At 73.0% G+C, this 55070-nt stretch carries 56 protein-coding genes and 1 tRNA gene (1 of these 57 running past the window's edge); 25 read left to right on the forward strand and 32 right to left on the reverse strand.

The genetic code is table 11. The features are described from left to right. From ACGF0D_RS31070 to ACGF0D_RS31095, 6 genes are all read right to left on the reverse strand, one after another. A partial coding sequence (locus ACGF0D_RS31070; RefSeq protein WP_392921843.1) for an amino acid permease occupies positions 1 to 522 on the reverse strand: 522 nt, incomplete at its 3' end. A 689-nt stretch (positions 523 to 1211) separates the two neighbouring features. Then, positions 1212 to 1991: a helix-turn-helix domain-containing protein gene (locus ACGF0D_RS31075; protein WP_392867484.1), complete on the reverse strand. Its 780-nt coding sequence runs from the start codon at positions 1989 to 1991 to the stop codon at positions 1212 to 1214. Between the two features lie 6 nt (positions 1992 to 1997). After that, positions 1998 to 2261, reverse strand: a complete 264-nt coding sequence (locus ACGF0D_RS31080; protein ID WP_392867486.1) for a hypothetical protein — start codon at positions 2259 to 2261, stop codon at positions 1998 to 2000. Between the two features lie 777 nt (positions 2262 to 3038). Next, positions 3039 to 3725 (reverse strand): HAD family hydrolase, encoded by a 687-nt coding sequence (locus ACGF0D_RS31085; protein WP_392867488.1) that lies wholly within the window; start codon positions 3723 to 3725, stop codon positions 3039 to 3041. Beyond that, complete coding sequence (locus ACGF0D_RS31090; protein ID WP_392867491.1) at positions 3722 to 5176, reverse strand: GntR family transcriptional regulator; 1455 nt, start codon at positions 5174 to 5176, stop codon at positions 3722 to 3724. The genes ACGF0D_RS31085 and ACGF0D_RS31090 overlap by 4 nt, the downstream gene beginning before the upstream one ends. Positions 5177 to 5270: 94 nt before the next feature. Beyond that, complete coding sequence (locus ACGF0D_RS31095) at positions 5271 to 6035, reverse strand: GntR family transcriptional regulator (protein ID WP_392867493.1); 765 nt, start codon at positions 6033 to 6035, stop codon at positions 5271 to 5273. 527 nt (positions 6036 to 6562) lie between these two features. On the opposite strand from ACGF0D_RS31095, the gene ACGF0D_RS31100 reads away from it, so the two are divergent. The 14 genes from ACGF0D_RS31100 to ACGF0D_RS31165 all read left to right on the forward strand — a co-directional run bounded on the left by ACGF0D_RS31100 (position 6563) and on the right by ACGF0D_RS31165 (position 17582). Then, positions 6563 to 6841 carry a hypothetical protein gene (locus tag ACGF0D_RS31100; RefSeq protein WP_392867494.1) on the forward strand — a complete coding sequence of 93 codons (279 nt, stop codon included), beginning with the start codon at positions 6563 to 6565 and terminating at the stop codon, positions 6839 to 6841. Then, positions 6838 to 7476: a hypothetical protein gene (locus ACGF0D_RS31105; RefSeq protein ID WP_392867496.1), complete on the forward strand. Its 639-nt coding sequence runs from the start codon at positions 6838 to 6840 to the stop codon at positions 7474 to 7476. The genes ACGF0D_RS31100 and ACGF0D_RS31105 overlap by 4 nt, the downstream gene beginning before the upstream one ends. Further along, positions 7473 to 8123: a hypothetical protein gene (locus ACGF0D_RS31110; protein WP_392867498.1), complete on the forward strand. Its 651-nt coding sequence runs from the start codon at positions 7473 to 7475 to the stop codon at positions 8121 to 8123. The genes ACGF0D_RS31105 and ACGF0D_RS31110 overlap by 4 nt, the downstream gene beginning before the upstream one ends. Beyond that, positions 8120 to 9397 carry a hypothetical protein gene (locus tag ACGF0D_RS31115; protein ID WP_392867500.1) on the forward strand — a complete coding sequence of 426 codons (1278 nt, stop codon included), beginning with the start codon at positions 8120 to 8122 and terminating at the stop codon, positions 9395 to 9397. Before ACGF0D_RS31110 ends, ACGF0D_RS31115 begins: the two co-directional genes overlap by 4 nt. A 64-nt stretch (positions 9398 to 9461) precedes the next feature. Then, positions 9462 to 9635: a hypothetical protein gene (locus ACGF0D_RS31120; RefSeq protein ID WP_392867503.1), complete on the forward strand. Its 174-nt coding sequence runs from the start codon at positions 9462 to 9464 to the stop codon at positions 9633 to 9635. Between the two features lie 143 nt (positions 9636 to 9778). After that, positions 9779 to 10813: a hypothetical protein gene (locus ACGF0D_RS31125; protein WP_392867505.1), complete on the forward strand. Its 1035-nt coding sequence runs from the start codon at positions 9779 to 9781 to the stop codon at positions 10811 to 10813. A gap of 21 nt (positions 10814 to 10834) precedes the next feature. Next, positions 10835 to 11242 (forward strand): hypothetical protein, encoded by a 408-nt coding sequence (locus tag ACGF0D_RS31130; RefSeq protein WP_392867508.1) that lies wholly within the window; start codon positions 10835 to 10837, stop codon positions 11240 to 11242. A gap of 5 nt (positions 11243 to 11247) precedes the next feature. Continuing rightward, positions 11248 to 12240 (forward strand): hypothetical protein, encoded by a 993-nt coding sequence (locus ACGF0D_RS31135; protein ID WP_392867509.1) that lies wholly within the window; start codon positions 11248 to 11250, stop codon positions 12238 to 12240. Between the two features lie 26 nt (positions 12241 to 12266). Continuing rightward, complete coding sequence (locus tag ACGF0D_RS31140; protein ID WP_392867512.1) at positions 12267 to 12428, forward strand: hypothetical protein; 162 nt, start codon at positions 12267 to 12269, stop codon at positions 12426 to 12428. 307 nt (positions 12429 to 12735) lie between these two features. Continuing rightward, positions 12736 to 13326, forward strand: coding sequence for a hypothetical protein (locus ACGF0D_RS31145; protein ID WP_392867514.1), 591 nt, complete (start codon positions 12736 to 12738; stop codon positions 13324 to 13326). Next, complete coding sequence (locus ACGF0D_RS31150) at positions 13323 to 13676, forward strand: hypothetical protein (protein WP_392867516.1); 354 nt, start codon at positions 13323 to 13325, stop codon at positions 13674 to 13676. The genes ACGF0D_RS31145 and ACGF0D_RS31150 overlap by 4 nt, the downstream gene beginning before the upstream one ends. A 79-nt stretch (positions 13677 to 13755) precedes the next feature. Continuing rightward, a complete protein-coding gene (locus ACGF0D_RS31155; protein WP_392867519.1) occupies positions 13756 to 15738 on the forward strand; it encodes a DUF3987 domain-containing protein in 1983 nt (660 codons plus the stop codon). A gap of 258 nt (positions 15739 to 15996) precedes the next feature. Next, the gene (locus tag ACGF0D_RS31160; protein WP_355674136.1) at positions 15997 to 16182 is read left to right on the forward strand and encodes a helix-turn-helix domain-containing protein; all 186 of its coding nucleotides are present in this window, start codon (positions 15997 to 15999) and stop codon (positions 16180 to 16182) included. Beyond that, positions 16182 to 17582, forward strand: a complete 1401-nt coding sequence (locus ACGF0D_RS31165) for a tyrosine-type recombinase/integrase (RefSeq protein ID WP_392867522.1) — start codon at positions 16182 to 16184, stop codon at positions 17580 to 17582. The genes ACGF0D_RS31160 and ACGF0D_RS31165 overlap by 1 nt, the downstream gene beginning before the upstream one ends. Positions 17583 to 17746: 164 nt before the next feature. On the opposite strand, the gene ACGF0D_RS31170 is transcribed toward ACGF0D_RS31165, so the two are convergent. Further along, positions 17747 to 17827: transfer RNA gene (locus tag ACGF0D_RS31170), tRNA-Tyr, on the reverse strand. Between the two features lie 220 nt (positions 17828 to 18047). Between ACGF0D_RS31170 and ACGF0D_RS31175 the strand changes: the two genes are divergently transcribed. Beyond that, complete coding sequence (locus ACGF0D_RS31175; RefSeq protein ID WP_049652087.1) at positions 18048 to 18536, forward strand: YajQ family cyclic di-GMP-binding protein; 489 nt, start codon at positions 18048 to 18050, stop codon at positions 18534 to 18536. 135 nt (positions 18537 to 18671) lie between these two features. On the opposite strand, the gene ACGF0D_RS31180 is transcribed toward ACGF0D_RS31175, so the two are convergent. Further along, positions 18672 to 19166, reverse strand: coding sequence for a hypothetical protein (locus ACGF0D_RS31180; RefSeq protein WP_392867525.1), 495 nt, complete (start codon positions 19164 to 19166; stop codon positions 18672 to 18674). A gap of 533 nt (positions 19167 to 19699) precedes the next feature. On the opposite strand from ACGF0D_RS31180, the gene ACGF0D_RS31185 reads away from it, so the two are divergent. The 3 genes from ACGF0D_RS31185 (at position 19700) to mug (ending at position 22699) form a co-directional block, all read left to right on the forward strand. Continuing rightward, positions 19700 to 20863 (forward strand): aminopeptidase P family protein, encoded by a 1164-nt coding sequence (locus tag ACGF0D_RS31185; RefSeq protein ID WP_392867527.1) that lies wholly within the window; start codon positions 19700 to 19702, stop codon positions 20861 to 20863. A gap of 199 nt (positions 20864 to 21062) precedes the next feature. Continuing rightward, a complete protein-coding gene (locus ACGF0D_RS31190; protein WP_392921845.1) occupies positions 21063 to 22142 on the forward strand; it encodes a phosphatase PAP2 family protein in 1080 nt (359 codons plus the stop codon). Continuing rightward, the gene (gene mug / locus ACGF0D_RS31195) at positions 22139 to 22699 is read left to right on the forward strand and encodes a G/U mismatch-specific DNA glycosylase (protein ID WP_392921848.1); all 561 of its coding nucleotides are present in this window, start codon (positions 22139 to 22141) and stop codon (positions 22697 to 22699) included. The genes ACGF0D_RS31190 and mug overlap by 4 nt, the downstream gene beginning before the upstream one ends. Here the strand turns inward: mug and ACGF0D_RS31200 are convergent. Continuing rightward, positions 22639 to 23667: a LysR family transcriptional regulator gene (locus tag ACGF0D_RS31200; protein ID WP_392921850.1), complete on the reverse strand. Its 1029-nt coding sequence runs from the start codon at positions 23665 to 23667 to the stop codon at positions 22639 to 22641. The two genes, mug and ACGF0D_RS31200, sit on opposite strands and share 61 nt — an antisense overlap. 148 nt (positions 23668 to 23815) lie before the next feature. Between ACGF0D_RS31200 and ACGF0D_RS31205 the strand changes: the two genes are divergently transcribed. Further along, positions 23816 to 24820: an NADP-dependent oxidoreductase gene (locus ACGF0D_RS31205; protein ID WP_392921853.1), complete on the forward strand. Its 1005-nt coding sequence runs from the start codon at positions 23816 to 23818 to the stop codon at positions 24818 to 24820. Between the two features lie 40 nt (positions 24821 to 24860). On the opposite strand, the gene ACGF0D_RS31210 is transcribed toward ACGF0D_RS31205, so the two are convergent. Continuing rightward, positions 24861 to 25850: a sigma-70 family RNA polymerase sigma factor gene (locus tag ACGF0D_RS31210; RefSeq protein ID WP_392921856.1), complete on the reverse strand. Its 990-nt coding sequence runs from the start codon at positions 25848 to 25850 to the stop codon at positions 24861 to 24863. A gap of 74 nt (positions 25851 to 25924) precedes the next feature. Between ACGF0D_RS31210 and ACGF0D_RS31215 the strand changes: the two genes are divergently transcribed. After that, positions 25925 to 26638, forward strand: coding sequence for an NAD(P)H-dependent oxidoreductase (locus ACGF0D_RS31215; RefSeq protein WP_392921858.1), 714 nt, complete (start codon positions 25925 to 25927; stop codon positions 26636 to 26638). On the opposite strand, the gene ACGF0D_RS31220 is transcribed toward ACGF0D_RS31215, so the two are convergent. The 13 genes from ACGF0D_RS31220 to ACGF0D_RS31280 all read right to left on the reverse strand — a co-directional run bounded on the left by ACGF0D_RS31220 (position 26625) and on the right by ACGF0D_RS31280 (position 39447). Then, complete coding sequence (locus ACGF0D_RS31220) at positions 26625 to 27581, reverse strand: M48 family metalloprotease (protein WP_392867544.1); 957 nt, start codon at positions 27579 to 27581, stop codon at positions 26625 to 26627. The genes ACGF0D_RS31215 and ACGF0D_RS31220 overlap by 14 nt on opposite strands. 3 nt (positions 27582 to 27584) lie before the next feature. Then, positions 27585 to 28010 carry a BlaI/MecI/CopY family transcriptional regulator gene (locus ACGF0D_RS31225; RefSeq protein WP_392867547.1) on the reverse strand — a complete coding sequence of 142 codons (426 nt, stop codon included), beginning with the start codon at positions 28008 to 28010 and terminating at the stop codon, positions 27585 to 27587. Positions 28011 to 28139: 129 nt separating this feature from the next. After that, positions 28140 to 29003 (reverse strand): zinc metalloprotease HtpX, encoded by an 864-nt coding sequence (gene htpX, locus ACGF0D_RS31230; protein WP_392867550.1) that lies wholly within the window; start codon positions 29001 to 29003, stop codon positions 28140 to 28142. A 197-nt stretch (positions 29004 to 29200) separates the two neighbouring features. Then, positions 29201 to 30745 (reverse strand): NADH-quinone oxidoreductase subunit N, encoded by a 1545-nt coding sequence (locus ACGF0D_RS31235; RefSeq protein ID WP_392921861.1) that lies wholly within the window; start codon positions 30743 to 30745, stop codon positions 29201 to 29203. A gap of 56 nt (positions 30746 to 30801) precedes the next feature. After that, positions 30802 to 32406, reverse strand: a complete 1605-nt coding sequence (locus tag ACGF0D_RS31240) for a NuoM family protein (protein WP_392921864.1) — start codon at positions 32404 to 32406, stop codon at positions 30802 to 30804. A gap of 53 nt (positions 32407 to 32459) precedes the next feature. Beyond that, complete coding sequence (locus ACGF0D_RS31245; RefSeq protein ID WP_392921866.1) at positions 32460 to 34520, reverse strand: NADH-quinone oxidoreductase subunit L; 2061 nt, start codon at positions 34518 to 34520, stop codon at positions 32460 to 32462. After that, positions 34517 to 34909, reverse strand: a complete 393-nt coding sequence (gene nuoK / locus ACGF0D_RS31250; RefSeq protein WP_392867561.1) for an NADH-quinone oxidoreductase subunit NuoK — start codon at positions 34907 to 34909, stop codon at positions 34517 to 34519. Before nuoK ends, ACGF0D_RS31245 begins: the two co-directional genes overlap by 4 nt. Next, on the reverse strand, positions 34909 to 35652 hold the full coding sequence (locus ACGF0D_RS31255) for an NADH-quinone oxidoreductase subunit J (protein ID WP_392921869.1): 744 nt from the start codon (positions 35650 to 35652) through the stop codon (positions 34909 to 34911). Before ACGF0D_RS31255 ends, nuoK begins: the two co-directional genes overlap by 1 nt. Continuing rightward, a complete protein-coding gene (locus ACGF0D_RS31260) occupies positions 35649 to 36221 on the reverse strand; it encodes a NuoI/complex I 23 kDa subunit family protein (RefSeq protein ID WP_392867566.1) in 573 nt (190 codons plus the stop codon). The genes ACGF0D_RS31255 and ACGF0D_RS31260 overlap by 4 nt, the downstream gene beginning before the upstream one ends. A gap of 73 nt (positions 36222 to 36294) precedes the next feature. Then, entirely contained in the window at positions 36295 to 37254 is a 960-nt protein-coding gene (gene nuoH / locus ACGF0D_RS31265; RefSeq protein WP_392867568.1) for an NADH-quinone oxidoreductase subunit NuoH, read from the reverse strand. Continuing rightward, positions 37251 to 38360, reverse strand: coding sequence for an NADH-quinone oxidoreductase subunit C (locus tag ACGF0D_RS31270; RefSeq protein ID WP_392921872.1), 1110 nt, complete (start codon positions 38358 to 38360; stop codon positions 37251 to 37253). The genes nuoH and ACGF0D_RS31270 overlap by 4 nt, the downstream gene beginning before the upstream one ends. Then, on the reverse strand, positions 38357 to 39040 hold the full coding sequence (locus ACGF0D_RS31275; protein WP_392867573.1) for an NADH-quinone oxidoreductase subunit B: 684 nt from the start codon (positions 39038 to 39040) through the stop codon (positions 38357 to 38359). The genes ACGF0D_RS31270 and ACGF0D_RS31275 overlap by 4 nt, the downstream gene beginning before the upstream one ends. Then, positions 39031 to 39447: an NADH-quinone oxidoreductase subunit A gene (locus tag ACGF0D_RS31280; protein ID WP_392867575.1), complete on the reverse strand. Its 417-nt coding sequence runs from the start codon at positions 39445 to 39447 to the stop codon at positions 39031 to 39033. Before ACGF0D_RS31280 ends, ACGF0D_RS31275 begins: the two co-directional genes overlap by 10 nt. A gap of 339 nt (positions 39448 to 39786) precedes the next feature. Here ACGF0D_RS31280 and ACGF0D_RS31285 point away from each other — a divergent pair, with 339 nt between their 5' ends. Further along, entirely contained in the window at positions 39787 to 40956 is a 1170-nt protein-coding gene (locus tag ACGF0D_RS31285; RefSeq protein WP_392868753.1) for a sensor histidine kinase, read from the forward strand. Positions 40957 to 41091: 135 nt separating this feature from the next. Here ACGF0D_RS31285 and ACGF0D_RS31290 read toward each other — a convergent pair whose 3' ends face one another. After that, on the reverse strand, positions 41092 to 42243 hold the full coding sequence (locus ACGF0D_RS31290; RefSeq protein ID WP_392867578.1) for a S1C family serine protease: 1152 nt from the start codon (positions 42241 to 42243) through the stop codon (positions 41092 to 41094). Between the two features lie 176 nt (positions 42244 to 42419). Here ACGF0D_RS31290 and galE point away from each other — a divergent pair, with 176 nt between their 5' ends. After that, entirely contained in the window at positions 42420 to 43406 is a 987-nt protein-coding gene (galE, locus tag ACGF0D_RS31295; RefSeq protein WP_392867581.1) for a UDP-glucose 4-epimerase GalE, read from the forward strand. A gap of 41 nt (positions 43407 to 43447) precedes the next feature. Here galE and ACGF0D_RS31300 read toward each other — a convergent pair whose 3' ends face one another. Continuing rightward, complete coding sequence (locus ACGF0D_RS31300) at positions 43448 to 45820, reverse strand: PQQ-binding-like beta-propeller repeat protein (RefSeq protein ID WP_392867583.1); 2373 nt, start codon at positions 45818 to 45820, stop codon at positions 43448 to 43450. A gap of 449 nt (positions 45821 to 46269) precedes the next feature. On the opposite strand from ACGF0D_RS31300, the gene ACGF0D_RS31305 reads away from it, so the two are divergent. Continuing rightward, positions 46270 to 46917: a TetR family transcriptional regulator gene (locus ACGF0D_RS31305; protein ID WP_049651546.1), complete on the forward strand. Its 648-nt coding sequence runs from the start codon at positions 46270 to 46272 to the stop codon at positions 46915 to 46917. 228 nt (positions 46918 to 47145) lie between these two features. On the opposite strand, the gene ACGF0D_RS31310 is transcribed toward ACGF0D_RS31305, so the two are convergent. The 6 genes from ACGF0D_RS31310 to ACGF0D_RS31335 all read right to left on the reverse strand — a co-directional run bounded on the left by ACGF0D_RS31310 (position 47146) and on the right by ACGF0D_RS31335 (position 53064). After that, the gene (locus ACGF0D_RS31310) at positions 47146 to 48093 is read right to left on the reverse strand and encodes a beta-ketoacyl-ACP synthase III (protein ID WP_392867586.1); all 948 of its coding nucleotides are present in this window, start codon (positions 48091 to 48093) and stop codon (positions 47146 to 47148) included. 122 nt (positions 48094 to 48215) lie between these two features. Beyond that, entirely contained in the window at positions 48216 to 49502 is a 1287-nt protein-coding gene (locus ACGF0D_RS31315) for a L,D-transpeptidase family protein (protein ID WP_392921874.1), read from the reverse strand. Between the two features lie 127 nt (positions 49503 to 49629). Next, positions 49630 to 50793 (reverse strand): aminofutalosine synthase MqnE, encoded by a 1164-nt coding sequence (gene mqnE / locus ACGF0D_RS31320; RefSeq protein ID WP_392867592.1) that lies wholly within the window; start codon positions 50791 to 50793, stop codon positions 49630 to 49632. A gap of 52 nt (positions 50794 to 50845) precedes the next feature. Then, positions 50846 to 51808: a threonine/serine dehydratase gene (locus ACGF0D_RS31325; protein WP_392867594.1), complete on the reverse strand. Its 963-nt coding sequence runs from the start codon at positions 51806 to 51808 to the stop codon at positions 50846 to 50848. 3 nt (positions 51809 to 51811) lie between these two features. Continuing rightward, positions 51812 to 52270 (reverse strand): Lrp/AsnC family transcriptional regulator, encoded by a 459-nt coding sequence (locus ACGF0D_RS31330; RefSeq protein ID WP_030055719.1) that lies wholly within the window; start codon positions 52268 to 52270, stop codon positions 51812 to 51814. Positions 52271 to 52389: 119 nt separating this feature from the next. Continuing rightward, complete coding sequence (locus ACGF0D_RS31335) at positions 52390 to 53064, reverse strand: UbiX family flavin prenyltransferase (RefSeq protein ID WP_392867597.1); 675 nt, start codon at positions 53062 to 53064, stop codon at positions 52390 to 52392. Between the two features lie 114 nt (positions 53065 to 53178). On the opposite strand from ACGF0D_RS31335, the gene ACGF0D_RS31340 reads away from it, so the two are divergent. Together ACGF0D_RS31340 and ACGF0D_RS31345 are read left to right on the forward strand one after the other, a co-directional pair. Further along, complete coding sequence (locus ACGF0D_RS31340) at positions 53179 to 53922, forward strand: cyclase family protein (RefSeq protein WP_392867600.1); 744 nt, start codon at positions 53179 to 53181, stop codon at positions 53920 to 53922. Positions 53923 to 53989: 67 nt separating this feature from the next. Continuing rightward, a complete protein-coding gene (locus tag ACGF0D_RS31345) occupies positions 53990 to 54709 on the forward strand; it encodes an MOSC domain-containing protein (RefSeq protein ID WP_392921877.1) in 720 nt (239 codons plus the stop codon). Between the two features lie 39 nt (positions 54710 to 54748). On the opposite strand, the gene ACGF0D_RS31350 is transcribed toward ACGF0D_RS31345, so the two are convergent. Further along, positions 54749 to 55070, reverse strand: partial view of a VOC family protein gene (locus ACGF0D_RS31350; protein ID WP_392921888.1) — the 3' portion only. Its footprint extends 56 nt past the window's final position; only the last 322 of its 378 coding nucleotides appear in the window; its start codon lies off the right edge, out of view — the gene reads right to left on this strand; the stop codon is at positions 54749 to 54751.

A 55070-nucleotide genomic window follows, 5' to 3' on the forward strand; every position in this document is an offset into this window, starting at 1 on the left:
GAACCAGCGCGCCGACTCGGCGATCCCGCGCAGGTTCACCGCGGTGACCAGCGCCAGCACGCCCAGGCAGAGCCAGACGCGGTCGTCGTACAGGCTCGGGACGGCCGAGGTGAGTGCGGCGACGCCGGCGGTGACCGAGACGGCGACGTTCAGGACGTAGTCGACGACCAGCGAGGCGGCCGCGGTCAGCGCGGTCCGGCGGCCCAGGTGCGCCTTGGCCACCGCGTAGGAGCCGCCACCGTCCGGGAACGCCGCGATCACCTGCCGGTAGGAGGCGACCAGCACCGCCAGCAGCACGGCGATCGCCGCTGTGACCGGCAGCGTGAAGCCCAGCCCGTACGCCCCGGCGGCGGCCAGCACCAGCACGATCGACTCCGGCCCGTACGCGACCGAGGCCATGGCGTCCAGCGAGAGCGCGGCCAGTCCGCCGAGCGCGCTGAGCCGGTGCCGCTCGTCGCCCGCGCCGGTATCAGGCGGCGCGGGTTCGGCCGTGGCTGCCGGGGTGGTGGTGGCGCTGGACATCGGACGGGACCTCCGCAGTCGGTAGTTGGTCCGATCCTGCGGTCCGCGCGCCCACCGCCCCGGGGGCCCGTACGTGTTCCTGACGCCGCCACGAGCGGCCTTGACACGCTCTTGACGGGGCCGTCACGCCGCGTCGGCCCCGTCCGGTGGCTGTTGGCGGGGGTGGGGCGAGCCGTTGTCCCGGCGGTCGCCGGCTGGGAAGACGATCAGCTCTGTCGAAGGACTCCCACCCCCGGGCACCACTCTGCTGCCTGTAACCCGTAATTGCAAGCAATGTGCAATAAGTACGCCCGCCGCCCCGACTCCGGACCAAGCCCACCCCGAACAAACAGAACAGCCCCCGATCCGCGTTTCCGCAGATCGGGGGCTGTTCTCTATCCTGTGGCTGGTGCAGGGTTCGAACCTGCGTAGCTTGCGCGACAGATTTACAGGCCGCTGGCCAGGGACGCTCTGACCAGGCAACTCTTGCTCACGGGCCGCACCTGGTCCGCCCCTGGTCCGGATCATGGTCTGCGCCACCGGATCAGGCTCTCCCCAGCGCTGTCCACTCAAGGCGCAATCTGAAGCCACCCCTACGAGCGACCCCGGCCAGAGATGCTCAGGCCCCGCGTCGGGCGATGACCGGGGTGAGAGCACCCGGCTGATCGGGCCGTTCGAAGGAAATCTCGGCCTTCGGACGGCCTGACCGCTCAGCCGGATACAGGGGGTTCGAGTTCCAGAAGCTGCCGTGCGAGCTGGAGCGTAGCGAGCTTGAATTCGGTAGCAGTGCGGGCCTGATGGGGGATGCTCACCACGAGCCTGCGCTCATCGCCAGCACGCCCGACGCGGTCTTCGATGTGGACGTCCATGTCCACGAGGGGCCGTACGTGGCTAGTCCACGACGCCGGAGCCCACAAGACCGAGGTCGGGCGGGGGGTGTGGATCCGGTCCCATGCTTCGAGCCAATGCTTGACTTCGGAGGGCGGAACCTCGCAGGCCTGGACGAAGTCCTCCAGGAGTTCGCGGCTGGGGCGGGCCCAGCCGCGGAGTACCAGGTTCAGGGTGCTACGCGGGAGCCGACCGAAGCCGCCCGCGCGCCTTTCCAGCTCACGGAGGGAGGGACGGCCGACCTTCAGGTGCAGGTGCACCATCGCATGCCACAAGTCCCGAGGGGTATTGATCATGGTGATGTGCGTGGGCCGTTCGGTCGGTGACTTGGCTCCCGCTCTGCGTGCAGCCCGCCACAGCCGGCGCACCTCGGTGAGTTCCTTCTTCATGGCACCGCATCCCGTCGCGTACGCCTCCACCACGTCCAGCGTCGGCACCGAGTCACCGCTCGCGGCTCGCGAAAGCCGCGTGGGGTGGATCCCAGTGATCCGGCCGAGCTCGGCATAGGTGTGGCCGGGACCCTGGCGCAGAACCCGCAGGTACTGCGCCAGGGCCGCCAGCTCCTTGGTACGCGCGGTGACGGGCCGCTCAGGGCGTCCCATCGGGCGTCAGGCCTCCTGAGGGGCCAGGCGCAGGTACCGGTTCGTCCGGACGGACACGATGATCCCCACCGCGATCACGCCGATGCCGCCCAGCAGGGCGAGGACCGTGGTGACGGACACTCCGGCGAGCACGAGCATGACGGCGATCAGCATCAGGACGATCACGATGATCGCCTCGATGCCGGACAGGCCCGCCGCCCTCGGGGGCATCGGGCCGGTCTTCACGCAGGCAGCAGCGGCAGCCGCCAGACGGCGGTTGGTCTTGGACACTCTTCTCCTAGGCAGTTGAGGGAAACGGACTCCACCGGGGCTTTCCGGCCCGGACCGCACTGGCGCTGCTGGGGATTGCCGTCCCCCGCAACTGGCGGTAGGTCAGATCATCCCATCCCGTGCGACATACACCGCCTGCGGTCCTGGCTTGCAACCCCCTTTTGATGCATCCCTGTCCACGCGACGTTGTGCGCGCACATCGTCGGAAGGGGGGTTTTCGCCGGCGAAAACCCCGCGGCCCCAGGTTCGGCTAAGAGGTCCATCTCAACGTCACATCCCGTGTCGATGCTGCCCTGATCAGCGGATATGCATTGAGTAGAAGGACTTTGTGCCCAAGAGGGCGGCCAAATGTAGCAGCTTGCATCGTCAACACGGCTGGTTGAGCCAGTTGATGCAGCGCAGTCCAAGTTCCCATTGCGGCCCGGAGAGGCTCGTGTGAGTCTTTTGAGAAAACGAGCACCATCAACTGGGTGCTCGCTTCCCTAGGCAGCAACGGACTCCACCGAAACACCCAGGGACCCGAACGACGAGGCGTTGCCGCGCTGACCCGTTCACCACAGGTGACGTGCAGCTTTGCATGTCACCTGTTGCGTTTTCAGGCCGGGCAGCCCGGCTCCCACCGACACGTGGTCCGCCGTCAACTACCACCCGCCGTACCGTTTGCTGCGGCCCATGGAGGCCGCTGCGGCCGATGTGGCGCCGACTTCCGTCGATGATGCCAGGGCCGCTTGCCGCGATGCTCCGCTGGCTATGGCCCTCGCGTGACAGCCCAGCACGTCAGGCCATGGTGCTAGCGATGAGTTGCATCGAGTCCACGACCACCACGGCGCCAGCGGCGGCCAGCTTGATGTCCTTCCCCGGTTTATTGGCGTAGCCGATCGTCGGAACACCGGCGGCTTCCCCGGCCTCGACGTCGCGGGCCGCGTCGCCGACGAAGATGCAGTGCTCCGGCCCGGTGCCCGCGGCTTCCATCGCTTCGAGCAGGAGGCGCGGGTTCGGCTTCATCGACGATGGGTCGCCCGGGGTGCGTCCGAAGACGCCAGCCACGTAGCCGCTGAGACCGTGCTCGGTGAGGTAGGACTCGATGGCCGCGCCCGCGTTGTTGCTGACCACAGAGACCAGCCGACCAGAGCGGACAGCAGCACGCAGAACCGATTCTCCCCCTGGGGTCGGGCGGCCGGCCCGGACAGCTTCGGTCTCCAGTGCGGCCAGCGCGGCGTCCGTGCTCGCCGTGAGGTCGGGTCGGGCGTCCGAGACCAGTCGGAGCAGGGCGAGCGGATCGTTCTCCTCCTCCGCCCCCTCCAGGGCCTGCTCGCCGGTGGCGAGCAGGCCCTCACGGAGTCGGCGCGCGACCTCCGGGGCGGCGAGGCCGGCGAAGACCGAGCAGACCGGGCCGTCGAAGTCGAGCAGCACGTGCTTCACCGGCCGCAGCACGTCAGCGAGTTGCTGAGGGGTGGCGGTCATGGCTGCCGCTCGTAGGCGATCGTGCTCCACACGCTGTCGAACCACATCTGGGCCTGCTGAACGTACTGCGATCCGAGCGAGGCGTCATCCGGGCCGGCGGCATGGTGAAACAGGGTGGTGTCCTTGCCGGTCACGTCGTAGAAGGTGTGGGCGGTGTCATCGATCGTCACGGTGCGCTCGCGGAGCGGGTAGAAGCCGAAGAACGCCTCCGACCGGTTCAGGATGTACAGCTTGAACAGGCTGGACGCCCGGTGGACCTTGACTTGGACACTCGCCTTCTGGACCAGGCCCAGCTCGGCCAGCATCTCCACCGAGTGCGCGATGCCACCGGCGTTCGTCAAGGCGATGTTGCGAGCGCGCTGCCGAAGAGCAGCCTCATCCTGGAGCCCGTCGACCAGGACCGGCACCGCCATGGGCGCCGTGGTGTCCGGCAGCAGCAGCCGGACCGTGATGGACTCCGGCGCCAGCCGGCCCGAGCGGACCTTGTCGAGCGGCTCCTGCAGCGCGTTGTGCAGCGTCTCGCTGGAGAAGCCGGCGAAGTCGAGGGTCACCTGCTGCTGCTCGAAGGCCGCCTCCAGGTGCTGCCGCAGCCCGGCCAGCTGGGACGTCCGCTCCCTCACGAACGAGCCGCTCCCCTGCCGGGTCACGATCAGCCCCTCGGTGCGGAGCAGGTCGAGCGCCCTGTCCACCGTGCCGCGCGCCACGCCGAAGTGCTTCGCCAGTGCGGGGCCGGAGGGCAGCTTGTCACCGGTCTCGAAGCCCGGCTTCTTCGTCAGAATCGAGGCCCGCAGAGAGCTGCTGACCTGCCGATACGGGGGGCGAGAGTCATCCGGGTCTAGGGCCATAGGCCGACGAGACTCGACGGCCGGGGGGCCCGCGCTCAACGCATCCATGATCGCTTCCGTGGTCCAGGAGCCGGCCGCGCCGGGCCGGGCACTCAGGTACGTGGCCGCCTCCTCCGCAGACAAACCGTGCGCCTCGCGCAGTCCGGACGCGAAGTTACGCAGGTAAGCGGCTGACGGGCGGGTCACCTCGGCGTCCACGCGCCGCCAGGGGGCAGTGAACGTCAGCACGGGGTAGCCGTCGATCTGTCCAGGACACACGAGCGTCTCGTAGCGGCCAGGGCCAAGGCGGACGCTCCCCAGCCTCAGGGCTGGCGCGAGGTCAAGGTCCCTTCCGGGCAGCTCGTGCATCTCCTGGGCGGCGATGTCGGAGAACTGCTTGGGGGTGATCAGGTAGGTCCGCGCTGGCATCTCCCCTTCGTCTGTCTGGTCGTAGAAGCCCATGCCGCCGGTCCAGACCTTCGACTCCAGGGAGAAGTAGAGCTGCCCGGGCATCAGCACGGGAAGTGCCGCGAGGGGTGGACGTTTGTCACGGCACCCGGGGTAGGACCGCGCGCCGCCTGGCGGACGGCCGCCTGCGATGTAGTACATGAGTCGGTCGAGGTGCATGTTCGAGCCGTAGGCGGCGTACCAGACAAGCTCTGGACTGGACTCGCGGTCAGTCAGGGGTTCTGGACGTCGTGCGGTACTCAGAGCTGTCATGTCAGTCCGTCGAGACGTCGTAGCGAATGACGTGCCTGTCGCCCGGAAGCGTCGTGATCATCACCCGGAGAGGCTTCCCGTCCTTGTCGTAGCCGGTTCGGCGGTGGACCGCGACCGGGGTGGCTGCGGGAAGGACAAGCCGCTCGCTCTCCTCCCGGGTGGGCATCCGGACCGTGATCTCGTCGCTGTACCGCACCTGGACCAGTCCGGCGCTGGCGAGGACACCTCCGGGGGCCGACACGTCCTCGGGAAGCATCAGCGGCGTGTTCCGGACCAGCTCCTCCGGGAAGTACGAGTCGGCCAGAGCGTACGGCTCGTGATCCACGAAGCGGATCCGCTCGCGGACCACCGTCAACGCCGTCGCCGGGTCGAGCTGAAGCTGTAGTGCCACCTCCTCCGGAGGCCGCCTGATCGACACCCGAATTTCCTGGCGAGGCTCCTGACCGTTGGCAGCTATCTGACTGGCCCACTGGTCGCCGGCGGTGTGGTTCGCCTCGTGGACCGACCGGGACTCCATGGTGGTCCAGTTCCATACGGCCGGCTCGTAGCGCTCCCGCACGAAGCTGCCCCGTCCCTGGGCGGACACCAGCAACCCTTCGTCAGTCAGACGGCCGAGCGCGAGTCGCACCGTGTTCCTGCTGACGTCGTAGGCCGTGGTCAGTTCCTCCTCTGACGGAAGTTTCTGGCCGGGCGCCAACTTTCCCTGCTCGATCTGAACCCGCAGGTCATCGGCAATGGCGTGGTAGCGCGGGACCTGTTTGGCCATGGCAGATCTCCCTGACTTGAAGGACTTGTTCCAACAAGGTACCCCGAAGCGCTTGACGACGCGAGCATCCATGCCCCAAGCTCATGCCCGTCAGCTTGTTGGAACAAGTCATCCAACAAGACCAGGTGGATTTACATGCCTAGTTGGCCCTTCTTTGGGCTGCTCTGACCTGCGCAAACGCACCCGTCAATGGCCGGCGCCCGCCGTGCCCAGGGTGAAGGGGCCCGGGATAGATCGGGCCGAGGCAACCGGCGCCTTGGCAGTCCGGATGGCTAGAGACCGAAAGGTCAACGCCGTCCATGCCTGGGAGCACATCCCGAAAGGACGGCACACCGGGGCCTGCTCCATCGGGGCCCGACCTGTGAACGAGTGACTTTGGCCCGGCCCTTCCGCCTCGCGGTTGGGCCGCGGCCATGGCTACTCGTGCACCACAAGTAGCCGGGCCCACATGAGTCGGGCCGCCGCGCTCCGGCCAAGGATCGCGCGGCGGCCCCGGGCCCACCCCCATCGAGAGAAGAGGAAGACCCGTGAGGTCGATTGTTGCAGGCCAGCACGCCGTGGACTCCCAGGAGTTCGCGGAGCTGGCGTTGGGCGTGGACGAGGAGCTGTTCACCGGGGTGCCCGGTGAGTCGGCGCTGGAGTACCGGGCCCGGATGGACGTGGCGCTGGCGGTGCTGGCGGACCTGCGCCGGGAGGACCCGGTGCTCGCCGCCTACGCCGAGCGCCTGCTGAGCATGGCGCCGGTGCCGCTGCGGCGCCCGGCCGTCATCTACCGCACCGCCGGCGCCGGGCGGGTGGCGGCGTGACCACCATCATCGGCTCGACCTGGCGTCGGGACCCCGCGTTCGGGGCGGTCACCCGTCACCCCATGCCGGTGGTGGCCTTCCCGACGACCACGTACCGCATCCTCGACCTGCCGGAAGCGCTGCTGCGCGAGGAGATCGCGGTCCACGAGGCCGGCCACGCGGTCCTCGCGTTCCACCTCGGCATGCGGTTCACGGTCGTGTCGGTCGCCGACGACCTCGGCCACGGCCAGGACACGCACAGCGGTCGTATCGAGGTCCCCGGCGTCATCGCCGCGCCGCCGTACGACGTCATGCTGTTCGCCGCCGCCGGTGAGCGGGCCGCGGACCGGTGGTTGCGCGAGGCCGGCCTGTGGACCCCGGCGCGCGCGTGGGTGGTCGAGATCCTCGCCGAGGGCGACCGGGAAGCCATCGCCGAGTACGCCCGCCGCGTGCACCCCGACGGCCTCACCTACGGTGTCAGTGACGACCCAAGCCGGGACCTGGCCGCTCTCCACGACCAGGCGGACGCCCTGCTCGACACGCTGTGGGACCGGGTGACGGCCCTCACCGCCGCCCTGACCCAGCGCGGGCGGCTGACGGAGGAACAGGCCGCCGAGGCCGCCGGCTTCTCCCCGAAGGCGGGGTGGCAGCGGTGAGCGACACCCTGAACCGCACCGGCTGGCGCTTCGACGCCCGGAACGGGATGACCACCCGCAACCCCCGCCCGGAGCTGCCGTCGAGCGTGGGCGTCACCGAGGCCCTGGACCTGCCGGTGGACGAGTTGCGGCGCGCCCTCGCCACGCACGAGGCCGGCCACGTCCTGGTCATGCTGCACTCCGGGATCCCGTTCAAGCACGTCTTCATCCGCAACGACCTCGGCCTGGTCCCGGACCCGGACCAGGTCGGCAGCGGCGGCGCGGTCGTCATCAGTCCCTGTTCGACCCCGCTCCGCACCGGCCTGATGATGCTGGCCGCCGGCGAGCGGGCCCAGGACCGGTGGCTGCGCGAGACCGGCCGATGGACCACCCGGCGCGGATGGCTGACCGAACTCGGCGCCATCAACGACCGCCGCGAGATCTACCGGGCCGTGGACGAGGCCTTCGGCCGGGACGTCACCTTCGGGACCTCCGACGACCCGTGCCGGGACCTGGCCGCGCTGCACGACCACACCGACGCCCTCCTCGACACGCTCTGGGGCCATGTGGCCCGCCTCGCCGAAGCGCTGGACCGGCGCGGGCGGCTGACCGGCGGGCAGGCCGCCGAGGCCGCCGGCTTCTCCCCGAAGGCGGGGTGGCAGCGGTGAGCGGGCCGAACGACTTCCGGGCCGAGCGGCGCGCCGACCAGCAGGCCGTCCGGGCCGATGACCGGGCGGACCGGCGGGAGGAGCGCGAGCAGAAGCGGTTGGACGCCGAGGCGGCCCGCCAGCGGCGCCAGGCCGACCAGCGCGACGCCGAGCAGGCCCGGGAGCGGCGGCGGGAGGCGCGGGCCGCGCGGTTCGGCCGGGTGACCGGCTGGATCACGGTGAACCCCGCGAGGGCGTTCGTCCGGCTGGTGCAGGCGTGCTCGATCGTGCCGGCCGTGGCCTCGCAGGTCGCCGCGCTCGACCACGCCAAGGTCGCGGTGCTGCTCGCGGTGCTGCTGGCCGCGATGCTGGAGGGCGGCGCGTGGGCGCTGGTCGCCATGGGCGCCCAGGCCGAAGGCGAGCGCTCCACCCACACCTACCGCCTCGGCGCCTGGGCGGCCGGGACGGTTGCCGCCGGGATCAACTTCGCCCACGGCTGGACGCAGTACCCCGACGCCCGGTGGGTCGCCGCCGTGCTGGCCCTGTCCAGTATCGGCGCCGTCTGGCTGACCGACCTCCAGACCCACGGCGGCCGCGGCCCGACCACCGCCGAGAAGAAGACGGCGAAGGAGCGGGCCGAACACGCCCGCCACCGCGCCGACCACCACCCGAAGGTGCGGGAGGTCGCGGACCGCCTGCTGTCTGCCGCCGCCTACGGAGCGTTGTCGCCCGACGAGGCGTGGCGCATCGCCTGGGAGTACGTCCACGGCGTCACCACGCCGGGTCTGACCGCCGAGCTGCTCGCCCAGCGGCTCAACGCCCGGGCCCGCGTGGCGGAGCTGAGCGCGCTTCCGGCACCGGCCGATCTGTGGCCGGGCATGCCCGACGACCCGTTCCCCGCCCTCACCCTCCCGCTGCCCACGGGGCCGTCCGACGGCGTCTACCTCGACACCGTTCCCGACGTCCTGCGGAACGCTTCCCCAATCACCACGGAAGCGCTCGAATCCCTTTACGGAAACGGGTCGGGCGTACCCGCACCGAAGCCCGAAGAGCCCGGCGACGGGTCCTCGACCGAGGGCGGCGGGAACGCTTCCGCCTCGGCCGGGGAACGGCCCCTGGACCCGGCCGACCTCGCCCGAGTGCGGGTGCTGGCGGCCGACCTCGCCGCCGACGGCGAGGAGCTGTCGACCCGCAAGGTCCGCGCGCTGCTCGGCTGCCGCAACGAGACCGCCGTCCGCCTGCGCGCCGCCGTCGAGGCCGAGCGAAACCGCCCCGGCAAGGAGAACGCACAGTGACCACCGGCGCCGACACCCGCCGCGACCTCGACAAGCCCGTCACCGACCGCTGAGGGAGCGCGTGATGCAGCTCTTCCGCCGTAGCCAGCAGCCCCAGACGGGCCAGCAGCGCCGGGCCGCCGCCGTCCGCCGCGCCGACCGCGAGGGCCAGCGCCAGATCGACAGCCTCCGCACCAGCAAGAGCACCACGGCCTGGCACTCCGCCCCGGCCCCCCGCTCCTGGTGGCGCTCCTCCTGACCACCCCTCGGGCCCGGCTCCGGCCGGGCCCCTCCCAAGGAAGACTCCATGGCCTACACGCTGTGCCTGCTGTTCCTGGTGGTCGACGCCGTGATCGCCGTCCTGTGCATTCGCGAGCTGATCCGCCGGGGCGGGTGGGACCGATGACGATCCCGCCGCCGCCGTCCGAGCCGCCCACCGCCGGCATGCCCACCCCGGGCCCCGAGCCCGTGGCCGAGTGGTGGCGCAAGTCCGGCCCCGTCGTCCCCCCTCCGGCCCAGCCCCCGACCCCGGGTCTGCCGGACACCACCGTCCACACCCCGATCCCGATCGCCGCCGCCCCCGCCGGACCGCCCTCGATGGAGGCCGCGGCCGAGGCCTTCTGGGCCCCGGCCGGCAGGCTCTTCGCCGAGCAGGCCACGGCCATCGCCTCCCAGGTGGGGGAGCAGATCGGCCAACTCCTCACCGAGACCGAGGCCCAGCGCGCTGCCCGTCAGCAGGTCGAGTACGAGGAGATGCTCGCGGGCCAGCGGGCCCGGATGGATGCGGCGCTCGGCGCGGTCGGGGAGAGCGCCCAGGAGCGCTCGGCGCGCCACCACATCGAGGACATCCTCACCCCCAGTACGCCCGGCCACCGGGACGACCTCGTCGGCCTGGTCGACCTGCTCGCGGACCGGCTCTCCGAGACCCCGGAGGGCCGGGTCGCCCGCCTGGAGGCCCAGCGCGAGCTGGAGAAGCAGCGCGTCCGCGTCCGGGAGGACGCCGCCCGCGCCGCGGCCGGGGAGACACCCGCCCAGCGCGACCTGCGCCACCGCCGGCAGCGGCTCGCCGACCAGCGCGAGGCCAAGATCCGGGCCCGCCGCCAGCACCGCAAGGCCGCCCGCGCCACGGCCGGGTCCTCCGACCGCACCCGCCGCTTCCGCCGCTGGTGCGTCCTCACCGCCATCAGCGCGGTCGGTGGCTACGCGACCGGCCTGGTCGAGCTGATCACGCCGGGCGGGCCCTTCGTCGGCCTGCTGCTGGCCGGTGCCGGCTGGGCCCTCGACCTGCACCTGCGTGACCGGGGCCGCCTGCGTGTGAGCGAGGTCCGCCGCCCCGGGCCCCTTCTGATCCTGATCGCCGCGCGCATCCCGGTCGCCTCCGGCCTCGCCGTCGCCACCGGCCTCGCCCCGCTCTTCGCCGCCCTCCCCCTCTTCTGACCCACGCCAAGGAGACACCTCATGAGCAGCCTCATCGCGCTGGGCGCCGGCGGCGCCGCCACGGTTACCTCCGCGTACCTCCTCGTCGGCATCCGCGGCAAGAACAAGATCACCGTGGACCCCGACCACGTCCCCTACTGGGCGTTCGGCATCGGCCTGTTGAGCGCCAACGCCGGTACCGCGTTCCAGCAGCTGAGCGGCATCGGCGACCAGCTCGGTGCCAGCTTCCAGGGCAACCAGGCCCTCGGCGAGTGGCAGACCGGTGCGACCGCCGCCCTGCTGACCATCGCGGTTTTCGGGCTCAAGCCGAAGCCCTGGAAGGACGTCATCTGCGGCGCCGTCGCTCCCAGCCTCTACGCGAGCGCCGGCGGCTTCTGGGCCATCCCCGCCTCTGTCCTCAGCGGCCTGATCAACTCGTTCATCGGCTGACGGCGATGGAACGAATCTTCCCCACCGAGAAGCTGATCCCGACTCTCCTGTGGCCGTTCACCGGCCTGGCCACTGGCACGCCCGTCCTCGTCCGCAAGCTGACGGCCCCCCAGCGCGAGCGCCGCGCCGAGGCCGCCGCGCTCAAGGCCAAGCAGGGCGAGTTCGCCGCCCAGGCCGCCCAGGCCGCCGAGGAGGCCTTCACGAAGAAGCTCGCCACGGAGGCCGACCCGGCCAAGCGCGCCGCGATGCTCCAGGCCCGGGAAGCCGCGCAGGTCACGGCCCGCCAGTTCGAGCTGGAGCAGGCCAAAGCCGCCCGCAAGGCCGCGCGGAGCCGGGCGGGCGACGCCGCCGGAGCGGCGGCCCTGATGCTGATCGTCGGCGGCCCCCTCGTCTGGTCCCTGGCCCGGCCCTGGATCGAGCCCGGCATCGGCCTCCTGATCGGGGCGTGGTGGATCGCCGCCCTGATCCACGCACCGGCCCCCGCCAAGACCACCCCGGCCGAGGCCGACCAGGAGGACCAGGAGCAGGGCCAGCCCATACCGGTTCCCCCCGAGGAGGAGCCCGCGGAGGAGGACTTCCAGGAGGCCCCCGAGGCGGCCGCCCCGACCCCCGCTGACGCCCGCCACGCGGTGGCCCTCCTCGGGGCCGACGGCACCCACGTCGCCCTCACCGCCGTGACCGCCCACCTGGCCGCCGCACACCCCCGCTGGGAGCGCTCCGGAAAGGCCACGAAGGCGCTCCTCACCCAGGCCGGAATCCGGTACCGGGACGGGGTCCGCGTGAACGGCATCAGCGTGCCCGGCATCCACCACGACGACGTCCCCCCGCTCCCCTCCCCCTCTGAGAGCGCCCCTGACGGCGTTGTTGTCGCAGGTCAGAGCAACAACAACAACCACAACAACGCCCGCGAGTGGACCACCCGAGAGGGGTTCGTCATGCGGACCGACCCCGACAACCCCGCCCGGACGATCATCGTCAACCCCGCCCCCGCCGCCTGATCCACCGACACGAAAGGCACTCCGCCATGACCGACCGCTGGCCCGACAAGACCGTCACGGAGTTCAGCAACGAGGAACTGTGCGCCGCGATCGAGCAGCACCAGGACGACCCCGACCCCGCGACCCAGGGCATCGTCCGCAGCTGCATCCGGGAGTGGGAGCGCCGCCACGGCCTCCCCCAGACCTGACCCAACACCTCGCCTCGCCGGAGCCCGCGTCAGCATCCGCTGGCGCGGGCTCCGCCATACCCGTCGACGGCTGCCCGGGCTGTCTCCCGTCTCCGCCCCGGCCCCCACCGCCCGCCGGATCACCGACCTCGCCGTGAACACCGACCCCACCAGGGCCGACAACGCCACCGCCTGGTCATCGACCTGCACCCCGCTGACTGACCTGACCAACACCCCCAGACAGCACGAAACCCCGCACCTGCCGCCTGTCTTGGCGGATCGTCGGCCGGTGCGGGGTCGTGCATCCCAATCAGAGATGGGACCAAGCATGCCCCAGTTCGGCCACTCCACAGTCATCATCGTGGACAACCTCGCCGACCGGCGGGACGCCAGCGACGGCCACTCCCGCTACGGCGCCTACATCGCCCACCACGCCGACCGGTTCCACGAGGACGGCGAACCGCTCCGGCCGGTCGACTTCGCCGCCGCCGCGTGGCGCACCGCCACCAGCCCCGTCATGGCCCCGGGCTACGCGGTCGTCCGGCCCGACCTCGACCGGGTCGAGGTGTACGTCGACCACGACGGCGGCGCGCAGTTCTGCGCGAAGGTCGGCCTGCGGCACAACGCGCTCGCCCACCGCCCCACCGGCCGCCTGCTGGACTGGGAGCGCTCCCCGTGGTCCCGCCCCGGCGAGTCGTGGCCCGCCCTGGTCAGCCCGGAGCGCACCGACCGCCCCGCCGTCCTGGTGACCGCCACCGTGCTCCTGCCGATCCCGGACACCATCCTCGTCGCCCCCACCACGGCCCGGCCCGGCCGCACGCTCACCGACGAGGCCAAGGCCGTGGTCGCGGCCCTCGCCGAGCACGCCAACCGCAACCTCGCCCCGCTCGTCACCGAGCTGCTGGGCAGGGCGAAGTGACCCGGGTTCCGCCGCTGGCCGGCGCCGACCTGTGGCGGGCCGTCCTCGCGGCAGCGGCCGGCCGCTGCCAGTGCCGGGGAACCTGCGGCAAGACCCACGACAAGGACGGCGGGCGGTGCCCCGCCGTCCACGGCACCTACCAGGCCAAGCACGGCCGCGGCTGGGTGCGCCTGCTCGCCGCCCCGGCCGACCCCGTCTCGCTGCTGCTGCCCCCGCACCAGGCCGCCGCCCTGCCCAAGCAGGCGCTGGTCGCCTGGTGTCGGCACTGCCACGACGCCACCCTCCGCGCCGCCAAGGCCCAGCACGCCACCGCCGCCCCGGCCGTCGAGCCGGACGCCCTCTTCGACTGACCTGCCCCCCTTCGGGCGGTCCGCGCCCGAAGGCCCCGCCGGGGCTCGGGCCGCCCGCTCCTCACGAAAGGAGCCCGCAGTGAGCACCGAGTACGCGCCGAACGTGATCCCGTTCCGGCCCGAGCCCGCCGAGGTCAAGGCCGCCGAGCAGGCCGTCATCGGCGCCGCCCTGCTCGACCCCGCCCAGATCCCCGCTCTCGCCGCCCAACTCGGCGACCCGGGCGTGTTCTACCACCTCGCACACGAGACGATCTGGCGGGCCATCACCCGCATGGCGGCCAGCGGCGAGCGGCCGGTCGACCCGATGCTGCTGGCCGAGGTCCTGCGCGGCCAGGGCGACCTGGGCCGCATCGGCGGGCCCGGCTACCTGCACACCTGCATCCAGGCCACTCCCACCGCCGCGAACGGCGAGTACTACGCCGAGATCGTGCGCGTGGCCGCCGAGCGGCGCCGCATCAACACCGCCACCAGCCGCCTCGCCCACATGGCCGGCGACGACCAGGCCGACCTCGACGCCGTCCGCACCGCCGCGCTCGCCGCGCTCGCGGACCTCGCCTCCGGCGAGACCTGGCTCGACCCGGTTCCGCTCGGCTCGCACGGCGCCCTGCCCACGTTCCCCGTCCGTGCCCTGCCCGGGTGGGTGGGCGCGTACGTGGAGGCGGTGGCGGAGTTCACCCAGACCCCGGCCGACATGGCCGCCACCATGTCCCTGGCCGCGCTGTCCACCGCCGCCGGCGGCCGGGTGGGCGTGGAGATCCGGCCCGGCTGGCGCGAGCAGTCCAACCTCTACCTGGTCTGCGCGATGCCGCCCGCCAGCCGCAAGTCCGACGTGTTCGCGTTCATGACCGGCCCCGTCTACCGGGTCGAGGACGAGCTGCGGGCTGAGGCCCGGGCCCGGATCATCGAGGCCGAGACCGCCAAGGAGACCGCGCTGGCCGAGGTCGAGGCGCTCATGGCCAAGGCCCGCAAGAACCCCGACCTCGACCGCGCGCACCTGGTCGCCGAGATCTCCGGCGCCCGGATGCTGGCCGACGAGATCGTCGTCCCGCCGAGCCCGCGGCTGACCCTGTCCGGGGACATCACCCCCGAGACCGTCACCCACCAACTCGGCGTCCACCGCTGCCTGGCCGCGCTCTCGCCCGAGGGCGACCTCTTCGACAGCATCGTCGGCCGCTACAGCAGCAAGCCCAACCTCGGAGTCTTCCTCCAGGCCCACAAGGGCGAGCGGCTCCAGGCCGACCGGATCACCCGCGAGCAGCCCACCGTCGACAAGCCCGCGCTCACCATCGGCGTGACCCCGCAGCCCGCCGTCCTCCAGGAGCTCGGCGCCGCCCCCGGGGCCCGCGACCGCGGCCTGCTCGCCCGATTCCTGTACTCCCTCCCGCCGTCCAACCTCGGCTACCGCAAGATCCGCACCACCCCTGTCCCCGAACCGGTCGCCACCACCTACGACCTCCGTCTGTCCGCGCTCCTCCGCGCCCTCACCGCCCTGGACGAGCCGGTCGTCGTCACGATGACCGAGGCCGCCGACCTCGCCGTCGAGAAGCTCCAGGAGAAGTTCGAGGTCCAGCTCCGCCCGGACGAACCGCTCGCTCACATCAAGGACTGGGCCGGCAAGCTCGTCGGCCACATCGCCCGCATCGCGGTCCTCCTCCACCTCGCCGACCACGTCGGCGGCGACTGGCGCGCCCCCGTCGAGGCCGCCACCGTCGACCGCGCCGCCGAGATCGCCGAGTACTACACCGCCCACACCCTCGCCGTCTTCGACCTCATCGCCGCCGACCCCGCCACCGAGGACGCCCACGCCCTCCTCCAGTGGCTCCAGCGGCCGAAGAAGGACGGCACCCACCGCAGCCACGTCAAGGCCCACGACGCCGTCGCCAGCAGCCGTCGCTTCAAGAAGGTCGCCGACGTCGATCCCGCCCTGACCCTGCTCGAACAGCACGGCTTCCTCCGCTCCGACCAGGCCGGCCCCACCGGCCAGCGAGGGCGACCGCAGGCCGTCACCTACCGTGTCCACCCCTCCATCGGAACCCCCGTAGACGGAGCGGAAACCCGGTAACCGTCAGGGATGTCAGGAGAAAGCCCTGACCAGTCAAAACGACCCCGGACAGGGCGTCAGGGATTGTCAGGGATGTCAGGGAAAGCCGCTATTCCCCTGACATCCCTGACAATCCCTGACGCCCTACCAGGAGCCAAATCCGCAGGTCAACGGTTTGCCCTGACATCCCTGACACTTTTCGGCCCCAATCGCCGTCCACGCACCGGGGCCATCACGCACCGCAACCACCATCCGTACCCGCAGACGGAGATGACTGCCATGCCCAAGCCGGAGTACCTGAGGCTCCCCGCCGTCCTCAAGGAGATCGACATGTCCCGTGCCGCGTTCTACCGGATGCGCGCCCGGGGCGAGGCCCCGAAGCTCATCAAGCTGCCGAACGGGCAGCTCCGGGTGAGCCGCGCCGACCTGGACGCCTGGTGGGCGGCGCGCGAGGTGGCCGCCTGATGGCCACCTCCTACAAGGTCAAGTTCTGGGAGCACCGCCACCGGCCCGACCGGCGAACGCCGTGGCAGGTGCGGTGGACCGTGAACGGCCTGGAGTTCTCCGAGTCTTACCTCACGAAGACCCAGGCGGACGGCCGGAAGGCCGTGCTGCTCGTCGCGGCGGCCTCGCACGAGCCCTTCGACACGGAGACGGGCCTCCCCCTCTCGGAGTTGCGCAAGCTCCGGGAGGAGGAGAACGCCGTCACCTGGTACCAGCACGGTCGGAACTACGTCGAGGCCCGTTGGGACGGTGCCCCCGCGAAGACCCGGACGACGTGGGCCGACGCGTTGGCGAGCGTCACGTTCGAGCTGGTCGCGAGCAAGGCCGGGATGCCGGACAAGCGGGTCGTGAGGCGCGCGCTGTACGGCTGGGCCTTCAACGTGAACCGCTGGGACGATGAGCCGCCGGCCGAGGTCGCCAAGGCGCTCACGTGGATCGCGCGGAACTCCGTGAACGTCTCGGCCTTGGAGGAGCCGAAGATGGTCCGGCGCCTGCTGGCCGCCATCTCGGTGAAGCTGGACGGCACCCGGGCCGCCGCTTCGACGACGCTCCGGAAGCGCCGGATTCTGGGCCACGTCGTGGACCGGGCCGTCGAGGACGGCCTGCTGACCACCAACCCGCTGCCGTCCGTGCAGTGGCAGCCGCCCCGGGCCGAGGAGGAGCTCGACCCGGAGTACGTCATGAGCCCCGAGCAGGCCGCCGCGATGCTGGAGGCGGTTGGCCGGCAGGGGCGGCGCGGGCCCCGACTGGTGGCGTTCTTCGGGTGCATGTACTACGCGGGGATGCGCCCGGGTGAGGTGGTGCACCTCCGCAAGGACCGGTGCGTGCTGCCGGCGGAGGGCTGGGGGAAGCTCAACCTCAACGGGAACAGCCCCCGGGTCGGGTCCTCCTGGACGGACAGCGGGGAGTCCCACGACCCGCGGGGCCTCAAGCACCGCGCCGAGACGGCCACCCGGCCGGTACCCATCCCGCCCGAGCTGGTGAAGCTGCTGCGGGAGCACATCGAGCAGCACGGCACCGCTCCGGACGGCCGGCTGTTCCGGACCTTCCGGGACGGCATGGTGCAGGAGAGCGGGTACGGCGTCGTCTGGGCCGCCGCCCGGGCCGAGGTGTTCAGCGAGGACGAGCGGGCCACCCCGCTCGCCAAGCGCCCGTACGACGCCCGGCACGCGGGCATCTCGCTCTGGCTGGCATCCGGGGTGGCACCGGCGGAGTGTGCCCGGCGTGCGGGGCACAGCATCGCCGTCCTGCTGCGGGTCTACGCGAAGTGCATCCACGGCGACGAGGACCACGCCAACCGGCTGATCGCCGAGCGCCTCCAGCGGCGGACCGAACGGCCGCCGGCGATCGAGGGTCCGTGACTCTGGTCCGCCCCTGGTCCGGAACCGCTGGTCAGGACTGGGATTCGGGCGAAACGAGGTGAGACAAACCACGCAAAACGACCATCCGGCGTGACCGGTGTTCGAATACAACGAAACAGCCCCTGGTCTGCGTTTCCGCAGATCAGGGGCTGTTTTCTATCCTGTGGCTGGTGCAGGGTTCGAACCTGCGTAGCTTGCGCGACAGATTTACAGTCTGCTCCCTTTGGCCGCTCGGGCAACCAGCCAGGATTTTCGTTTCCCGGGGTGTTCGCCCCGTTCGACTTGGTAAACCATACCCGATGCCGGGGGGTGTTCCGCCACTCGATAGATCACACGATGATCAAGGAGTCTCGGGCGCCTGCTACGGGCGGGGCCGGTGTGGCGCTGGATAGGCTGGGCCTGCGGGCGCCCCGGCGGGGCGGACCCGTGCCAGTGAAGACCAGAGCATCAAGGAGACCAATACCCATGGCCGACTCCAGTTTCGACATCGTCTCGAAGGTCGAGTGGCAGGAGGTCGACAACGCGATCAACCAGACCTCCCGCGAGATCGCAACGCGCTTCGACTTCAAGAACGTGGGCGCCGAGATCAGCCGCTCCGGCGAGAAGATCGAGATGAAGGCGAACGGCGAGGAGCGCGTGCGCGCCGTCCTCGACATCCTCCAGACCAAGTTCGTCAAGCGCGGCCTGTCGCTGAAGGCTCTGGACGCCAACGAGCCCCAGCTCTCCGGCAAGGAGTACAAGATCTTCGCCAACGTCAAGGAGGGCATCACCACGGAGGACGCGAAGAAGGTCGCGAAGATCATCCGTGACGAGGGCCCGAAGGGCGTCAAGGCGCAGGTCCAGGGCGACGAGCTGCGCGTCAGCTCGAAGAGCCGCGACGACCTCCAGGCCGTGCAGGCCCTGCTCAAGGGCAAGGACCTGGACTTCGCGATCCAGTACGTGAACTACCGCTGACCCTCCGGTCGGCCGGTCCGACGGACGACGGCGCGGCCCCGCTCCCGGGTTCGGGAGCGGGGCCGTTCGCGTGACCGGGGCGGTGCCGGCAGGCGGGCAGGCGGGCAGGCGGGCAGGCCGGCGGGCGGGGGCGGGTCAGGCGGTCGGCTCCGCCCAGCCGCCGGTGGTGCGGTGCCGGCCCAGGCCGACCGACTCGAACTCGTCCACCCGACCCTCCTCGGTGTGCGCGCCGAGCCGTCTGAGGGCGCGGGAGATCGGGGTGCCCTCGGCCGGGGACGCCTCGAACTCGCCGATGGTGAGCGGGCCGAGGGCGACCGCGCCGTCCGCCCAGACGGCGGCGCGCTGGGTGCCGCTGCCGCCGAAGTAGTCCGCCTCGACGCAGGCGATCGGGCCGGCCTTCGACCAGGCGGCCAGCCGGAGCTCGAAGCCGCCCGAGTGCCAACCGAACCCGGCCCCGCCGGCGCGCTTGCGCGCGGTGCCGTCCCCCTGGAGCGCGGCGAGGACGGCGGGGGTGACGGGGAGCAGTGCCAGCCCCTGTGCCAACGGCACCACCCTGGCCGCCGAAACCTCCGCCGACGCCACCGTCAACAGCTCCAATGTTCCAATCAGCGCCTGGAGTTCGTAGGACATGGCGGACATGGTGTCCCACCGCACCGACAGTCGGCCCGGAATTTATGATTCCGTGCCCGGTCGGAGACCGTAGAGCAGACTGCGGGGCCGCATGACGGCTCAAGCCGCCTCTCCGGTCACGCTGCCGGTCACCCGCTCGGGCGCCTGCGGCATGCGGTGGCCGCGACACCCGGATGGACTGGCCCGGTACGGCCTCCACCGGCCCCTCCCCGTCTCCCGTACAGCCGGGTGCTTCCGGCCGGGGCCGTACGCAGGAGGACCGCATGCATTCCACGGACACACCCCCGCCGGACCGGACGACCACGACCGTGGCGCTCCGCACTCTGGCCCGCACCCTTCTCCGCCTCGTCCCGGCCCTCGTGCTCCTGCCCCCGCCCGCCCCCGGCCGGGTCGGCCCCGCCCTCCGCCGGGCCCCGGCGCGGCCGCCGGGGCCGCTCCGGCCCGCCGAGGGGCGGCCGGGCCGCCGTCCGGATCGCGCCGGTCCCTGCCCGAGGGCTTCGCCAACTCGGCGCGGAAGTGATGGAGTCGACCCGATGGCGACTCAGCCGAGCCCGTCCGGCCCCCGAGGAGGAACCGCCGTGCCCCGTCCCTTCACCGTCGAGGACCACACCGCCCGGATGGCCCGGGCCGCCGCCGAGGCGACCGCCGCCGGGCTGGCCGGCCTGGTCGTCGCCCCCGGCCCGGACCTGGCCTACCTGTGCGGCTACACGCCCACCGCGGTCACCGAGCGGCTGACCGCCCTCGTCCTCACCGCCGGACGCGAACCCGCCCTGGTGGTCCCCAAGCTGGAGCGTCCGGACGCCGAGAAGGCGGTCGGCGCCCCGGCCGTCCGGCTGCTCGACTGGTCCGACGGCGAGGACCCGTTCGCCACCGCGGGCCCGCTGCTCGACCCGGCCGGGCGGTACGGCGTCTCCGACAACACCTGGGCGCTGCACCTGCTCGGCTTCCAGGCCGCGCTGCCCGGTGTCTCCTTCAGCTCGCTCACCGACAGCCTGCCGATGCTGCGCGCCGTCAAGGACGCCGAGGAGGTGGACCGTCTGGCCGCGGCCGGCGGCGCCGCGGACGCCGCCTACCGGGGCATCCTGGAGGTCCCCTTCGCCGGCCGCCGGGAGAACGACGTGGCCGCCGACCTCGCCGCGCTGCTCATCCAGTACGGGCACAGCCAGGTCGACTTCACCGTGGTCGGCTCCGGCCCGAACGGCGCCAACCCGCACCACGAGGCCGGTGACCGGGTCATCCGTACGGGTGACACCGTGGTGCTGGACTTCGGCGGCCTCAAGGACGGCTACGGCTCCGACACCACCCGGACGGTGCACGTCGGCCCGGACGTCCCGGACGAGGTGCGGAAGGTGCACGAGCTGGTCCGGTCGGCCCAGCAGACCGCCTTCGAGGCGGTCCGCCCCGGGGTGCCGTGCCAGGAGATCGACCGGATCGCCCGCCGGGTGATCACCGAGGGCGGGTACGGCGAGTACTTCATCCACCGCACCGGCCACGGCATCGGCACCACCACGCACGAGCCTCCGTACCTGGTCGAGGGCGAGGAGCGGCCACTGGTGCCCGGCATGTGTTTCTCGATCGAGCCCGGGATCTACCTGCCCGGCCGGTTCGGGGTGCGGATCGAGGACATCGTCACCGTCACCCCGTCGGGCGGGCGCCGCTTCAACAACACCCCGCACGAGTTGGGCATCGTGGCCTGAGCGCCCCTGACCACCTCTGACCGTTCCCCACCGTGCCTGACCCGATTTCGGACCGGGCACCCGACCGACCGTCGAACCATCTGTCGAACCGACTGTCGGACCACCCGTCGAACCGGGTGTCGACCGGATCGGACGTTCTTACGAACCGGTCATATTTCACCCAGAGACCTCCAAGTTTGGGTTGCTAGTTTCGGTGCGCATGACCAAGACCCTCCCCCCGGCCCCGCACGACGTGCGGGCCGGGCAGCCGCGCCCGGTGCCTCCGCCCCGCCCACGCGTGACGGGCTGGTCGAGACTCCGGTGGCTCGCCTGGCCGCTCTACCTGACGTGCTTCCTCTGGTTCCTGCGCACCGAGGGCATCCCCGCGGCCAACGACGTGCTGTTCCTCTGGCTGATCGCCGCCCTGCTGACCGCCGCCGTGCACAGCGGGCACGGCCCCCGCGGCTTCCTCCTGGTCCTGCGCGACTGGGTCCCGGTCATGGCCGTGGTGTGGACGTACTCGCTGCTGCGCGGCTACGGCGCGCACACCCCGTGGGCCCCGCACTGGCTGCCGCAGCTGCGCTTCGACGAGGTGCTCGGCTTCGGCGAGACCTGGACCGTCCGGCTCCAGCACGCCCTCTACACCCCCGGCTCGCCGCACTGGTACGACTACGCCGCGGTGGCCGTCTACCTCTCGCACTTCTTCGTCGTCTTCCTGCTGCTCGCGGTGCTCTGGCGGCGCGCCCACCACCGCTTCCGGCAGTTGCTCGCCGCCTACCTGACGCTCACCTTCGCGGGCTTCGCCACCTACCTCCTCTACCCGGCCGACCCGCCGTGGCTGGTCTCCCAGGAGGGCAACCTGCCGCACCTGTCCCGGGTGGTCTGGGAGGTGATCTCGGTGAGCGGGCTGCCGCAGGCCGACTCGCTGCTGGAGAACGGCAGTCAGTTCGCCAACGACGTCGCGGCGATGCCCTCGCTGCACTCCGCCTACCCGGCGATGCTGCTGTTCTTCTTCTGGCCCACCGCCAAGCGCTGGCTGCGGGCGGTGCTGGTCGCCTACCCGCTCGCGATGACCTTCACCCTGGTCTACGGCGCGGAGCACTTCATCATCGACGTCCTCGTCGGCTGGGCCTACGCGGCCGCGGTGGTGTTCGGCCTGCGCCGGCTGCACAACCGCCGGGCGGCCACTGCGGCTTCGGCCCCGGCTGCGGTTTCGGATCCAACGTCGACTCCGGCTGCGGCTCCGGCTCGGGCCACGGCGGAGAGCACGGCCAAGGACAGGGCAGACTTGGCCGGGTGACCCCGAGCGCACCGACGAAGCCCACCGCCGAGCAGCTGCAGGCCGCCAAGGACAACACCATCCCGGACGTCTCCGGGCCCGGGCTGCGGGTGCTGTTCTGCGGCATCAACCCGGGCCTGTGGTCCGGCGCCACCGGGCACCACTTCGCCCGCCCGGGCAACCGCTTCTGGCCCGCCCTGCACCGCTCCGGCTTCACCGCGCGCCAGTACCGCCCGGACGAACAGCAGGAGTTGCTCGCACTCGGCCTGGGCATCACCAACGTCGCCCCGCGCACCACCGCCAAGGCGGACGAACTGACCGCCGAGGAGCTGCGCGAGGGCGGCGCCGCACTGTGCGAACGGGTGCTGCGGCTGCGCCCGCGCGTCCTCGCCGTGCTCGGCATCGGCGCCTACCGGACGGCCTTCGGGCAGCGCCGGGCCGTGCTCGGGCGGCAGCCGGAGGGCATCGGGGACACCGAGGTGTGGGTGCTGCCGAACCCCAGCGGCCTCAACGCCCACTACACCCTGGACGGGCTGGCCGAGGAGTTCCGCAGGCTCCGCGAGGCCGTCGACGGCTGAGCCCCGGACAGCCGGGCCGCGGCGGCCCGAGCCGCTGACGGCTGAGCCGTCGAGGCCCGACCGGTCGGGGGAAGGGCCGCCGACAGCCCTTCCGGCAAGGGCAGTTCGCGCAGCTCGCGAATCAGTGCCCGGACGGCGGCCGTCCCGGCGAGCTCGGGCGTGGTGACGTACCCGACGGAGCGGCTCGGCGGCCGCGGCCCGAGGTCGGTGACGGCGAGGGCGGCCGGAGCGCCCAGCAGGGCGGTCCGGGGCATGATCGCCATGCCGAGTCCCTGGGCGACCAGCGAGAGGGCCACCGTGTCGTCCTCCACGTCCACCGTCGCGGGCGGGATCCAGTCCTGCCACCGCCACCAGTCCCGGGTGTACGAACCGCAGTTCTCGTCCCAGTCGACCAGCGGGAGCTCGCGCGGCGCCGGGTGGCCCAGCGGGTGCGCGAGCGCGTACGACTCCTCGTACAGCGGCACCGCGACCAGACCGGGGACGGCCGGCGGGCCGCCCGGGTCGAGCGTGGCCAGCCCCAGGTCGGCGCGCCCGTCGGCGACCTCCCCGGCGGTGCCGCGGCCGATCTCCCGGACGATCCGGACACGGGTGCCGAGCCCGGGGTGCCGCTCGGCCAGCCGGGCCAGGACGGACGGCAGCAGATGGGCGGCGGCACTGCGGAAGGCGGCGATCCGCAGCGTGCCGGTCAGCGGCCCGGCCGCTCCCGCGCCGCGCACCTCGGGGCCCATCGCGTCCAGCAGCCGCAGGATCCGGCGGGCGTACGCCACCGCCCGCGCGCCGCCCTCGGTGGGACGCGCGCCGTGGCGCCCGCGGTCGAAGAGCACCGTGCCGAGCTTCCGCTCGCAGGCGCGCACGGTGTGCGAGACGGCGGACTGGGTGGTGCCCAGGCGTGCGGCGGCCGCCGTGAAGCTCCGCTCCTCCTCGACGGCGACCAGGGTCCGCAGCTCGTGCGGGGCGAGATCGGTCATGCGCCCGAACCTATCCCGACCGTCCGGCGATCCATCGATCCCGCTCATGGATGCCGCCGTTCCATCGGCAGCGGCCTCTGCCCGGCCGCTCCCGCGCTTTCTACGGTGATCACGTCCCGCCATCACCCGCCCCCTGGAGCAGCACCCGATGTCCCGTCCCACCGTCCACGCCGTCCACCTGGTGTCCCGCCCCGACGGCGCGCCCACCGCCGCGAACTTCGCCTTCGTCGACGAGACCGTCCCGGCCCTCGCAGCGGGCGAGGCCCTGGTCGAGAACCTCTACCAGTCCGTCGACCCGTACATGCGCGAGGAGATGGAGGAGGGCGGCTGGGAGCTGCACGCCCCGCTGGAGGGACGCACCCTCGGCCGGGTGGTGGAGTCCCGGGCCGACACCCTGCCGGTCGGGACGCTGGTCCAGCACCGCCAGGCGTGGCGCACCCACTCGGTGGTCACCGTGGAGCGGGCGAGCCCGCTGCCGGAGCTCGCCGGTGTCCCGCTCAGCGCCCACCTGTCGGTGCTCGGCGGCACCGGCCTGTCCGCCTGGGTGGCGCTGACCAGGATCGCCCGGCTCAGGGCCGGCGAGACGCTCTTCGTCTCGGCGGCCGCCGGCGGCGTCGGTACCGCCGCCGGACAGCTCGCCCGTCTGCTCGGCGCCGGCCGGATCGTCGGCAGCACCGGCTCCGCCGCCAAGGCCGCCCGGCTCGTCGAGCGGCTCGGCTTCGACGCCGCCTTCGACTACCACGACGGCCCGATCGCGGACCGCCTGCGCGAGGCCGCCCCCGAGGGGCTGCACGTCTACCTGGACAACGTCGGCGGCGACCACCTGGAGGCCGCCATCGGCGCCCTGCGCGAGCGCGGCCGGATCGCCTGGTGCGGCGCGGTCGCCCAGTACGACCGGCTCGGGGACCCGCCGGCCGCGCCGCGCAACCTCTTCGACGTGGTCGGGAAGAGCCTGCGACTGGAGGGCTTCCTGGTCCGTGACCACCTCGACGCCCGGCCGGAGCTCCACGACTTCCTGGTCCCGCACCTGCGCTCGGGAGCCGTCGTCCCGGACGAGACGGTCGTGGACGGCTTCGAGCGGGTGGTGGACGCCTTCCTCGGCATGCTGCGCGGCGCCAACACCGGCAAGATGCTGGTCCGGATCGCCGACTGACCCGGCTCCGGCCGGCCCGCCGTGCTCACCCCGGCGGCGCTCACCCGGGCAGGACGGCCAGTTCGAGCGCGGCGAGCCGGGCCGGGTCGGCCACCACCTCGTAGCCGGCCACCCGTCCGTCGGCGACCGCCAGCCGCAGCACCAGCCGCAGCCGCCCGCCCGGGGCGATCAGGATGCCGGGCACCCCGTCCACCAGTGCCACCGCGCCGTAGCGGGCCCGGCGGCCGAAGACCGTGGTCTCCCGGGCGACGGTCCCGGCGCCCCGCGCCACCAGGGCGCGGCCGGGTCCCAGCGCCGCCGGATCGGCCCGGCGCACCACATCCGGGGCCAGGACGGCCAGCAGGTCCGCCAGGTCCCCGCCCCGGGCGGCGGCCAGGAAGGCCTCCACCACCCGCCGGTGCCCGGCCAGCGGCTCCGGGGGCAGCGCGGCCGTCCCGCGGACCCGCTGCCGGGCCCGGCTGGCCAGCTTCTTGGCGGCGACCGGGGTCCGCCCGACGATCGGCGCGATCTGCTCGAAGGGCACCGCGAAGCCGTCGTGCAGCACGAAGGCGACCCGCTCGGCCGGGCCCAGCCGGTCCAGCACCACGAGCAGCGCCCGGCCCACCGACTCGACCAGCAGTGCCTCCCGCTCCGGCTCCGGGCCGTCACCGACCATGTCCGGCAGCGCCTCGCCGGTCGGTTCCTCCCGGCGCGCGGCGCGGGCCCGCAGCAGGTCCAGGCAGATCCGGGAGACCACCGTCGTCAGCCAGCCGGGCAGGTTGCCGATCTCCGCCGGATCGGCGCGGACCAGCCGCAGCCAGGCCTCCTGCACGGCGTCCTCGGCCTCGCCGGTCGAGCCGAGCATCCGCTGGGCGATCGCCCGCAGCCGCCCGCGCTCGGCCTCGAAGCGCTCGGCGAAGCGTCCGGCCTCGGAGTTCCCATCCTCGAAGCGTCCGGCCACGACGCTCCCGTCCACGACGCTCCCGTCCTCGCCGCGCTCCGCCGCCGCCCGCCCTGCCGTCGCGGCCTCCGACCTCGCGTTCCGGTCCATCGGTCACCTTTCCTCGACGCGGCTCGTCACCGCTATGACGATCCGTCCCCCACCGAGGTGACCAGGAGACCCCCATGACCGCCGCCACGCTGCTCCACCTGGACTCCAGCATCAGCCCGTCCGGCTCGGTGAGCCGCGCCCTGACCGCCCGCTTCGCCGACGCCTGGCGCGCCCGGCACGGCGCCGCCGTCCGGCACCGGCACCACGACCTGGCCGCCGATCCGGTGCCCCCGGTGGGCGCCGCCTTCGACGCCCTCGGCCGCCGCGTCGAGCGCAAGGGCATCCTCCCGCTGGACGACATCGGCCGCCTCGCCGAGGGTCCGGACGAGGTACGCGAGTGGGGGCGAAGCCGCCCGCTGATCGAGGAACTGCGGGCCGCCGACACCCTGCTGGTCGGCAGCCCGATGTACAACTACACCGTCTCGACCGGCCTGAAGGCGTGGATCGACCGGGTCACCTTCCCCGGCGTCCACCACGACCCGGAAACCGGCGAGCCGCTGCTGCGCGAGACCCGCGTGGTGGTCGTCGCGGTCCGCGGCGGCGGCTACGGGCCGGGCACGCCGCGCGCCCACTGCGACTTCCAGGTCCCGTACCTGCGGGCGTACTTCGACCGGATCGGGATCGCACCGGAGAACCTCCACGTGGTCACCGCCGAGCTCACCAGGGCCGCGGACATCCCGGCGCTGAACGCCCTCCGGCCGCTCGCCGCCGAGTCGCTGGCGGCCGCCGAGGCCGCCCTCGACGAGTTGGCCGCGACGCTCCGGCCCCGGCGGACTACAGCGGGGTGACGGCCTTGAGCACCACCAGCAGGGCGATGGCGGCGTTGAGCGCGCACAGCGCCGACGCCGCCGTACCGATCGCCGCGACCATCGCCGCCAGGCCCGCCGGGGTCTTGGCCGGCGGCCAGTTGCGGGAGGTCGGCACCGGGCCGAGCAGGGCGGCGACCCGCCGCGGCACCGGACCGGCCGTGCCGGCCGGGGTGGCGAAGGCCGCGAAGCCGGGCGCCGGGGCGGCGTGCGAGACCAGGGCCGCCCGGGCCACCGCCCGCGCGGTGATCCGGCGGTCCCCCACGGCCTGCGCCGAGTCCTCGTCCGCCCACCGCTCCGCGCTGTACGCCACCGCGTCCTGCAGGGGCCGCAGGAACGGGTTGACGCAGGCGGCGAGCTGGGTGGCCAGCAGGTACCGGTGGTGCCGGTGGCGCAGGTGCGCCCGCTCGTGCGCGAGCAGCGCCTCGCGTTCGTCGGCGGCCAGGCCGTCCAGCATCCCGGTGGAGACCACCACCCGGCCCGGCGAGCCGGGCAGCGCGTAGGCGTACGGGCTGCGGTCCGGCAGCACCGCGAGGTCACCGGACCCGCCCGGCCCGGCGGGCAGCCCGCTCAGCGCCCGCCGGGCCCGGGTCCGCACCCGCAGGTGGCGGACGACCGTCCGGGCGCAGGCGAAGCCCACCAGGGCCAGCAGCCACATCGCGGCCGTGCCGACCGTCTCGTGGTACGGCAGCGCGGCCCGCACCTCCGGGTCGGACCAGCTGTCCGGCAGCGGGTTGCCGGGGATCTGCGCGGTGCCCACCACGCCGATCAGGCCGAGGCAGAGCACGCTGCACACCGCCATCACGGCGCTGATCACGGTCATCAACCGGGCCGCGCCGCGCGGATGCAGGTGCTGCTCGGTCAGACGCGCGATCGGGACCGCGGTGAGCGGCAGGACGAGCGGGAGGAAGACGAAGAGGCCCACGGGTCAGCTCTCACGGTCGGGCGCTGCCGGATCGGCGGACGCGGCGTCCAGCAGCGCCCGGAGCAGTTCCTCGTCGTGCGGCAGCAGCGCGCTGACGAAACTGGCCAGGACGGCGTCCCGGTCCGCCTCCCCGTCGAGCATCCGGCGCATCCGCAGCGCGGCCAGCCCGGCGGCGTCCGAGGAGGCCTGCCACAGGTAGGAGCGGCCGGAGCGGGTCCGGGTCACGGCGTTCTTGGCGTGCAACCGGGACAGGATGGTCATCACCGTGGTGTACGCCAGGTCGCCGTCCAGGCGTTCCTGGACCCACCCCGCGGCCGCCGGGCCGGGCGCCTGCTGGAGCACCGCGAGCACCTGCGCCTCCAGCTCGCCCTGGCCGCGTCGCCGGGCCGGCGCGTCCCCGGTCGTCGGGGCGTGCCTCTGGTCTGCCATGACGGCCCACTCCCTCCGGATGCCGCGCCCGGACCGACGGGCGCGGGTTCATCCTAACGAGCACGGGACCGCGCCGACCCGGTCGGAGGCGAGGGTTCGGGGGCGTACGGCGCCCGAGGCGCCCGGGCCCTACCGACCGTGGCCCGCCATCCGCTCCAGGCGGGCGATGCGCTCGGCCATCGGCGGGTGGGTGGAGAAGAGCTTCGCGCCGGCCTCGCCGGGGCGGAAGGGGCTGGCGATCATCATGTGGCTCGCGGTCTGGAGCTGCGGCTCGGGCGGGAGCGGCAGCTGCCGGGTGCCGGCGTCGAGCTTCCGCAGGGCGCTCGCGAGGGCGAGCGGGTCGCCGGTGATCCGGGCGCCGTCGGCGTCGGCCTGGTACTCGCGGGAGCGGCTGACCGCCAGCTGGATCAGCCCGGCCGCGAGCGGGCCGAGGATCATGATGGCGAGCATCCCGAACAGCCCCGGGCCGTCGTCGTCCTCGCTGCGCCCGAACGGGATCAGCCAGGCGAAGTTCACCAGGAACATCACCACCGAGGCGAGCGCCCCGGCCACCGAGGAGATCAGGATGTCCCGGTTGTAGACGTGGCTGAGCTCGTGCCCGAGCACGCCCCGCAGTTCGCGTTCGTCCAGGATCCGCAGGATGCCCTCGGTGCAGCAGACCGCCGCGTTGCGCGGGTTGCGGCCGGTGGCGAAGGCGTTCGGGGCCGGGGTCGGGGAGATGTAGAGGCGGGGCATCGGCTGGCGGGCCGAGGTGGAGAGTTCACGGACGATCCGGTACAGCCCGGGTGCCTCGAACTCGCTGACCGGCCGGGCGCGCATGGCCCGCAGCGCGAGCTTGTCGCTGTTCCAGTAGGCGTAGGCGTTGGTCCCGAGGGCGACCAGGAGGGCGATCACGAAGCCGGTCCGGCCGAAGAGGCTGCCGATCACCAGGATCAGCGCCGAGAGGCCTCCGAGCAGGACGGCGGTCCTCAGTCCGTTGTGCCTGCTGTGCACGTCAGGCCCTCCAATGGTGCGGTGGGGAAGCCCTTTCTGCCTCGTCCCTCTTGCCCGGTCAACGGGTGGGGCCGGGGACCTTGTTCCCTTGTGACCGACGCGACACCGCCGGGCCGCGCCCCCGACACCGCCGGACCGCACCCCCGACGGCGCCCCGGGACCGCCCCGCGGCACCGCGGCCCGGTCCCGGCCGGGGCTCAGAACAGCGAGCCGCCCGCCACCTGGAGGACCAGCTGCGGCGCCACCGAGAGGACCACGGCCGCCGAGGCGGTCAGCCCCACGGTCGCGGTGAGGCTCACCGGCAGGCGGTGCCCGGCGGCGGCCTCCCCGAGGGGCGCGTCACCCGCCGGGGCGAACAGCCGGGCCGTCCACAGCAGGTAGTAGTACAGGGCGACGACCACGTTGACGGCCATCACCACGGCCAGCCAGCCCAGCCCGGCGTCGACCGCCGCGCGGAACACCACGACCTTGCCGAACAGGCCGACCACGCCCGGCGGCAGCCCGGCCAGGCAGAGCAGGAAGAAGGCGAGCGCCAGCGCCGTCCAGCGGTTGCGGGAGAACAGGCCGCGGAAGTCGTCCACGCTGGTCCCGGCGCGGCGGCCGACGGCGGCGACCACCCCGAAGGCGCCGAGGTTCACCACGCCGTAGATCAGCGCGTACGCGGCGGTGGCGCCGAGCGGATCGACGCCGGTGGGCGCGTAGCCGGCAGCGGCGAGCGGCACCAGCAGGTACCCGGCCTGGCCGACCGAGGACCAGGCGAGCAGCCGCACCGCGCTGTACCGGGTGTCGAAGCGCTGCCGCAGTGCGCCGACGTTGCCGACGGTCATGGTGACGGCGGCCAGCACGGCGAGCACCAGGCCCCAGGTGTGGGCGTACGGGCGGAACGCGACGGTGGTGGCGAGGGCGAGCCCGGACAGGCCGGCCGCCTTGCCGACCACCGAGAGGTAGCCGGCCACCGGCAGCGGGGCGCCGGTGTAGGTGTCGGGCACCCAGAAGTGGAACGGGACGGCGGCGACCTTGAAGGCGAAGCCGACCAGGGTCAGCACCGCGCCCGCCTCGGCCAGCGGCTTGAGCTGCCCGGGGGCGTGCTCCAGGCCCTGGGCGACGGCACCGAGGTGCAGGCTGCCGCTCGCCGCGTAGACGAAGCCGACGCCGAGCAGCATCACGGCGGTCGCGGTCACCGAGGAGACGAAGAACTTGAGGGCGGCCTCCGCGCCCCGGCCGTCCCGGCGCAGCGCCACCAGGGCGAAGGCGGGCAGCGAGGCGACCTCCAGGGCGATCACCATGGTGGCGAGGTCCCGGGAGGCGGGCAGCAGGGCGGCGCCGGTGGCGCTGGAGAGCAGCAGGAACCAGTACTCGCCGCGCGGCAGCTTCTCGGTCTCCACCGTGTGTGCCGACAGCAGCGCCGCGATCAGCGCGCCGCCGAGGGCGAGCAGCTGGAACACCAGGGCGAAGTGGTCGGCGACGTACGAGCAACCGCCGTTGTCAGACCCCCCTGCTACGTTCTGCACACAGAAGGTCGCTCGGGGTGATCCACCGGTGAGGGGAAGGAGCGCGATGAGGGCGAGGGCGAGTCCGGCCGCGGTGAGGCGGCCGAGCCACCGCTTGTGCCGCTCCGGCAGGAACAGGTCCGTGAGCAGCACGGCGAGGGCGGCCACGGCGGCGATCAGCGGGGGCGCGATCGCCACCCAGTCCACGGACTGGATCAGGCTGCCCGGGTTGGCTACGGCGAGGGAGGTCACAGTGTGCTGCCCCGTGGAGTGAGGTCCGAGTGCGGCGGTCTGGGCTGCGAGCACGGTCAGCCACCCCCGAGGAGGTGCTTGACGGCGGGATCGGAGAGGCCGAGCAGCAGCGCGGGCCAGAGGCCGGCGAGCAGGGTGAGCGCGGCCAGCGGCGTCCAGCTGACGGCCTCGTACGGGCGCAGGTCGGCGAGCTCGGCCACCGGTGCGGGCTGCTCGGGGTCCCCCATGCAGACGCGCTTGACCACGATCAGGAGGTACGCGGCGGTGAGGAGGGTGCCGAGGCCGGCCAGGACCATGTAGGTGACGAACGCGGGGCGCGACAGGCCGTCGGCCGGGTCGAACGCGCCGAACATGGCGAGCAGCTCGCCCCAGAAGCCGGCCAGGCCGGGCAGGCCGAGGCTGGCGACGGCGGCGAAGGCGAGCAGCACGCCGAGCCGCGGGGCCCGGCCGTACAGGGCGGCGCCGGTGGCGCCGGCGAGGGTGTCGAGGTCGGCGGTGCCGTAGCGGTCCTTGAGCGCGCCGACGACGAAGAACAGCAGACCGGTGATCAGACCGTGGGCGATGTTGGCGAACAGCGCGCCGTTGACGCCCACCGGGGTGAGGGAGGCGATACCGAGCAGCACGAAGCCCATGTGGCCGACGGAGGAGTACGCGATCAGGCGCTTGAGGTCGCCCTTGGCGCCGGAATCAGAGGGCGCGGAGCGCTTCGAAAGAAGGGTGGTGGTGGGCGACGGGAGGGCAAGCGCCAGGCAGGCCAGTGAGCCGTAGACGATGCCGACGGCCGCGAAGGCGCCCAGGTAGGGGGCCAGCGTGGCGGCGCCGTCCGGCACGACCGGGAGGAGGACGCGGACCAGGCCGTAGGTGCCCATCTTCAGCAGCACGCCGGCGAGCAGCACCGAGCCCACCGTCGGAGCGGCGGTGTGCGCGTCGGGCAGCCAGCTGTGCAGCGGCCAGGCCGGGGCCTTGACCGCGAGCCCGACCAGGATGGCCAGCGCGGCGATCACCTGGGTGGTGTGGCTCAGGCCGCTGCCGTGCGCGGCGGCCAGGGCCTGCATGTCGAAGGTGCCCGCCTTGCTGCCGATGAGCAGGAAGCCGAGCAGCATCACGGCCGAGCCGAGCAGCGTGTAGAGGATGAAGCGGTTGGCGGCCGGCACCTTCGCCCCGCTCCCCCAGCGGGCGATCAGGAAGTACATCGGGATCAGCACGATCTCGAAGGCCACGAAGAAGAGCAGAAGGTCCAGCACCGCGAAGGTGGCGAGCATGCCGACTTCGAGCAGCAGGAACAGCCCGACGAAGGCCTGCGCCGACGGGACGCCCTCCCCGTTCGGCAGCCTCTTCTCCGAGTACAGCGCGCAGAGGAAGGTGAGCAGCGCGGTCAGCACGACCAGCGGCAGCGAGACGCCGTCCACCCCGAGGTGGAGGCGCACGTGCAGGGCCGGGATCCAGGACACGTCGGTGGTGGCCTGCATCCGGGCGGGTTCGTCGTGGTCGAAGCCGGCCGCGAGGACGACGGTGAGCAGGAACACCGCGCCGGTGACGACGGTGTTCAGCCGCAGTGCCCGCCGGTCGGCCACGGCCCGGTCCGGCCCGAACACCGGCGCCAGGGTGAGTGCGGCACCGAGCAGCGGCAGCACCAGGAGGGCGATGAGGACTGCGTTCATCGGGGGCTCCCAGCAGCGGTCGAGGGGACGGAGGTGGAGGACAGCAGCACCGGCTACACCGCCACCAGGACGGTCAGCAGAACGACGGCGGCCAGCAGGGCGCTGAGGTACGTCTGGGCGTTGCCGGTCTGCGCGAGCCGGACGGCCCGGCCGAGCAGGTTGGCGCCCACCGCGCTGCCGCGCACGTAGGTCTCGACGACCTCGCGGTCGAGGAAGCGGACCAGCTTGGCGGCGGCGCCCACCGGGCGGACGAACAGCGCGTGGTACAGCCGGTCGACGCCGAAGCCGTGCCGGGCCGGGCCGAACAGCGGGCCGAGCAGGGTGCGCCCGGGGTCGGCGACGATCACCTCGGCGGCCGGGGCGGCGCCCTGCTCGGGTACCCGGCCGGTGACGGCCGGGGCCGGGCGGCCGGTGCCCAGTCGGGCGGTCGCCGAACGCCAGGCGCCGTACGCGGCGAGCGCGCCGACGACGGCGAGCCCGGTCCCGGTGACGGCGGTGACGGCGGAGGGCCGCAGCGAGCCGCCGTCCAGCAGCGCGGGCAGCCAGTCCGAGCGCAGGCCGGCGATGCCGAAGCCCATGGTCGGCACGGCCAGCACCCACAGCGGCCAGCGCATCGCAGGCGGCTCGGCGGCGGCCGGGTCGGCCTCGTCGAGCTCGGGCGAGTACGGCGCGTCGGCCTCGTGCTCGGCCGCGACGGTGCCCCGGTCGGCGGCGGACAGCACCCGCGGGGCGGCCGCGACGGCCCCGGCCGGGCTGTGGAACGCGACCAGGAAGAGCCTGGCCGCGTACGCGGCGGTGAGCAGCGCGGTGAGCCCGGCGGAGATCAGCACGATCCACCCGGCGGCCTGCGGCACCGCCGAGGCCGGGCCGAGTCCGTTGGTCAGCGCTTCGCCCTTGGCGGCGTGCTCGGCGGCGGTCAGCACCGCCTCCTTGCTGAAGAAGCCGGAGAACGGTGGCAGCCCGACCAGGGCGACCAGCGCGATGCCCATCGTCCAGTAGGCGTCCGGCACCCGCTTGCGCAGCCCCGGGATGCGGGACATCGCGGAGATCGAGTTGGTGTGCGCGGCGTGGATCACCACACCGGCGGCCAGGAAGAGCAGCGCCTTGAACGCGCCGTGGCTGACCAGGTGGAAGACCGAGGCCTCGCGGTCCCCGCTGGCCAGCGCGCCGGCCATGTAGCCGAGCTGGCCGACGGTGGAGTAGGCGAGCACCCGCTTGAGGTCGTCCTGGGCGAGCGCGCAGAGCGCCGAGCCGATCATCGTCACGGCGGCCATCACCGCGAGCACGACCAGCGCCGCGCCCGACAGCAGGAACACCGGCAGCAGCCGGGCGACCAGGTAGATGCCGGCCGCGACCATGGTGGCGGCGTGGATCAGCGCGGAGACCGGGGTCGGGCCGGCCATCGCGTCCGGGAGCCAGGTGTGCAGCGGGAACTGCGCGCTCTTGCCGGCCACGCCGGCGAGCAGCAGCAGAGCGGTCAGCGTGGGGTGCCCGAGCCGGCCCTCCGTCGCGGCCGCCAGCACGTCCGGGACGCGGAAGCTGCCGGCGTCCGCGCCGAGCAGGAAGATCCCGAACAGGAACGGCACGTCACCGAGCTTGGTGACCAGGAAGGCCTTCAGCGAGGCCGAGCGGGCGTCCGCGGTCTCCCAGTGGTGGCCGATCAGGAAGTACGAGCACAGGCCCATGACCTCCCAGCCGACCAGCAGCACGATCAGGTCGCCCGAGTAGACCACCAAGAACATCGCCGCGGTGAACAGCGAGACCAGCGCCGCGTACGAGGGGTAGCGCGGGTCCTTCTTGAGGTACGCGGTCGAGTAGACCTGGACGCAGGTGGCGACCAGGCCGACCAGCACCGAGATCAGCGAGCTGAAGCCGTCCAGGTGGAGCGCGAGCGCGATGTCCGGGCCGCCGGTCGGGGTGAGCCGGGTGGCAGCGTCCAGTGTCTGGCCGGTGCCGAGCTGGAGGGCGACCACCAGGGCGAGCACCGCGGAGACGGCGACCGGGACGATCGCCAGCGGCCGGGCCAGTCCGGGCGCCTTCTTGCCGACGGCCAGGGTCGCGGCGGCGCCGAGCGCGGGCAGCGCCGGGACGAGTACGGGCAGGGCGAGGTTCATGCGGCGGCCTGGCCCTTCAGTGCCTCGGCTCCGACCGGCGCCTCGGCGTCGACCGGCGTCTCCTCGACGGCGAGCGCCTCGGCCGGGTCGCCGAGCGCGGTGGCCCGGTCGATGTCCGCGGTGCCCCGGGCCCGGAACAGCAGCAGGACGATGGCGAGCCCCAGCCCGATCTCGGCGGCGGCGACGGTGATGGTGAACAGGGTGAGCGCCTGCCCGGCGTGCAGCGAGTCCCGCAGCCAGGCGTCGAAGGCGACCAGGTTGAGGTTGACGGCGTTGAGCATCAGCTCGACGGACATCAGCACCAGGACGGCGTTGCGCCGGGCGAGCACGCCGTACACGCCGACGCTGAACAGCAGCGCGGCGAGGACGGCGGGGTAGGCGAGGTGCATCAGCCCTCCTGCTCAGAGGTCGACGGCTCGGCGGTCGGCTGCTCGGCGGTCGGCTGCTCGGCGGTCACCGGCTCGGTGGCCGCCGGAACCGGCTTCGGCGCCGTCGCGGCGACCGTCCCGTTGGACCCGACCGGCCGCCCGGCGCGCAGCTTGCCCGCCCGGGGCGCCGGCACCCGCCGCTTGGCGCCGCGGGACAGCACGATCGCGCCGACCAGCGCCGCCAGCAGCAGCACGGACAGCGCCTCGAAGGGCAGCACCCAGTGCCGGAACAGGCTGGCCCCGGTGACGGCGGCCGAGCCGCCGCCCTGGCCGAGGTCGATCCAGGAGGTCCGGAAGGCGTCGACCACCAGCGTGACCAGTGTCCCGGCCGAGGCCAGTGCCACGACCAGCGCCACCCAGCGGTTCTTGGAGTCGGCGTCCGGTGAGCGCCCGATCGGCGCCTTGGTGAGCATCAGCCCGAACAGCACCAGGACGACCACCGAGCCGAGGTAGATCAGCACCTGCACCCAGGCGATGAACTCGGCCGTGAGCAGCAGGAACTCCACCGCCAGCCCGCCGAGCGCGACCACCAGCCAGAGCGCGGCGTGCACCAGCTGCCTGGTGGTCACCGAGACCACGGCCGAGCCGAGCACGGCGATGCCGACCAGCAGGAAGACGATCTCCTGGCCGGTCGGGGACAGGAACGAACGGGCGGCCGGCTCCAGGGAGCCGGTCGCCGCGAGAAGCGTGGTGGCACCGATCACGCGTCGTCACCCTTCTCCTCGGTAGCCGCTGCCGCGGCAGCGGCAGCGGCAGCGGCCGCCAGCTTGTCCGCCGCCTTGCGCGCGGTGGCGATCTCCTTGGGCTCCTCGGCCGCCGGGTCCAGCGCCGGCGGCGCGGGGACGGTCCACATCCACTCGCGGAGCTTCTCCCGCTCGTGGGTCAGCTCGTGGATGTCGGTCTCCGCGTACTCGAACTCCGGCGACCAGAACAGCGCGTCGAACGGGCAGACCTCGATGCAGATCCCGCAGTACATGCAGAGCGAGAAGTCGATGGCGAACCGGTCCAGCACGTTGCGGGTGCGGGCCCGGGCGTTCGGCTCGGCGGCCGGCAGCGTCTCCTTGTGGGAGTCGATGTAGATGCACCAGTCCGGGCACTCGCGCGCGCAGAGCATGCAGACCGTGCAGTTCTCCTCCAGCAGCGCGATGACGCCGCGCGAACGCGGCGGCAGCACCGGCTGCACGTCGGGGTACTGCGCGGTGACGCTCTTCCTCGTCATCGTCCGCAGCGTCACGGCCAGGCCCTTCGCGAGCCCGACACCGGGAAAACTCATGCGCCCACCTCGCTACGCTCGGCAGGGGCATTCGCCCATACGCACCTTACGATGATTCGCTCGCTTCGCTCGCTCATGAGATCGCCACCTTGATGATGCCGGTGAGGGCCAGCTGGACCAGCGCGAGCGGGATCAGCACCGTCCACGCGAAGCGCATCAGCTGGTCCTCGCGCAGACGCGGGTAGGTGACCCGCAACCAGATGACCACGAAGGCCAGCGCGAAGGTCTTGAGGATCATCCAGAGCCAGCCGAGCTGGTCCGGCAGCGGTCCGTGCCAGCCGCCCAGGAAGAGCACCGCGGTCAGCGCGGACACCACCAGGATGCCCACGTACTCGGACAGCAGGAACAGGGCGAACCGCAGGCCGGTGTACTCGGTGTACGCGCCGAAGATGATCTCCGAGTCGGCGATCGGCATGTCGAACGGCGGCCGCTGGAGTTCGGCCAGACCGGCCGTGAAGAAGACGAACGCGCCGATGATCTGCCAGGGCAGCCAGTACCACTCCCAGGCGTCCACGATCCCGGGCAGCGACAGCGTGCCGGCGGCCATCGCCACCGAGGCCGCCGCCAGCACCATCGGCAGCTCGTACGACATCAGCTGGGCGGCCGTGCGCAGCGCGCCGAGCAGCGAGAACTTGTTCGCCGAGGCCCAGCCGGCCATCAGCTTGCCGATCACGCCGACGCCCATCACGGCCAGCACGAAGAACAGGCCGGCGTCGACCGCCTGGCCGACGAAGCCGTTCGGGCCGACCGGGATCGCCAGCAGCACGAAGAGGTACGGCAGCAGCGAGACGGCGGGCGCCAGCTGGAAGATCCGGCGGTCCGCCCCGGCCGGGACGATGTCCTCCTTCTGCGCGAACTTCACGCCGTCCGCGACGAGCTGCGCCCAGCCGTGGAAGCCGCCCGCGTACATCGGGCCGAGCCGGCCCTGCATGTGCGCCATGACCTTGTGCTCGGTCTGGCCGATCACCAGCGGGAAGACCAGGAAGACGACGAGGGTGGCGACGCAGCGCAGCACCGTGTCGAGCAGGTTCACGCGCCGTCTCCGTCCTGGTCGGCCGCTCCGGCCGAGGTCTCGTCCTGCTGCCCGGCCTGCTCGCCCGACGGCTTCTCCTCGGACGGCTTCCCGTCCGAAGGCTTCTCGTCGTGGGCGGGCACCGGGTTGTGCCAGGGCGCGTCCGCGGACCGGGGCGCGTCGGAGGGCCGGGGCCGTACCGGAGCCTCGGGCTCGGCGGTCGGCTCGGCGGTCGGCTCGGCGGCCGGCTGGTCGGTCCCCTGGCCCGCCGCCTGGCTGGCCGATCCCTCGGACACCGACCTGGTCCGCCGCGGCCGGTCCGCCCGCACCGGCGGGGCGCCCTCGGCCGGAACCGCCGCGGGGGCCTCGGCGGCCGCCTGGCTCGCCGACCCCTCCGACACCGACCTGGTCCGCCGCGGCCGGTCCGCCCGCACCGGAGCACCGCCCTCGGCGGCGGCACCGGCGGCACCGGCAGCAGCGGCACCCGCGGCCGCCCGGGGCGTCCGCGCCGCCGCACCCGCCGCCCGCGCACCGCGCGCGGGCCGCTCGGCGACCGGCGGCAGGGTGCCCTTGAGCGGCCCCCACTCGTTCGGGTCCGGCACACCGGCCGGCTGCATCTTGCGCCGGGCCGGCCCGCCGCCGTGGTCGGACTCGCCCGGCTCCTTGGCGCCCGGCCAGTCCTTGGCGACCCGGGCCGCGAGCACGAACTCCTTGCGCAGCGGGTGCCCCTCGAAGCCGTCCGGCAGCAGCAGGGTGACCAGGTGGGGGTGCCCGGGGAAGTCGATGCCGAACATCTCGTGGGTCTCGCGCTCGTGCCAGGCGGCACCCGCGTACACCCCGACGGCGGTCGGCAGCGCCGCCCCGTCGCGCGGCAGCCGGGTGCGCAGCGCGAGGTGCCGCACGCCCGGAGCCTCGACGGCGGCCAGGTGCGCGACCACGCAGAAGCCGTCGGCGAGCTCGTCGACGGCGCTCAGCCAGTCGAAGAAGCCCAGGCCCAGGACGTCGCGGGCGTTGGTGAGCGCCTCGATCCAGTGCTCGGCCGGGACGTCGACGGTGGTCAGCCCGTACGCCTCGGCGCCGGTCGCCCACTCCCCGACCGACGCCGCGTACTGCTCGGCGGAAGTCACGAGGCCCCTCCCTCGGTCGAAGGGCCGGCGCCCGCGGTCGGAGTACCGGCCCCGGAACCGGCCTGCGGCCCGGCCACCAGCGGGCGGCGCAGCGCCGCCGCGGGCGTGGTGTAGCGGTCCGGCAGGGACTCGGCGGCGATCTTCTCCTGGAGCTTGAGGATGCCCTGGAGCAGCGCCTCCGGCCGCGGCGGGCAGCCGGGCACGTAGACGTCCACCGGGATGATCTGGTCCACGCCCTTGGTGACCGAGTACGAGTCCCAGTAGGGGCCGCCGGAGTTGGAGCAGGCGCCGAAGGAGATGACGTACTTCGGCTCGGGCATCTGCTCGTAGAGGCGCTTGACGGCGGGCGCCATCTTGTCGGTGACAGTCCCGGAGACGATCATCAGATCAGCCTGACGGGGGCCGGGTGCGAACGGGATGACACCCATCCGGATGAAGTCGTGCTTGGCCATGGACGCGGCGATGAACTCGATCGCGCAGCAGGCCAGCCCGAAGTTGAAGCACCAGAGGCTGTAGCGGCGCCCCCAGTTGAGCACCACCTTGACCGGGTCCGGCGCGAGCCGGGCCAGCGGGCCTATGCCGCGGCGCTCGACGGCGCCGGGGCGCGCCGGGTCCGGCAGCCCGAGCGGGACGGGACCGCCCTGCGCGCCGCCGTGGGAGTGGGAGTGCGTCACGTCCATTCCAGAACACCCTTCTTCCAGGCGTACAGCAGCCCGACCGCGAGGAAGCCGATGAACAGGAACATCTCGATCAGCGTTCCGGCGCCGTACCCGGCGGAGGCGAAGACAGTCGCCCAGGGGAACAGGTAGATCGCGTCCACCGCGAAGATCACGTACAGGAAGGCGTACACGTAGTAGCGGATCTGGGTGTGCGCCCAGTCCTCGCCCACCGGGTCCACCCCGCACTCGTAGGCGAGGAGCTTCTCGGGTGAGTACACCACGGGTCGCAGCAGCCGGTTGGCGGTGAACGCCACGGCGACGAAGAGCACCCCGACGACGGCCAGCAGGCCCATCGCGGCGTACGCGTCGAAGTAGCCGCTGCCGACCGCCGGGTCGGCCGCGACGGCAGCCGCGTGCTTCCCCTCCATGCCTTCGCCTCCACCTCGGCCGTGAATCCGCCCTCAGGACAGTTCTACGACGTTTGCTCTCACGGACCCAACCATGGCCAAAGCGTGAGTCTAAGGGGACCGCCGCGCTCCGCCCGAACCCTGCCCGCTTGGCAAGACGACCGCTGGACACCCCGGCGGACCTCCGGCACCCCCGCCCGGGGTGGGGTTAACCCCCGGCCGGGAAGATGTATCACCCCCATGGCCTCCGCCGCCCGGCGTTCGGGAAGCTTGGTCCACCCGCACGACGAAGAGGGACGGTAGATCCGGATGAAGCCGCTGCACCGCGCCGTGGACGCCATCAAGGAGCAGGACGCTCGGATGGAGCGCCCGCCGCTGTACGGCACGAGGATGTGGCACCAGGTCGGCCGGCTGCTGCTCAACCTGCCGCTCGGCATCTTCGGCTTCGTGCTGGCGGTGACCACCCTGTCGGTCGGCCTGGGGCTGTCGATCACCGTGATCGGCCTGCCGCTGCTGGCCGGCGGCCTGGCCGTCTCCCGCTCCCTGGGCGCGTTGGGCCGGCAGCGGGCCCGGGTGGCGTACGGCTCCGGGATCGACGAGCCGGAGCCGGTGAAGCCGCGCCGCCCGGGGATGGTCGGCTACACCATCGCCCAGCTCACCGACCTGCTGAACTGGCGCTCGGCGCTCTACAACGTGCTGATGCTGCCGTGGGGCGTGCTCAGCTTCGCGCTGACCCTGGTCTCGGTGATCGCGCTCTGGCCGGTGCTGCCCTGGGTGGTCCGCGGGCTGGCGGCGGTCGACCGCATCCTGATCGAGTCGCTGCTCTTCCCGGGCGCCCTGGCCGAGCGGGTGCGCGAGCTGGAGGACGACCGCGGCACCGTGGTCGACACCGCCGCCGCCGACCTGCGCCGGATCGAGCGCGACCTTCACGACGGCGCCCAGGCCCGGCTGGTCGCGCTGGCGATGGACCTCGGCATGGCCAAGGAGCGGCTGCGCGAGGTGGAGAGCGAGGACGACATGGCGGCCGCCACCAGGATGGTCGACAACGCCCACGGCGAGGTGAAGCTGGCCCTCCAGGAGCTGCGCGACCTGGCCCGCGGCATCCACCCGGCGGTGCTCACCGACCGCGGCCTGGACGCCGCGCTGTCCTCGGTCGCCGCCCGCTGCACCGTCCCCGGCGGGGTCCGGGTGAACGTCGACCTGACCGGCGCGGACGGGCAGCCCGAGCGCCCGGACTCGGCGGTCGAGGGCATCGCCTACTTCACCGTCAGCGAGCTGCTGACCAACGTCTCCAAGCACGCCGGCGCCCGCTCCGCCTCGGTCGAGGTCTGGCGCTCGGACGACCAGCTGATGGTGCTGGTCCAGGACGACGGCAAGGGCGGCGCGGCCCCCTACCCGGGCAGCGGACTGGCAGGACTGGCCGAGCGGATCCGCGCGGTGGACGGGGTCTTCCTGGTGGAGAGCCCGGAGGGCGGGCCGACCACCGCCACCGTCGAGCTCCCCTGGCGCACCCGCACCGCCCGCCGCTGACCGCCCCTCCCCCGGAACACGGCAAGGCGCCGGGACCCCGTCGTGGCAGAGACGGGGTCCCGGCGCCGGTCCGGTACGGCACCCGGCCCGCTGAACCCTTGCGCGGCGTGCGGCCCGGCGTCCCCGCACCGGGGCTCAGGGCGAGGTCTGGGCGGGTGCCAGTTCGCCGAGGGTGACGTCGGCGGTCCTGGTCTCGCCGTTCCGGATGTACGTGACGGTGGTCTTGCTGCCCGGGCTGAGCGCGGCGAGCGCGGTGGTGAGCGCGTTCAGCGAGTCCACCTGGGTGTCGCCGATCTTGGTGATGACGTCCCCGACCTGGAGCCCCGCCGAGGCGGCCGCGCCGCCCGGGGTGACCGCCACGATGACCGCGCCGGTGGGCTGGAACTGCTGGTTGAAGCTGGTCCGGGCGGTGATGCCGAGCGCGGCCCGGCCGGAGTTGGTGACCTTGCCCTGCTTGATCAGCTGGTCGGCGATGTTGGTGATGGTGCTCGCCGGGATGGCGAAGCCGATGCCGGGGGCGGCCGCGCCGTTGGTCTGCGGCTCGGTCGCGGCGAGCGTGTTGATCCCGATCACCTTGCTGTCCAGGTCGGCCAGCGCGCCGCCGCTGTTGCCCGGGTTGATCGCCGCCGAGGTCTGCACCATGTTGCTGATCGTGGAGCCTGGCGACCCCGGCCCCTGCGGCTCGGAGACGGTCCGCCCGATGGCCGAGACGATGCCCTGGGTGACGCTGCTGGACAGGCCCAGCGGGCTGCCCATGGCGAGGGTGATCTGGCCGATCTGGACCTTGCTCGAATCGCCGAAGCTGGCCGGTTTGAGACCGCTCGGCGGGTTCTTCAGCCGGATCACCGCGAGGTCGGAGTCGGGGTAGCTGGCGACCAGGCCGGCGTCCAGCGCCGTGGTGCTGTTGGCGAGGGTCACCGTGAAGCCGGTCGCGGTGCCGACCACGTGGGCGTTGGTGACGATGTCGCCCTTGTCGTCGTAGACGATCCCGGACCCGAGGCTGTCGCCGGTGGTGATCTGCACCACGGAGGGCAGCACGTTGGCGATCACCGCCTGGTAGGCCTCCTGCAACTGGATCCCGCCGTTCGTCGAGGCGGTCTGCGGGGAGCCGGTGGCCGGGGGCGAGGCGGTGGCCGGGGGCGAGGCGGTGGCGGCGAGGGTGGACGAGGAGGACGAGCCGCTGCTGCACCCGGCCGGCGCCAGCACGGCCACCAGCGCCACCGCGACGACCCCCGGCAGCCGCCGGCCCCGCGCCCACGGCCCGATCGACCGCGGTCCGGCGGGCACGGGGCTGGCGTGTTCCTTGTGACGGCGCACCTGGCTGCCTCCGATTCGTCACCGCGCCGAGCGGGCGCAGTCATGAACGCACGGAAATCCTTGTCAGCTTTTCACCGTTTTGTCCGCTTTGTTGCCCCGACTCGCCCGAACGTGGCGATCGAATCCGAGCGCCTAGGATTCGGGCCATGACTTGGTTGATCACCGGCGGTGCCGGATACATCGGCGGACACGTCGTCCGACAGCTGCTCGACGCCGGGGAGCGCGTCGCGGTCCTGGACGACCTCAGCACCGGCGACGCCTCCCGGCTCCCGGCCGGCGTCCCCCTGATCGAGGGCTCCACCCTGGACCGCGCCGCCCTGGACGCCGCGATCCGCGAGCACGGCGTCGAGGGCATCCTGCACTTCGCCGCCAAGAAGCAGGTCGGCGAGTCCGTCGAGCAGCCGTTCCTGTACTACCGCGAGAACATGATCGGCCTCCAGACCGTCCTGGAGGCCGCCGCCGAGGGCGGGGTGAAGCGTTTCCTCTTCTCCTCCTCCGCCGCGGTCTACGGCATGCCGGACGTCGACCTGGTCACCGAGTCCACGCCCTGCGCCCCGATGAGCCCGTACGGCGAGACCAAGCTGGCCGGCGAGTGGCTGGTCGCCGCGGCCGGCAAGGCCCACGGCATGTCCACCGTGGCCCTGCGCTACTTCAACGTGGCCGGCGCCGCCTCCCCCGAGCTCTCCGACGCCGGGGTGTTCAACCTGATCCCGATGGTCTTCGAGCGGCTCACCGCCGGCGAGGCCCCGCGGATCTTCGGCGACGACTACCGGACCCCGGACGGCACCTGCGTCCGCGACTTCATCCACGTCTCCGACATCGCCTCGGCGCACGTGGCGGCCGCCAAGCGGATGGCCGCCGACCCGGCCGGCGCGACCTCCCTGGTGCTGAACATCGGCCGCGGCGAGGGCGTCAGCGTCAAGGAGATGCTGGCGGTGATCGGCAAGGTCACCGGCTACGACACCGCCGCCGAGGTGACCCCGCGCCGCCCCGGCGACCCGGCCCGGGTGGTGGCCTCCGCCGACCTGATCCACCGCGAGCTGGGCTGGACCGCCCGTCACGACGTGACGGAGATGGTCTCCTCCGCGTGGGACGGCTGGTGCAGCCGCCACCCCGGGGCCCGCAAGGCCTGATCCGGCCCGACCCGGCCGACCGGCGGTGTCCGCCCCGCGCTTCAGCGGGCGGGCACCGCCGTGCCGTAGAAGGCGTCCAGCGCGTACACGCAGCGGTCCTTGGAGCCGACGAAGACCCGGCCGCCGACCGCCACCGGCGAGCCGGTGAGCTCGCCCTTGGTGCCGAGCTCCCAGCGCAGCTGACCGCTCGCCAGGTCCAGGGTGTGCAGCGAGTGGTCCCGGCTGCCCAGGTGGACCAGGCCGTCGGCCACCGCCGGGGAGCCGACGATCTCGCCGCGGGCGGTGTAGCGCCAGCGCTCACGGCCGGTGGCCGCCTCGAAGGCGTACAGCACCTCGCCGTTGCCGACCAGCACCATGCCGTCCGAGACCACCACCGGGTCGGCGCCCTGGCGGCGGCCGGTGACCCCGCGCCAGCGGTCCAGGCCGGTGGCCGCGTCCAGCGCGTAGACCGTGCCCAGGTAGTCGGCCACGTAGACCGCGTCGGCGTCCAGGGCGGGCGGGGTGAACAGCACCACCGGGGCCTCGAAGCGCCAGCGCTCGGCCCCGCTGGCCGCGTCCAGCGCGTACACCCGGGTGCCGGCCGACACGTACAGCACGCCGCCGCGCTCGACCGGGTGCGAGGGCACGTCCTCGCCGACCTGGAAGGACCAGCGCAGGCCCGCGCCCCGCGGGTCGACGCAGCGCAGCCGACCGCCGCCGTAGTAGTAGGCGGCGCCGCCCACCAGGACCGGTCCCGACTGGGGGTTCTCGTAGTCCTGCTGGGCGTCGTCGGCGCGCCACAGCTCGGCGCCGTTGGCGGCCGAGCGGAGCTGGACGCCGCCGCCCCTGATCCCGCAGCAGAGCACGCCCTCGGCGGCGGAGAGCGAGTACACCCAGCCGTCCAGCGAGGTGCGCCAGCGCTCGGTGCCGTCCGCGGCGTCCACCGTGTACAGGTGCGGGCCGTCCGCGGCGTGCACCCGGCCGGCGTCCACCGCGAGCGCCCAGGCGACGTCCCGGGTCTTGTAGCGGCGCTCGCCGGAGGCGATGTCCAGCGCGTGCACCTCGAAGCTGGAGACGAAGAGCGTGCCGTCGGCGACCACCGGGGTGCCCCAGACGTCGTTGGACATCCGGAACCGCCAGGGACGCCAGCGGGCGACCGGCGGGGGCGGCGGGGTGGGGGCCCGGCGGACCCAGTCCGTCGTGGCCGGGGCGGTGTTCGGGCCCGGCTGCTCGTACTCGGCCCGGGGCCCCGGGCCTATCCGCACCGAGGCGCCGGACAGCTGCACCTCGACGGAGCCGCCGGTCGGCGCCCGGTGCCGGTTCGGGTAGGCGACCTTCGCGGTCGGGATCTCGGCCTCGGAGGCCTGGCCCGGCCGCGGCGGGCTGTGCACCGGCCCGGCCGGCGGCTGCGCGTGCCGCCCGCCCGGGTTGGTGCGCGGGTCGGCCGGTGCCGGGTGCTGCGGCGGGACGTGCGGGGGCGGCACCTGCGGGTGCGGGGGCGGCTGGGGCGGCGCGGCCGGCGGGCGCGGCGGCGGGGCGGCCGGGCGGCGGCCCCGCTTGCGCTCGATCAGCTCCAGCGCGTCGACCGGCAGCCAGTCCCCGGCCTCGCCGGAGGCGTCGTCCCGGGAGAAGAGGTGCGGGGCCAGCTCGGTCTGGATCTGCGCCGGCGTGGGCCGGCGCTCGGGGGCCTGCTGCATGCACGCGCGGACCAGGTCCATCAGCTCGGGCGGCATGCCGGTCAGGTCCGGCTCCTCGCGCAGCAGCTGGAACACCGTCTCGACCGGGTTGGTGCCCCTGAAGGGCGGGTGCCCGGTGGCGCAGAAGACCATCAGCGAGCCCAGCGAGAAGACGTCGCTGGCGCCCCGGACGGTCCGGCTGTCCCTGGCCTGCTCGGGGGACATGTAGGCGGGCGTGCCGACCGCGACGTTGGTCATGGTGAGCCGGGTGCTGGACACGCCGGCGGCGATGCCGAAGTCGATCACCTTCGGGCCGTCCTCGACCACCAGGACGTTGGAGGGCTTGAGGTCGCGGTGGATCAGCCCGGCCGCGTGGATGGACTGGAGGGCCTCCGCGATGCCGGCGACCAGCCAGCGGGTGGCCTCCACCGGCAGCGGGCCGCACTCCTCGACCAGGTCCTCCAGCGAGGGGGCCGGGATGTACGCGGTGGCCAGCCAGGGCACCCGGGCGTCCGCGTCGGCGTCCACCACGGCCGCGGTGTAGAAGCCGCCGACCGTCTTGGCCGCCTCGATCTCACGGGCGAAGCGGACCCGGAACAGCTCGTCCTCGGCCAGCTCACCCCGCACGGTCTTGATGGCGACCCGCCGCCCCGACGCGGAACGCGCCAGGTAGACCAGCCCCATCCCACCCGCGCCGAGCCGCCCCAGCACCTCGAAGGGCCCGATCCGCCTCGGATCGTGCGCCGTCAGCTGGTCCACTCCGCTGCCACCTCCCCGTTGTCCGCACCCGCCGCGTGGTGCCGGACCCGATTCTCCAATGCCGCCCCACGCATATCCAACCTCCCCCACCCGCCGGAACGCGCCGTTCGGGCCCGGACGGCGCCCCGGACGGGCCCCTGACCAGCGAGGACGGAACGGCCGGATCCTGACGCCCGCTCCGGGGCGGCTTGCGCGCGGAGCCGCGGACCGTCCACTTCCGGACGACACCGCGATCCTCGGCCATCGTCACGCTCTGTCACCCGACCACCCCTCAGCGGACTCGCCGTCACGCTGTGAGGTCAAAAGCACACGGGGGGGCTTCAAGAGGGGCTTCGAGGCCCGGTGAATATCCGTCCGAAGCGGTTCATGACGCTATAACCGACCCCCCGTGCGGAGTAATAGTCGCATCACCGAATCGCGCCAAGATCTTGCCACGGTAAGCTGACGGCATGACAGGACAAGTTCGCACCGTCGACGGTCGCGTCGCCGGGCGACGCGGACAGGAGACGCGGCAGAAGCTGCTCGATTGCCTCCGCGAGATGCTCAGCACGTCGCCCTATCGGGACGTCAAGGTCATCGACGTCGCCCGTATGGCGGGTACCTCCCCCGCGACCTTCTACCAGTACTTCCCGGATGTCGAGGGCGCTGTCCTCGAAATCGCCGAGGAAATGGCCAAGGACGCCGACCAGCTCAAAGAGCTCGTGGCCGGAAAGTCCTGGGCAGGGAAGTCCGGACCGACCACTTCGGAAGAACTGGTCGACGGATTCCTCGCCTTCTGGCGCAAGAACGACGCCATTCTCCGAGTGGTCACGCTCGGTGCCGCCGAAGGGGACAAGCGGTTCTTCAAGATCCGCATGACGGTCCTCAACGCGGTCGCCAAGCCACTCGCCGAGGCCGTCAGGGAACTCCAGGCGAAGGGCCAGGCCGACAAGTCGCTCGACCCGAACGCCGTGGCCGGGGCCCTGGTCTCGCTGCTCGCCTCGGCGGCCGAGCACCAGAAGGCCTTCACCTCCTGGGGCGTCAAGGTCAAGGATCTCAAGCCCAACCTCGCTCCCCTGGTGTACCTGGGCGTCACCGGCAAGAAGGCGCCCAAGTAGGACCGTCCTCCGATCCACCATCCGCTCCGCGCGCAGCCCCGGCCTCCTGTCCGGGGTACGGCGGACGACGGCCGTGTCCTCGGGGGAGGTCCGCCGACGTACCGCACGCGCGCCAGACATGCCGGTGGGCGGGCACCCTCGACAGGGTGCCCGCCCACGGCGTGTTCGGGTCCGGACGGCGCCGCGGCGCCTCCGGGCGGCCTCACGGGGCCGCCCGGGGCCATGGCGTCAGGGGCAGCGCACCACCTGGCCGGCGTAGGCCAGGCCGCCGCCGAAGCCGAAGAGCAGGACCGGGTCGCCGGGCGAGAGCTCGCCACGCTCGACCAGCTTGGAGAAGGCGAGCGGGATCGAGGCGGCCGAGGTGTTGCCGGAGTGGACCACGTCCCGGGCCACCACCGCGTCCTCGCCGAGGCCCAGCTTGCCGGCGATCGCGTCGATGATCCGCAGGTTGGCCTGGTGCGGGACGAAGCCCTTCAGCTCGGACGGGGCGATCCCGGCCCGCTCGCAGGCCTGGCGGGCCAGCGGGGCGAGCTGGGTGGTGGCCCAGCGGAAGACCGACTGGCCCTGCTGGCTGATCACCGGGTCCCAGCCGGTGATCACCACGGCGTCGCCTCGCTCCGGCTCCGAGCCCCAGACCACCGGCCCGATGCCGGGCTCGGCACCGTCCTCCTGGGCCTCGACCACCGCGGCGCCCGCGCCGTCGCCGAAGATCACGCAGGTGGAGCGGTCGGTCCAGTCGAGGGTGTCGGACATCCGCTCGGCGCCGATCACCACGGCGCGGCGGGCCGCGCCGGCCCGGATCGCGTGGTCGGCGGTGGCCAGGGCGTACGAGAAGCCGGAGCAGACCGTGTTGATGTCGTACGCGGCGGGCGAGCGCACGCCCAGCCGGGCGGCGACGGCCGCGGCGGTGTTGGGGCTGCGCTCGATCGCGGTGCAGGTGGCGACCACGACGAGGTCGATCTCCGCCGCCGTCCGGCCGCTGTTGGCGAGCGCCTTCTGGGCGGCCTCGGTGGCGAGGTCGACCAGGGTCTCGTCCTCGGCGACGTGCCGGGTGCGGATGCCCACGCGGGTGCGGATCCACTCGTCGTCCGTGTCGACCAGCGCCGCCAGGTCGTCGTTGGTGAGGACCTTGGGGGGCTGGTAGTGGCCGAGTGCCACAATGCGCGAACCGCTCATACTGCCATGGAACCGGGTTACCCGCTGGTCAGCGGGGCATGACCGGTGACAGGATCCGCCCTCTCGATCTGTAGGAGGTCGACAAGGGCCCTTGCGGCGCCCGGGTTCCGCGTACTCCGAGGTCAGGCGGCCAGAGTGGGTGCGTCGCCCATCACGATGACCGGGTGGGCCGCCGGGTCCAGGGTGCGGATCAACTGGGCCATCTTGTCCTCGGGGATCGACACGCAGCCGTGGGTCGGGCCGTCGTGGTCCACGTGGAGCCAGATGCCGCCGCCCTTCTTGGGGCCCATCGGGCGGCGCGGGTCGAGCGGGGACTTGCCGGCGACGCGGTTGTAGTTGATCGCGACCACGTAGTCGAAGGAGCCCTCCAGCTGGTCGCCGAAGAAGCCCGTGCCGGAGACCACGAAGCTCGGGTCCTTGTCGTACGGGATCTTGCTGCCCGGGTCCGCCTTGCGGCCGCCCGCGTCGGTGAGGCCGAAGACTCCGATCGGGCTGCGCAGGTCGCCCTCGTTGTGGTCGGCGGTCCAGCCGTTCTTGCCGTTGTGGCCCTGCCAGGTCTCGCCGGCCAGCCAGCGGCCCTCGGGGGTGCGGGTCCAGAGGGTGACGGTGTTCTTGTCGGTGTTCTTGTCCTGGCCGGAGGCGACCACGACCTGGGTGGTCACGGCGGGGATCTTCGCGGTGAAGGTCGCGCCGAGGCCGGGTATCGCGGCGACCGAGCCGTCCGCGCGGGTCTGGCTGCGGTCCGCGGCCGGGGCGGCGGCCTGCCGGTCGGAGGCGGCCTGGACGGCCGCGGGGGCCGGGGCGGGCTGGTCGGGCTTGCTGACGCCCTCCGGTCCCGGGCCGTCGGCGGCGGCGATGCCGGGCTTGGCGTCGTCCTGGCCGACGGCGTACCAGCCGGCGGTGGCGGCGACCAGCAGCGCGGTGCCGGCCATCATGGCCTTGCCGTGACGTTTCTGCTTGGCCTTGCGCCGCCGTCCCCGGGCCGCCGCCCGGGCACCCGGCGCGGGCGCGACGGGCGCGGCGGCGAGCACGACGGGCTCGGGCTCGTAGGCGAGCGGCTCGTAGGCGACGGGCTCGTGGTGGACGGGCTCGTAGGCGACGGGCTCGTGGTGAACGGGCTCCTGGTGGACGGGCGCGGCAGCGGGCTCCGCCTCGTAGTACACGGACTCGGAGAGCGGCTCGGCGACGGGCTCGGCCTGGTACGGCTGGTACTGCGGGTACGGCTGGTCGTACGTCTCGTAGTACCCGTCGGACGCCTGGCCGTACGGCTGGTACCGGCCGTGGTCCTCCTGCCGGACCGGCTGCTGGTACGGCTGGAAGCCCTCGTACTGCTGGTGTGGCATCAGGTCGACCGGCTCCTGCGACGGCTGGTGCGGCGGGTACGCGGTGGCACGATCAGAACCGGACATGCCTTCGATCCTGCCAAACGCCGTACCCGTTGGTAAACCCGGGCCCCGTGCGGAGGCCGTGAAGACAACCGCCGCCCCGGCCTTCGATCGGCCGGGGCGGCGGGTGGATCCGCGCGGGTGGGGCGGGTCAGAGGCGCATCGCCTGCGGGGACTCACGGCGCATCGGGTCCGGGCCGTCGTACTCGCGGATGACCTCGTAGCGGGTGTTGCGCTCCACCGGGCGGAAGCCGGCGTCGCGGATCAGCCCGAGCAGGTCGTCACGGCCGAGCTTGTTCGGCGTGCCGAAGTTGTCCGCGTCGTGGGTGATCTTGTACTCGACCACCGAGCCGTCCATGTCGTCCGCGCCGTGGCTGAGCGCCAGCTGGGCGGTGGTGACGCCGTGCATCACCCAGAAGACCTTGACGTGCGGGACGTTGTCGAAGAGCAGCCGGGAGACCGCGAAGGTCTTCAGCGCCTCGGCGCCGGTGGCCATCTCGGTACGGGCCATCAGCCTGTTGCGCACGACGCCGTCCTTGGAGTCGTGGAAGTCGTGCTGGTAGCGCAGCGGGATGAAGACCTGGAAGCCGCCGGTCTCGTCCTGGAGCTCGCGCAGCCGCAGCACGTGGTCCACCCGGTGGCGGGGCTCCTCGATGTGGCCGTACAGCATGGTGGCGGGCGTCTTGAGGCCCTTGCTGTGCGCGAGGCGGTGGATCCGCGACCAGTCCTCCCAGTGGGTGTCGTGGTCGACGATGTGCTGGCGGACCTCCCAGTCGAAGATCTCCGCGCCGCCGCCGGTCAGCGACTCCAGGCCGGCGTCGATCAGCTCGTCCATGATCTCGTCGGCGGACAGGCCGCTGATCTTCTCGAACCAGTGGATCTCGGTGGCGGTGAAGGCCTTCAGCGAGACGTTCGGCAGCGCCGCCTTCAGCTCCCGCAGCGAGCGCGGGTAGTAGCGCCACGGCAGGGTCGGGTGCAGGCCGTTCACGATGTGCAGCTCGGTGAGGGACTCGCTCTCCATCGCCTTGGCGAGGCGGACGGCCTCCTCGATGCGCATCGTGTACGCGTCCTTCTCGCCCGGCTTGCGCTGGAACGAGCAGTACGCGCAGGACGCGTTGCACACGTTGGTCATGTTGAGGTGGCGGTTGACGTTGAAGTGGACGACGTCGCCGTTCTTCCGCGTCCGCACGTGGTGGGCCAGCCCGCCCAGCCAGGCCAGGTCGTCGCTCTCGTAGAGCGCGATCCCGTCCTCGCGGGTCAGCCGCTCACCCGCGTAGACCTTCGCCTCCAGCTCGCGCTTGAGCCCTGCGTCCATGCGGTGCCCCGCCTCCTCCGACATTCGGTTCCTTGCCGGAACGAGGTTACGCCTATGCCCGGAGCAGTTCGGCGAGCAGTGTCGGGTCGACGTTGCCGCCGCTGACCACGGCCGCCACCACCTGGCCCCCGGTCTCGGCGGCGCGGTGGAAGTAGGCGGCCGGGGCGACCGCCCCGGAGGGCTCGGCGACCAGCCGGCCGCGGCGGGCCAGCACGGCCACCGTGGCGCGGATCTCGTCCTCGGTGACGGTGACGATGTCGTCCACGTAGGCGGTGACGTGCTCGAACGGCAGCACGCCGAGCGACGGGGTGCGCAGCCCGTCCGCGATGGTCCGGTAGGTGTCGGCGACCGGCCACTCGACCAGGCGGCCGGCCCGCAGGCTGGCCCGGGCGTCGGCGGCCAGCTCGGGCTCCACGCCGATCACCCGGATGCCGGGGCGGGTGAGCTTGAGCGCGGCCGCCGTGCCGCCGATCAGGCCGCCGCCGCTGACCGGCACCAGGACGGTGTCCAGCTCGGCGGGGGCGTCCTCGGCGATCTCCAGGCCGACCGTGCCCTGCCCCGCGATGATGAACGGGTCGTCGTACGGGGGGACCCAGACGTAGCCGTGCCGCTCGGCCAGCTCGGCGGGCAGGGTGTCCCGCTCCTGCGGCGCGACCAGGATCACCTCGGCGCCGAACGAGCGGGTGGCCTCGACCTTCACCGCGGGCGAGGTGTCCGGCATCACGATCACGGCCTTGATGCCGAGCGTCCGGGCCGCGTACGCCACCGCCTGCGCGTGGTTGCCGCTGGACTGGGCGACCACGCCCCGGGCACGCTCGTCCTCGGTGAGCGCGGCGAGCCGGTTGTAGGCGCCGCGGGTCTTGAAGGCCCCGGTCGGCTGGAGGTTCTCGGGCTTCAGCCAGAGCCGCCGCTCCCCCTCGGCCGCCCAGGGGGCGGGAACCAGCGGGGTGCGCACGGCGACCCCCGCGATCCGCTGCCGAGCCGCACGCAGCTCCTCCAGTCCGACCAGTGCCATGCGTCACTCTCCTACAGGAGGAAGTTCACTCACCCGGTTCTCCCACTTCGTGGAGAGTACGACGGTGGTGCGGGTTCTGGCCACGCCCTTCGTGCCCGAGATCCGCTTGACCACCGACTCCAGGCCGGCCACGTCGGCCACCCTGACCTTGAGCATGTAGGAGTCGTCGCCGGCGATGAACCAGCAGTCCTCGACCTCGTTGAGGTCCTTCAGCCGGAACGCGACGTCCTCGTGGTCCGCCGCGTCGGTGAGTTGAAGGCCGATCAGGGCCGTGACACCGAAGCCGAGCGAGGCCGGGTTGACCGTCGCCCGGTAGCCGGTGATGACCCCGGCCTGCTCCAGGCGGTTGATCCGGTCCGTGACGCTCGGGCCGGAGAGCCCGACCAGGCGGCCCAACTCGGCGTAGGACGCGCGGCCGTTCTCCCGGAGCGCCTGGATGAGCTGTCTGTCCACCGTGTCCATATACCGTCCGCGTCCTTCCGAACCTCTCCAGACCCACAGATCATTATCCGGATTCAAAGGCGCCTCGCGCCGAACGACCCGGATATCGCAGAGAAGATACTCTCCCGCCCTCGGTCTCCTTACTCCCCCTCAGCCGCAGCGCCCTCGCCGTCGGCCGTCTTGCGGGCGGCCGCCCCCAACTCCCCTTCCCAGCGCAGGTACAGGGAATGCGGCACGTCGACGGCGTCCAGCACCCGTCCGGCCACGAAATCCACGAGTTCGCGCACGGTGGAGCCGCCGGCGTAGAAACCGGGTGCGGCGGGCAGCACGACCGCCCCCTGTGCGTCGAGCTCCACCAAGTGCTTCAACGTCACCCCGTTGAGTGGTGTCTCGCGCACGCAGACGACGAGCGGGCGGCGCTCCTTGAGGGTGACGCTGGCGACGCGCTGCAGCAGGTCCTTGCTCAGGCCGAGCGCGATCCCGGCCACCGCGCCGGTGGTCGCGGGCACCACGAGCATGCCCTTGGCCGGGTACGAGCCGCTGGACGGGCCGGCCGCGAAGTCCCCGGCGGGCCAGTAGCGGACGTCGTCCAGCCCCCGGTCGCTCCCGAGCCAGGCGGCGAGGTCGGCGCGCCAGTGGGCGTCCCGGAAGGAGATGCCGGTCTCGTCCAGGATGGTGAGCCGGGCGGCGCGGCTGACGATCAGGTCCACCGCCTCGCCGGCGGCCAGCAGCGCGCGGATCACCGAGGCCGCGTACGGCGTTCCCGACGCCCCCGAGACCCCGACCACCCACGGCTGACGTTTCGCAGTTCCCATGGGGCATTTCTATCCGGCTCCGTCCGCTCCGCTCACCAGGGCCCTCGCGGCGGGCCGGGTGGCGCCGGGAACCGGGGGGTCCACGGGGTGGACGGGGGCTGGGAGGATGGGCGCATGGCAGCGACCCTCGTCGACCTCACCCATCAGGTGACCACCGCGATGCCGGTCTACCCCGGCGATCCGGCCGTCCTGCTGGAGCCCGCGCTCACCACGGCCACCGCCGGGGTGAACGTGCTGGCCCTGCACCTCGGCTCGCAGTCCGGGACGCACGTGGACGCGCCGTACCACGTGGACGTCACCTGGCCGACCCTGGACGGGCTGCCGCTGGAGCGGTTCACCGGCCCGGCCGTGGTCGCCGACCTGCGCGGGCTGGAGCCCCGGACGGCCGTCACCCCCGAGCTGCTGGCGCCCGCGCTGGAGCGGGCCGCCGAGGGCACCGTCCTGCTGCTGGCCACCGGCTGGGCCCGGCACTGGGGCACCGACACCTACCTCGCCCACCCGAGCCTGACCCCGGCCGCCGCCGAGGCGATCGTCGCCGCCGGGGTGCGGACGGTCGGGGTGGACGCGCTCAGCGTCGACCCGACCCCCGACCCGGGCCCGGGCGATCCCGCGGTGGCCGCCCTGCTCGCCGACCTCACCGACGAGCACGACCACGGCACCGCCGACGAGCCCTCGCTCGCCGCGCACCGGGTGCTGCTGGGGGCGTCCGGCGGCGGGGTGATCGCCGAGAACCTGACCGACCTGCGGCCGCTGCTGGCCGCCCAGGAGGCCGGTCTGCCGGTGGAGGTCTCGCTGTTCCCGCTGCGGCTGGTCGCGGCGGACGGCGCGCCGGTGCGGGCGGTGGCCCGGCTGGGCTGACCCGGCGGTAACCCTTGCGGTACTTGGTCTAGACCATCCCCCGTCAACGCCAGTACGCTGTCCGGCCATGGCTGAGATCATCGGAGTGATCGAGCGACTCTGGCGCTACCCCGTGAAATCCGCCGGCGGCGAGCGGCTCGACTCCGTCGAGGTGGACGAGCGCGGCCTGGCCGGCGACCGCCTCTACGCCGTCCGCGACGCGGCCGGCAAGCTCGGCTCGGGCAAGAACACCCGCCGCTTCCGCCGGATGGACGGACTGCTCCGCCTCTCCGCCCGGCTCGGCCACCGGATCGACGGACCCGAACTGTTCGACCCGCTCGGCCGCCCGGTCGACCGGCCGAACGTCTTCCTGCGCGCCTACCTCCAGCGCGAGGACGTCGAACTCGCCCGCGAGGACGCCGTCTCCCACTTCGACCGGCTGCCGGTCAGCGTGCTCAGCACCGCCACCCTGGACTGGGTCCGCGAGGCCGTCCCGTTCGCCGTGATCGACGAGCGCCGGTTCCGCCCCAACATCGTGCTGCGCACCCCGCCCGGCACCCCGCCGTTCGTCGAGGACGCCTGGCTCGGCCGCCAGGCGTCCGGCGAGGCCCCCGGCAGCGCTCGGCTCTCCTTCGTGGCGTCCAGCGAGCGCTGCGCGATGACCGGCGCCCCGCAGCCCGGGCTGCCGCACGCGCCGGAGATCCTCAAGGCCGTCGTGCACGCCCACGACGGCCTGCTCGACGCCCTCGCCGAGGTCGCCGCCCCGGGCCGCCTGCGGGTCGGCGACCGGCTGCTCCTGATGGGCTGACGGGCGCCGGCCGACCCGTCGTCGCGTCCCCTTCCGGAGTCAGCCCCGAGGGGAGCGGACCAGGCAGAGGAAGTGCCCGGCCGGGTCGGCGTAGACCCGCCACCCGCCGGCGTCGTGCAGCCGGACGGCGCCGAGGGCGAGCACCTGCCGCTCGGCGTCGTCGAGGTCCGCCACGTCCACGTCCAGGTGCGCCTGCTGGGGGTGCTCGGGGTCGCCCCAGCGCGGCGGCCGGTGGTCGGCGGCGCGCTGGAAGCAGAGCACCGAGCCGTCGTCGAGGTGCAGCGTGGACCAGTCCCGGTCCAGCTCCCAGCGCCGGTCCGGGCGATCCACCTCACCGCCGAGCACACCGGCGTAGAAGCGG

The organism is Kitasatospora sp. NPDC048298 (genome assembly GCF_043201465.1).
GTDB lineage: Bacteria > Actinomycetota > Actinomycetes > Streptomycetales > Streptomycetaceae > Kitasatospora.

What these genes read in the sequence shown, in the direction of transcription:
- ACGF0D_RS31340 (WP_392867600.1), top strand. Translation starts at nt 53,179, where the DNA reads ATGGCAGCGACCCTCGTCGACCTCACCCATCAGGTGACCACCGCGATG.
- ACGF0D_RS31090 (WP_392867491.1), bottom strand. Translation starts at nt 5,176, where the DNA reads ATGCACCTCGACCGACTCATGTACTACATCGCAGGCGGCCGTCCGCCA.
- ACGF0D_RS31130 (WP_392867508.1), top strand. Translation starts at nt 10,835, where the DNA reads ATGAGCAGCCTCATCGCGCTGGGCGCCGGCGGCGCCGCCACGGTTACC.
- ACGF0D_RS31325 (WP_392867594.1), bottom strand. Translation starts at nt 51,808, where the DNA reads ATGGCACTGGTCGGACTGGAGGAGCTGCGTGCGGCTCGGCAGCGGATC.
- galE (WP_392867581.1), top strand. Translation starts at nt 42,420, where the DNA reads ATGACTTGGTTGATCACCGGCGGTGCCGGATACATCGGCGGACACGTC.
- mqnE (WP_392867592.1), bottom strand. Translation starts at nt 50,793, where the DNA reads ATGGACGCAGGGCTCAAGCGCGAGCTGGAGGCGAAGGTCTACGCGGGT.
- ACGF0D_RS31160 (WP_355674136.1), top strand. Translation starts at nt 15,997, where the DNA reads ATGCCCAAGCCGGAGTACCTGAGGCTCCCCGCCGTCCTCAAGGAGATC.
- ACGF0D_RS31095 (WP_392867493.1), bottom strand. Translation starts at nt 6,035, where the DNA reads ATGGCCAAACAGGTCCCGCGCTACCACGCCATTGCCGATGACCTGCGG.
- ACGF0D_RS31075 (WP_392867484.1), bottom strand. Translation starts at nt 1,991, where the DNA reads ATGGGACGCCCTGAGCGGCCCGTCACCGCGCGTACCAAGGAGCTGGCG.
- ACGF0D_RS31140 (WP_392867512.1), top strand. Translation starts at nt 12,267, where the DNA reads ATGACCGACCGCTGGCCCGACAAGACCGTCACGGAGTTCAGCAACGAG.
- ACGF0D_RS31145 (WP_392867514.1), top strand. Translation starts at nt 12,736, where the DNA reads ATGCCCCAGTTCGGCCACTCCACAGTCATCATCGTGGACAACCTCGCC.
- ACGF0D_RS31260 (WP_392867566.1), bottom strand. Translation starts at nt 36,221, where the DNA reads ATGAGTTTTCCCGGTGTCGGGCTCGCGAAGGGCCTGGCCGTGACGCTG.
- ACGF0D_RS31200 (WP_392921850.1), bottom strand. Translation starts at nt 23,667, where the DNA reads ATGACCGATCTCGCCCCGCACGAGCTGCGGACCCTGGTCGCCGTCGAG.
- ACGF0D_RS31240 (WP_392921864.1), bottom strand. Translation starts at nt 32,406, where the DNA reads ATGAACGCAGTCCTCATCGCCCTCCTGGTGCTGCCGCTGCTCGGTGCC.
- ACGF0D_RS31330 (WP_030055719.1), bottom strand. Translation starts at nt 52,270, where the DNA reads ATGGACACGGTGGACAGACAGCTCATCCAGGCGCTCCGGGAGAACGGC.
- ACGF0D_RS31345 (WP_392921877.1), top strand. Translation starts at nt 53,990, where the DNA reads ATGGCTGAGATCATCGGAGTGATCGAGCGACTCTGGCGCTACCCCGTG.
- ACGF0D_RS31280 (WP_392867575.1), bottom strand. Translation starts at nt 39,447, where the DNA reads ATGGAGGGGAAGCACGCGGCTGCCGTCGCGGCCGACCCGGCGGTCGGC.
- ACGF0D_RS31180 (WP_392867525.1), bottom strand. Translation starts at nt 19,166, where the DNA reads ATGTCCTACGAACTCCAGGCGCTGATTGGAACATTGGAGCTGTTGACG.
- ACGF0D_RS31175 (WP_049652087.1), top strand. Translation starts at nt 18,048, where the DNA reads ATGGCCGACTCCAGTTTCGACATCGTCTCGAAGGTCGAGTGGCAGGAG.
- ACGF0D_RS31120 (WP_392867503.1), top strand. Translation starts at nt 9,462, where the DNA reads ATGCAGCTCTTCCGCCGTAGCCAGCAGCCCCAGACGGGCCAGCAGCGC.
- ACGF0D_RS31275 (WP_392867573.1), bottom strand. Translation starts at nt 39,040, where the DNA reads ATGGACGTGACGCACTCCCACTCCCACGGCGGCGCGCAGGGCGGTCCC.
- ACGF0D_RS31085 (WP_392867488.1), bottom strand. Translation starts at nt 3,725, where the DNA reads ATGACCGCCACCCCTCAGCAACTCGCTGACGTGCTGCGGCCGGTGAAG.
- ACGF0D_RS31205 (WP_392921853.1), top strand. Translation starts at nt 23,816, where the DNA reads ATGTCCCGTCCCACCGTCCACGCCGTCCACCTGGTGTCCCGCCCCGAC.
- ACGF0D_RS31285 (WP_392868753.1), top strand. Translation starts at nt 39,787, where the DNA reads ATGGAGCGCCCGCCGCTGTACGGCACGAGGATGTGGCACCAGGTCGGC.
- ACGF0D_RS31245 (WP_392921866.1), bottom strand. Translation starts at nt 34,520, where the DNA reads ATGAACCTCGCCCTGCCCGTACTCGTCCCGGCGCTGCCCGCGCTCGGC.
- ACGF0D_RS31190 (WP_392921845.1), top strand. Translation starts at nt 21,063, where the DNA reads ATGACCAAGACCCTCCCCCCGGCCCCGCACGACGTGCGGGCCGGGCAG.
- ACGF0D_RS31125 (WP_392867505.1), top strand. Translation starts at nt 9,779, where the DNA reads ATGACGATCCCGCCGCCGCCGTCCGAGCCGCCCACCGCCGGCATGCCC.
- ACGF0D_RS31310 (WP_392867586.1), bottom strand. Translation starts at nt 48,093, where the DNA reads ATGAGCGGTTCGCGCATTGTGGCACTCGGCCACTACCAGCCCCCCAAG.
- nuoK (WP_392867561.1), bottom strand. Translation starts at nt 34,909, where the DNA reads ATGCACCTCGCCTACCCCGCCGTCCTCGCCGCGCTGCTGTTCAGCGTC.
- ACGF0D_RS31215 (WP_392921858.1), top strand. Translation starts at nt 25,925, where the DNA reads ATGACCGCCGCCACGCTGCTCCACCTGGACTCCAGCATCAGCCCGTCC.
- ACGF0D_RS31335 (WP_392867597.1), bottom strand. Translation starts at nt 53,064, where the DNA reads ATGGGAACTGCGAAACGTCAGCCGTGGGTGGTCGGGGTCTCGGGGGCG.
- ACGF0D_RS31305 (WP_049651546.1), top strand. Translation starts at nt 46,270, where the DNA reads ATGACAGGACAAGTTCGCACCGTCGACGGTCGCGTCGCCGGGCGACGC.
- ACGF0D_RS31165 (WP_392867522.1), top strand. Translation starts at nt 16,182, where the DNA reads ATGGCCACCTCCTACAAGGTCAAGTTCTGGGAGCACCGCCACCGGCCC.
- ACGF0D_RS31315 (WP_392921874.1), bottom strand. Translation starts at nt 49,502, where the DNA reads ATGTCCGGTTCTGATCGTGCCACCGCGTACCCGCCGCACCAGCCGTCG.
- ACGF0D_RS31210 (WP_392921856.1), bottom strand. Translation starts at nt 25,850, where the DNA reads ATGGACCGGAACGCGAGGTCGGAGGCCGCGACGGCAGGGCGGGCGGCG.
- ACGF0D_RS31135 (WP_392867509.1), top strand. Translation starts at nt 11,248, where the DNA reads ATGGAACGAATCTTCCCCACCGAGAAGCTGATCCCGACTCTCCTGTGG.
- ACGF0D_RS31185 (WP_392867527.1), top strand. Translation starts at nt 19,700, where the DNA reads ATGGCGACTCAGCCGAGCCCGTCCGGCCCCCGAGGAGGAACCGCCGTG.
- ACGF0D_RS31225 (WP_392867547.1), bottom strand. Translation starts at nt 28,010, where the DNA reads ATGGCAGACCAGAGGCACGCCCCGACGACCGGGGACGCGCCGGCCCGG.